Source organism: Streptomyces sp. NPDC058678, assembly GCF_042714835.1.
In the GTDB taxonomy this organism is placed as follows: domain Bacteria; phylum Actinomycetota; class Actinomycetes; order Streptomycetales; family Streptomycetaceae; genus Streptomyces.
This window is the reverse complement of the sequence record NZ_JBHXSG010000003.1, coordinates 85694-143364: the sequence shown is the minus strand read 5'-3', so window position 1 is coordinate 143364 and position 57671 is coordinate 85694. Positions and strand designations below refer to the sequence as shown.

Below are 57671 nucleotides of genomic sequence, written 5' to 3'. Positions count from 1 at the left end.
CCCGGACAAGCAGACCCACGACGCGTTCGTGGCCCGGCTGACCGCGGCCTACCAGGCGTACTACGAGCACATGCCGGTGCGTGCGACGGCGGTACCGAACGGCCCGCACATCCGGATGCACCGCCGCCTGGAGTTCGGGCGGCTGGCCCGGCTCAACGTGCTGGACACCCGGCAGTTCCGCAGCGACCAGGCCACCAGCCAGGCCGGCGCCCAGGACCCGTCGCTGACCATGCTCGGCGCCGGCCAGAAGCAGTGGCTGCTCGACGGACTGCGCGACTCGCCCGCCCGCTGGAACCTGATCGCCTCGCAGATCATGATGGCCGAGACCGACCTCAAGGTCGGCGAGGGCAAGCTCTGGTTCTACGACGCCTGGGACGGCTACCAGGCCGAACGCAACGCGTTCCTGAAGGAGTTCAGGAGCGTGCGCAACCCGGTCGTGCTCACCGGCGACCGGCACCTGACGATGATCAGCGACCTGAAGGAGGACTTCGCGAACCCGGACTCCGCGGTCGTCGGCGCCGAGTTCGTGGGCACCTCCGTCTCCAGCAACGGTGACCAGGACCAGGCCGCCTTCCACAAGGAGTGGGACCCGCGCCTGCCGGACAACCCGCACTGGAAGCTGCTCGACGCCCACCGCGGCTACCACCTGCTCGACGTCCGCCGCGACGGCATCGACGCGCAGGTGAGGATCGTGGACACGGTGGTGAGGCCGCAGGCCACCCCCAGCACGCTGGCCAAGCTGCGGGTCGACGCGGGCAGGCCCGGTGTCCGGCTGGTGTGACAGCCGCATGTGACCAGGCCGTATGAAGCCTGTGCGACGGGAGCCTGGGACTCATCCGGGTCCCAGGTCTCTCTCAGCGCAGTCTCAGGAAGCTCTCTTACCGTCCTCTGACCATGGAGACGGACTGTACGAGACACGACGATCCGGTGAACACCGGGACCCTCCCGCTGCCCGCCGGCACCCGGCTGCTGCACATAGGCCCGCACAAAACCGGCACGACCTCGATCCAGGGGGCGCTGTTCGCGGCGAAGGACGCGATGCGCGAGCACGGCGTCGTCTTCCCGGCCACCACCAGGCACCCCATGGAAGCGGCCCTGGCGGCCTGCGCCCGCCCCGGAATGATGGGCAACACCAAGCCCACCGAGCGGCACTGGCAGCGCCTGGTGGACCAGGTGGACGCCACCGGCAGGCGCACCTCGGTGATCAGCAGCGAGTTCTTCGCCGACGCCCCCGACGACGACACCATCGCCCGGGTCGTCGAGGAACTCGGCGGTGACCGGGTGCACGCCCTGATCACGCTGCGTCCGCTGGTGCGGATCATGCCCTCGCAGTGGCAGCAGTACGTGCAGAACGGCCTGCGCATGGGCTACGAGGACTGGCTGGAGCACATGCTCAGGAAGGCCCCGTACGAGAAGCCCAACCCCAGCTTCTGGCGCCGCCACCGGCACGACCGGCTGGTGGAGCGCTGGGCCCGGGTGACCGGCCCGGAGCGGATCACCGTGGTCGTGGTCGACGACCGTGACCGGGGCGGCCTGCTGCGCACCTTCGAGCAGCTCCTCGGACTGCCCGCGAATCTTCTGCAGCCGGTTCCGGACGCGGCCAACCGTTCTCTTACCCTCGCCGAGACCGAAATGCTGCGGAATCTTAATGTGGAATTCCGCGGCAATGGACTCCCGGACGAGCTCTATTCACAGCTCGTCCGATACGGCGCCGTGATGCACATGAAGAACACGTGCACTCCCGGCCCCGAAGGCGTGAAGATCAAAACGCCCCGGTGGGCCGTCGAGGCCGCCGCCGGGATCGGCGCCGAGATGGCGGAGCGGATCAACCGCATGGGCGTACGAGTCCTCGGCGATCCCGCCCTGCTGTCCGCCGTGCCCGAGCCCGCCGGGGAGGCGCCCGCGGAGCCGCTGATCGCGCCCGAGGTGGCGGCCCAGGCGCTCTACGGCGTGCTCGCCGCAGCCGCCGCGGCACCGGTCGGACACACCGCGCCGGCGAAGGCGCGCACGGTTCACCAGACGCCCTCGAAGGAACTCGTGAGGGTGCTCGGGCACCGCTGCCTGAAGCGGCTTCGGCGCCGCTGAGTCCCTGTGTAGTTACTCACAGCAATTCCTCGGAGTCCATGGAAAGGTGCCTCTCTATCACCAGGAGTGCAAGGTGAATCACAGGTTGCGCGCACATATGCGGTGGACGGCGCTCACCTTGCACTGCGGTAACCCCAAGTGGGACCATTTCCACGTTCCCTGTCGTCCCGAGGTAGGTCACCTGTGTCCCAGCACTTCGCCAAGCCCCGTACCACCGCAGTGATCCTGGCCGGTGGCACCGGCCAGCGTGTGGGTCTTTCGATCCCCAAGCAGCTGCTGAAGATCGCCGGCAAGGCAGTCATCGAGCACACCCTGACCACTTTCGAGAAGGCCGACTCGATCGACGACATCATCGTGCTGATGGCACCGGGTTACGTGCCCGACATCGAGAAGATCGTCGCCAAGGCCGGGTTCAAGAAGGTCAAGAAGATCATCGAGGGTGGCGCCACCCGGAACGAGACCACCGAGCGCGCCATCGCCGCCCTGGGCGAGGGCCTGGCCGACGGCGAGGACGTGAACGTCCTGTTCCACGACGCCGTACGCCCCCTGCTGTCGCAGCGCGTCATCGACGACTGCGTGACGGCGCTCGAGCGCTTCCAGGCGGTCGACGTCGCCATCCCGTCCGCGGACACCATCATCGTCACGCGGACGCACGGCGACGACGGCGAGTTCATCACCGAGATCCCGGACCGTTCCCGCCTGCGCCGCGGCCAGACCCCGCAGGCCTTCAAGCTGTCCACGATCCGCCGCGCCTACGAGGTCGCCGCCGGCGACCCCAACTTCCAGGCCACGGACGACTGCTCGGTCGTCCTCAAGTACCTGCCGGACGTGCCGATCCACGTCGTCGCGGGCGACGAGTACAACATGAAGGTCACTCAGCCCGTCGACGTCTTCATCGCCGACAAGCTCTTCCAGCTGGCCTCGACGGCCACGCCCGAGCAGAAGAGCGAGGAGCTGTACCGCGAGCTCCTCACCGGCAAGACCGTCGTCGTCTTCGGCGGCTCGTACGGCATCGGCAAGGACATCGCCGAACTCGCCGAGTCCTACGGCTCCAAGGTGTACGCCCTCGGCCGCTCCACCACCGGCACCCACGTCGAGAACCCGGAGGAGGTCGACGACGCGCTGTCCAAGGCGTACGCCGAGACCGGGCGCATCGACTACGTGGTCAACACCGCGGGCGTGCTGCGCATCGGCAAGCTGGCCGAGACCGACAACGCGACCATCGAGGAAGCGCTGAAGGTCAACTACCTGGCCCCGGTGCAGATCGCCCGCTCGTCGTACAAGTACCTCGCCGAGACCAAGGGCCAGCTGCTGCTGTACACCTCCAGCAGCTACACCCGCGGCCGCGCCGAGTACAGCCTCTACTCCTCGACCAAGGCCGCCATGGTGAACCTCACCCAGGCCCTGTCCGACGAATGGGCCGGTGACGGCGTCCGCGTCAACTGCGTCAACCCGGAGCGCACCGCCACGCCGATGCGCACCAAGGCCTTCGGCCAGGAGCCGGCCGGCAGCCTGCTCTCCTCCGAGGCCGTCGCCCGCACCTCGCTCGACGTGCTCCTGTCCGAGCTGACCGGGCACGTCATCGACGTCCGCCAGCAGGACCCGACCGCGTCCGCCGGACAGGCGACGGGTTTCGAGCAGGCGCTGGCCAGTGTCCTGGATCGTCAGGACGGCGTGGCATAATCAACATCAATTAGTCGTCTGTCATTCAGGCCTCTGTGGCTGCCCGTTCGCGGAGCATTCGCAGGGGCCTGAATCCGTAAAATTCCCGGACCGTGCACAAGCTTTTTTCCGGATTTTTTCGACTTTCACAAACCGGCCCCCCTCCAAGAGCAGGTTCCTCCGTGATAAGCACCGCTATTCGCGTCGCCCGAGTGGGCAGCGCGGCAGAGCTGGCCGCGGCGGCCCTCATGATCCTGGGCTACCCCGCCCTCATGCTGGCCGCACTCGTCCCGAGCGTCCCCGCCTTCGCGGCCGCGACCGCCGTGACGTACCTGGCGGACCACTATCTGCACCGCAAGGGCAGCTATCTCATCAACCGCCTCAGCAAGGTGCGAGCCGGCCTGTCGATCCGCTTCCTGATCAGACAGCTCCTGCTGATCCTGCTGCTGGCCCGCCTCTCCCTCTCGGACGGCCTGGTCTTCTACGGAGCGACCGCCTGCTTCATCGCCTTCTACGGTCTCCAGGCACCGCACGGCGCGCTGGTCACCCTGATCCGCAACCGCCGCCGGATGCCGGTCGCCACCCGCAACGTCGACCTGGCCTCGCGCGTGCGCATCCCGGACGCCCCGCCGCAGAGCCTGCTGAACCGCTCGGCCGAGAAGATGCTCCACCTCGACCTCGCCGCCGTGGTCGGCATACTCGTCTCCGCCGCCCTGGACTCCGCCCTCGCCGGCTTCATCGGCATCGGCGTCACCCTGGGCCTCGGCTCCCTGTACGTCGCGGCGCTGCTGCCGTACGTGCGCGGCCGGAAGATCCCGCCCACCGCCGAGAAGGTGCTGGACGCGGTCGACGACTGGCTGCGCGAGTACCGGCCGGAGACGGTGCTGTACTTCTCCGGCTCCAAGGACTCGGCCTACCAGGTCAACATGTGGCTGGAGACCATGGAGCAGCTGGACTCCAAGCCGCTGATCATCCTGCGTGAGCGGGTCATCCTGGCCAACCTGGCGCCCACCACGGTCCCCGTCATCTGCGTGCCCGGAGGGGTGCACCTGATGAACATGGACCTGTCCAACGTGCGGGTCGCGCTGTACGCGGCGAACGTGGGCAAGAACATCCACCTGTTGCGCGTGCCGACCATGAAGCACGTCTTCATCGGCCACGGCGACAGCGACAAGCTGGCCAGCGTGAACCCGTTCAGCAAGGTGTACGACGAGGTGTGGACCGCCGGCCGCGCGGGCCGCGACCGCTACGCCATCGCCGACGTCGGTGTCCGCGACGAGGACATCGTCGAGGTCGGCCGCCCGCAGCTGGCGCCGATCCAGACCGGGCAGGGCACGCCGGACGACCCCAGCGGCACAGCCGTCGACGGACGCTGCCCCACGGTGCTCTACGCGCCCACCTGGGAGGGCTGGGACGGCAACCCGGGCAACACCTCGCTCGTCCTCGCCGGCGAGAACATCGTGAAGAAGCTGGTGAAGGCCGACCCGCCGGTACGCGTGCTGTACAAGCCGCACCCCTTCACGGGCACCGTCAGCGCCGAGGCCGGTGCGGCGCACCGGCGGATCACCTCCCTGGTCGGGAAGGCCGCCGCCGCGCGCGCCGCCGACCCGCGCTTCACGACGGACGCGGTCGCCCAGGCGCAGGCCAAGGCGGAACTGGTCCGGATCGAGTCCCGGATCGCCCAACTGGTCGGCAACGGTGGCGAGAAGGGCGACGAGGCCGAAGCCACCCGCGACGGCCTGGTCGACGTCAAGAAGCACGAGGAGATCGCCCGGCTGCGGACCGAGTGGAACGACGCCTACTGGCGTTCCTTCCCCGCCTGGGAGCACCGGGTGGTCACGGGCGCCGAGCCGCGCCTGTACGACTGCTTCAACGTCTCCGACGCGATGGTCTCCGACATCTCCAGCGTGGTCTCCGACTTCATCGCGAGCGGCAAGCCGTACGCGGTCACGGACTCCGCCGAGCTCGGGGTGGAGGAGTTCAAGCGGCAGAACACCGCCGTGCGCGCCGCGGTGATCCTGTCCAACAGCGCGGCCGAGCTGGGCGCGCTGCTCGACGCGGTCCGCGACCCGGCGGCCGACCCGCTGGCCGAGGACCGCAGCGAGCTGAAGCAGTACCTGCTGGGTCCGGACGAGCCGACGTCCATCGAGCAGTTCAACACCGCGGTGGCCAACCTCGCGATCAAGGCCGAGACGCGCAATGTCGGCCAGGAGTCACGGGCGGCGACCGGAGCCGCGGAGGCCGCGGAGGCCGAGGCGGAGCTGGCGAACGCGGTGCCCGCGCCGGGCACGTCGCCGGCCGGTGAGGCGGACGGTCTGACGGCGTGACCGTGGGCTGACGGCGCCCTTGCCGAAAGGGCCCGGTTTTCGAGGGAGTGATCCTCGAAAACCGGGCCCTTTCTGCGTATGTCCTGGTGTACGCGTCGGTGCATGAACGAGAGCCGTGTGAGCTGGCTCACGAAACCATGACGCCGAGGCAACCGCTTGTCGGGGCCGTCCGTCTATCAAGTAGCCAATGAGGCGATACAGGGGAAATGTTCAGTGAATAGGGGGAAGCGTACCGTGACGCAGCCTGATGTGAGCGTGATCATCGGGGCGTACGAAGCGATGCCGTACCTGGTCGACTGCCTCGCTTCCGTGGAGGCGCAGACCATCGGTCCGCAGCGCATCGAGGTCATCGCGGTCGACGACGGTTCGACGGACGGGACCGGGGAGTACCTGGAGGAGTTCGCGGCCCGCGCGGCCATGCCGGTCACGGTGATCCGCCAGGACAACTCCGGCGGCCCCAGCGGCCCGCGCAACGTCGGCCTCGGCAAGGCCGCCGGGCGTTACGTCTTCTTCCTCGACGCCGACGACCGGCTCAGCCCCGAGGCCCTGCGGAGCATGGTCGCCATGGCCGACGAGAACGGCACGGACGTCGTCCTAGGCAAGGTCGAGGGCGTCAACCGGTCCGCGCCGAAGTCGATGTGGGGCAGCTCGGTGGGCCGCACCGACGTCTTCTCCTCCAACATCAAGTTCACCCTGAGCGCGCAGAAACTGTTCCGCCGGGCCCTGCTGGAACGTCACAGCATGCGCTTCGACGAGTCCCTGTGGACCGGCGAGGACGCCCTGTTCACGCTGGAGGCCTATCTGCGCGCGGACGGCGTCTCCGTGGTCGCCGACCACACCTGCTACTACCTGGTGGGCCGGGAGGACGGCAAGCACGTGACGAAGAGCGGCGGTTACGCCCTGCGCTTCGACTCCGCCCGGGCCCTGATGACCCTGATCGCCGACATGCTTCCGCCGGGCCCGAAGCGGGACGTGCTCATGGTCCGGCCCTTCCTCGTCACTCTGCTGCCGCAGTTCGGCCCCCAGTACCTCAGGGACGGCGAAGAGGTCCGGCGGCACAAGTTCGAACTGGCGAAGCCGCTGTTGGACGCGTACTGGAACGAGAACGTCGCCCGCCGCCTCAGAGTCCACGAGCGGCTGCGGCTGCACCTGGTCGCCGCCGGGCGGCCCGACCTCCTGAAGGGCGTCGTGGAGTTCGTCCGGGCGAAGAAGGAGGCGTCGGCCGTTCTGGAGAAGAAGGGCCGCCGCCTCTACCTCGCCTACCCGCACTTCCGCGACCTCTCGGCCGGCATACCCGACGCGGTCTACCTCGCCGACGCCCGCGAGGCCCGCACCTTCCCGGGCTATCGCGAGAACACCGTCGACAGGTTCGTGCAGCGGGCGGCACGCAAGGTGCGGCGGGTGCTGCCGGCCCGGGAGGGCGGCGCGCCGGGCGGGCGGGCCGCGGCGGCCTGACCCCCCGGGGAGTTCACGCGGACGGTGCGGCGGGCTCGACGACGCTCTCGTGACGCGGCCTCGGCAGTTCCGACGCCAGCCGGTCCGCCATCCGCACCTGGTGCTTGTGCGCCGCCGCGCACAGTTCCCGTGCCGCCTTGTTGAAGCGCACCTGTGAGGGCGGCTCGTCCGGTCCCAGCAAATACCGCTTCAACTCGGCGCGAGACCCGGCCAGTTCGTCCTTCTCCGGGTGCCGTACCGCCTCCAGCAGCTCCGGCACTCCGCCCGCGTCCGGTGCCAGCACGGTCGCCGCCCGTACCGTGGGGAAGGTCTCGCGGAACGTCTCCTCCGGCAGCCCGCTGGTATTGGCCACCGCGTACGGCTTGCCGCTCGCCAGGAAGTCGCTGACCACGCTCGACACGTCGCTGACCAGCAGATCGGCGCGGTTGAAGCAGGAGTACAGCTCGGGCCGGACGTCCGTCACGACCTGGTGCTCCCACTCCGGCAGCGAGGCCCAGTACGCCTCCTCCCAGGCCTCCGTCGCCCGCGCCACCGCCTCGGCCCGCCCCGGCTCGGGAGTGGACTGCAGCAGCATCCGCTCGACCTGGTCCGCGGCGGAACGGCAGTCGGTCGAGATGAGGGCGTCCAGCTCCTTCGTACGTCGGGCCAGTTCGCCGTCGTCGACGGGCCGGGCGCCGGTCCGCTCCCGGTTCGCCGCCCGGACCAGCTCACGGATGCGCAGGTCCGCCTCCCCGGCCCGCGGGTCCACGGATCCCGTCAGCGGGTGCGGCTTGTACAGCAGCCGTACGCCCGGATCCGCCAGCAGCGCGCGTACGAGGTTCTCGCCGGCCTCGATCACCGACGTGTTGCCGGGGTTGCCGTCCCAGCCCTCCCAGGTGGGCGCGTACAGAACGGTGGCGTACGGCCCCGTCGGCGGGCCCGCGTACGGCCGTACGGCGTCCAGCTGCGGGCGGCCGATCTCCACCACGTCCTTGTCCTCGACGCCGACCTCGGCCAGCGCGTAGCGCTCGCGCGCCGCCGGACCGGCCACCCACACCTCGTCGTACGCCTTCGCGTACGGGTTGCAGGAGGACAGCTTGTCGCTCTCGCCGTGGTTGACGAAGGTGTGCTTGAGGGTGGGGATGCGCAGGACCTGGGAGGTCTTGCCGGAGTTGGAGGGGTGCACGAGGACCTGGAGCGTGGACTGCTCCAGGCGCATCAGCGTCGACACCTTCGGCAGGCAGACGATCGGCACGTCGGTAGCGGCGATCTTCTGCACCATGAAGCGCTCACGCAGCACGATCAGCGGACGGCCCTCCAGCTGCGCGAGCGGCTCCAGCCACATGTTCGCCTGGTAGGCCGAGGACGCGCCGCCGGAGAAGTAGAGGCCGATGGTCGGCCTGTACTCCGCCAGCCATGCGTCGAACCAGTCGACCACCTCCTGCTCGCCCACCGGACGGCGGCTCGGCAGCAGCCGTACCAGAAGGTCGAACAGGCCCATCACCGCCAGCCCGAGGGACAGGGAGATCCCCAGGGCCGCGCAGCGCAGGTCGTCGGTGGCCACCGTGGCCAGCAGGCCTGCCGTGGACGGCAGACCGAAGACCAGCAGGCGGTGGCCGGGGCGGCGCAGCAGGACGGGCGGGGCCGGGGACAGGCGCAGCGCCGAGGCGTCGATGTTGCGGGTGACCACCGGCAGGGTACGGGTGCGACGGACCAGGACGGAGAGCGCCTGGATCGCGCAGTGCAGCGTGTAGAAGGCGAGCAGGCCGGCGACGAGCGGGGCGTAGACCGTCTCCCGGGCCGGCTCGCCCAGCCGCAGCAGACCGAAGACCAGCAGCAGGTCGCGCAGTACGTGCCGGACGGTGAGGTCGGCGTGCGACTTGGCGAGCACCGTCACCATGCCGCGCTGCCACCGGTGCAGCACGCCCTCCGCGGCCACCGAGGCGACGGTCGCGACGAGCAGCAGCGGCAGGTGGGGCAGGAGCGCCCCGACGGCCTGGACGGTGAAGGCGGCCGCGAACAGGGCGGTGAGCAGCGCGCGGGGCGCGTGCCGGCGGAGCAGGAGCCCGGTCGGGGTCGTCGACCGGGCGCGGAGCAGTCCGGCGAGCCGCCGACGGGGGCGTTCCGGCGTCGCCCGGCGAAGCCGGAGCCTCGCCGTGCGGCGGCGGGGGAGGGGTTCAGACACTGCGGTCACTCCAAGGTTCGGCGCAGGACGTCGTGCGTCCGGGTTAACGCCCGCCGACCACCGGACGACACGCACGTGTCCGACAGCCCTGGAGTGAGGCGCGGGGCGCGTTACCCTCGCCCCGACCCGATCACCTTCCGGATCGGCCGCCCCACCATCCGCCGCGCCCGCCGGTACACCGACGCCGACATCCCGGTCGCCGTCGCGCCCGACCTGGTCCGCGCCAGCTCCCGCTTCAATGTGTCGTTGTCCTTGGAGAGTTCGTCTATACGGCTGTGCAGCCAGCCGAAGCGCGTGGTGAGCGAGGTGAGGTCCGTGTCGTTCCAGGGCCGGATGCCGGCCGGGAAGGACAGCGAACGCATGCGGTCGTCGAAGGCTGTGCCGCCGTCGCCGTGCGTGAAGGTGTTCTGCAGGCCGTTGCGGTCGAGGAACTCGGTGAACCGCTCGAAGCGCTCGTGGTGGCCGCTGACCAGAGAGGTGAAGTCGGCCTCCTCGTACAGCCGCGCCGGATCCAGGTCGGCGGGCAGCTTGTTGATGAGGCGGTGCGGGATCCCGAAGTAGCGGCACAGTTCCAGCGTCCGTGAGTCACCGCACAGCACGGTCGCGGGCGTACCCGCCAGCAGCGCGGCGATGTTGCCGTGGATGCGGGAGCCGAAGGAGAAGTCGAAGGCGCGCAGGTCGTCGATCCAGGTGACGGGGTCGACGTAGACCCGGACCTTGCCCTCCCCGTACATCGGGTGGTCGGGGTGCGTCGGCATCGACGTCACCCGGCCGTTCGCGTCCGACAGGTCCCGCCAGTGCAACTGCCGTGCGTCGCTGAGGTTCTGGCCGATGAAGCGCAGGTGCGGGTAGCGCTCGTGGGTGCGCCGGATGATCCGGTCCAGGCCCTGCTTCCGCACCGCGTTGTGCGAACCGTTGACCGCGATACGGGAGTCGGCGGTCAGCGCCGGTACCCGTTTCTCCACGGCGAGTTCCTTGCCGTAGAGGAACAGCGACGGGCAGCCGATCACCTCGACGTCCCGGAACCCCATGTCCTTCAGGTACTTCTCGGTGAACTCGCCCCGCACCCCGATCGAGGCGCTGCGGTCCAGCACCGCGGCGACGAACTCGCGCACCGACGGCTCCATGGGCTTCAGCCGTGCCGGGTTGTAGTCGAGCCCGGCCTGCGCGCCGACGCCGACCACCACGACCGGGATCCGCAGCTTGCCGATCAGCCGGGTCAGCCGCTTCAACTGCGGCTCGAACGACGGCCGGAACGCGTTCGCCAGCGGGACGACGAAGGCGTCGTACTCCTCGTTGATCCGTCCTGCCGCGGCCACGTCGGTCCTGATCCCGTTGGAGACGACCTCGGTCCCCGGTATCTCGAGGATCTTGTGGGTGGCGTCACTGAAGATCAGGTTGCCGGAGTTGGTGGCGATGACGTCCTGGTCCAGGGCCTCCTCGACGGGGACGACGTCGTAGGGGCTTTTGCCCGACCTGAGGAGTATCCGCTTCGAGCGGCGAACAGAGTGCGACACAAAGTTCAATTTAAGTTTTGCAAGACTTTCATTTCTAGAAGCAACCAGCACAACCTTTTTGCCGTATGCGAAGCGTGAGCAAAGAGTGACCGGGCCGCCTGTCCGGGGGCTGGACCGCCGCGCGCCGCCCGGCCCCGTTCGCGTAGATTGCGGAAGAGCCGAGGTGCGAGGGGACGGAACGCAAGGTGGCAGGGGCAAGGCAGGCTGTGAGCGAGGCCCGCAGGATCGTCGTCAAGGTGGGGTCCTCGTCGCTGACCACCGCCTCGGGCGGCCTGGACGCCGACCGGGTCGACGCGCTCGTCGACGTCCTCGCCAAGAGCCGCAGCGGCGGGGAGAAGGAGATCGTCCTCGTCTCCTCCGGCGCCATCGCGGCAGGTCTGGCCCCCCTGGGGCTGCGCCGCCGCCCCAAGGACCTGGCCCGCCAGCAGGCCGCCGCCAGCGTAGGCCAGGGGCTGCTCGTCGCCCGCTACACCGCCTCCTTCGCCCGCTACGGCGTGCGCGTCGGCCAGGTGCTGCTGACCTCCGACGACATGAGCCGGCGCGCCCACCACCGCAACGCCTCCCGCACCCTCGACAAGCTGATCGCCATGGGCGCCTTGCCGATCGTCAACGAGAACGACACCGTCGCCACCGACGAGATCCGCTTCGGGGACAACGACCGGCTCGCCGCGCTCGTCGCCCACCTCGTCCACGCCGATCTGCTGGTGCTGCTGTCCGACATCGACGGCGTGTACGACGGCGACCCCAGCAAGCCGGGCACCTCGCGGATAGCGGAGGTGCGGAAGCCCGCCGACCTCTCCGGTGTGGAGATCGGCAGCGCCGGCAAGGCGGGCGTCGGCACCGGCGGCATGGTCACCAAGGTCGAGGCGGCCCGGATCGCGGCCGCCGCCGGCATCCCCGTCGTGCTCACCAGCACCGTCCACGCCGCCGACGCGCTGTCCGGCGGCGACACCGGCACCTACTTCCACCCCGCCGACAAGCGCTCCGCCGACCGGATGCTGTGGCTCCAGCACGCGTCCACCCCGCAGGGCTCGCTGACCCTGGACGACGGGGCGGTACGGGCCGTCGTGGACCGCCGCAAGTCCTTGCTGCCGGCCGGGATCGCCTCCGTCGAGGGCGAGTTCACCGCGGGCGACCCCGTCGAACTGCGGGACGGCGAGGGGCACGCGGTGGCCCGCGGACTCGTCAACTTCGACGCCAAGGAGATCCCCCGGCTGATCGGCCGCTCGACCCGGGAACTCGCCCGTGAGCTCGGCCCGGCGTACGAGCGCGAGGTCGTGCACCGGGACGACCTGGTGATCCTGCACCCCTGACAACCGGGCGGTCGCACCCTGAGGCGGGGGTTGTCGCGTCCCCGCGACGGGGGTCGTCGCGCCCCGCGACGGGGGTCGTCGCGCCCCGCGACGGGGGTCGTCGCACCCCGAGACGAGGTCGTCACACCCCAGCACGACGTCGTCGCACCCGTAAACACGGGCATCGCACCCGAAAACTTGGGCGTCGCATCCGAAAACGGGGTCGCCGTACCCGAAAACGGGGTGAACGCCCTGACAAGGCCGTCGCCCTCAGGTGGACGTTCCGCAAAACCGCCACGCGGACGCCCCCGGCCTGTTCAACTTTGTCTCAGGGACCCGTTCCGCGAAACCACGAGCACGAGCACTGCTCGGCCATGGGGTAAAGGAGGCCGTCGTGAGACGAGTGCGCCCTGGGGCGTCGGCGGCCCGAGGGGATACCGGCGGTGCCTCCTCGCGCCCGGCCGGCGAGGAGCGTGCCCTGACCAGCGTCGCGGCCGGCGACCGGTACGAGGAGCCGAAGGACCTGCCACGCCTGTGGCACGTCACCCTCAGCGTCTCCGGCAAGGAGGCCCCGCTGCAGGAGGTCCGGCGCGGCCTCGAACAGCTGGCCCACGACCATCCCTTTCTGCTGACCAGCCGGTACGCCAACGACCACGCGGAGATCCGCTACTGGGAAGAGGCCCGCGACCTGCACGACGCGGCCGCCGTCGCCCTGCGCCTGTGGGGCGAGCACCGCCAGACCGCCAAGCTCCCGCCCTGGGAGATCGTCGGCCTGGAGGTCATCGACCGCGAGACCTACCACCTGCGCATTGCCGAGGGGTTCGGACCGGCTCCGGCGACACCGGTGGGCGTTCACCCCTTTTGACCGTGTCTCGCGGTGTGGAATGCCCGGTGGACGCGTCCGCCCGGCGCACTACCCTTCCCGTATGACCACGCTTTCGCCGTACGACTCGATGTCCCCGGTCACCCAGGCCGCCTACCGCGCCAAGGCCGCCGCCGCCGACCTCGCGCCGCTGCCGCGGGCCGACAAGGACGACGCGCTGCTCGCCATCGCGGACGCGCTGGAGGTCCGTACGAGCGAGATCGTCGAGGCCAACGCCAAGGACATCGCCAAGGCACGCGAGGCCGGCACCGGCGAGGCCATCATCGACCGGCTGACGCTGACGCCGGAGCGCGTGCGGGCCATCGCCTCCGACGTGCGGGACGTCGTGGCGCTGCCCGACCCGGTCGGCGAGGTCGTCCGCGGCTCGACCCTGCCCAACGGCATCGACCTGCGCCAGGTCCGCGTCCCGCTCGGCGTCGTGGGGATCATCTACGAGGCCCGCCCGAACGTCACGGTGGACGCCGCCGCCCTCTGCCTGAAGTCCGGCAACGCGGTACTGCTGCGCGGCTCGGCCTCCGCGTACGAGTCGAACAGCGCGCTCGTGCGGGTGCTGCGCGACGCCGTGGGCGGGGCCGGGCTGCCCGCCGACGCCGTACAGCTGGTGCCCGGTGAGAGCCGCGAGAGCGTGCGCGAGCTGATGCGGGCCCGCGGCCTGGTCGACGTGCTCATCCCGCGTGGCGGCGCCTCCCTCATCCGGACCGTCGTCACCGAGTCGATCGTCCCGGTCATCGAGACCGGCACCGGCAACTGCCACGTCTACGTCGACGCCAACGCCGACCTCGACATGGCGATCGACATCCTGATCAACTCCAAGGCGCACCGCGTCAGCGTCTGCAACGCCGCCGAGACGCTCCTCGTCCACCAGGACATCGCCCCCCGGTTCCTGCCGAGGGCCCTGGACGCCCTCGCGGAGGCCGGAGTGACCGTGCACGCCGACGAGCGGGTGCTGGCGTACGCCAAGGACTCCAAGGCCACGGTCGTGGAGGCCACCCCGGAGGACTGGGAGACGGAGTACCTGTCGTACGACATCGCCGCGGCCGTCGTCGACTCCCTGGACAGGGCCGTCGAGCACATCCGCCTGTGGACGTCCGGCCACACCGAGGCCATCGTCACGACCTCGCAGCAGGCCGCCCGCCGCTTCACCCAGCTGGTCGACTCCACCACGGTCGCGGTCAACGCCTCCACCCGGTTCACCGACGGCGGCCAGTTCGGTTTCGGCGCGGAGATCGGCATCTCCACGCAGAAGCTGCACGCCCGCGGCCCGATGGGTCTGCCCGAGCTGACCAGCACGAAGTACATCGTCACCGGCGACGGGCACGTCCGGCGCTGAGGCGCCCGACCGGGCGCCCGACACGGCGCGGGCGCCCGGCAAGCACTTCGGGCGCCCGCCCGTGCCGCAGAAGAGATGTCTGATCCACCGGATGAATTTCCATACCGTCTGCCCAAATTGACCCCCCCGGTCTACTCTGGATCCGTGCCGGAGGACGTGGGGGGCACGCCGTTCCCTGACGGCTGGGAGCCCGACGACGACCACGACCGCGGGGTGTCGGACGAAGAGTTCGCCTCCGTGGTCTTCGACGAGGCCTTCGTCCGGGCGGCCGTGGTCCACGAGCCGACCGCCGTCGAACGCCTCCTTGCCGCCGCGCAGGCGAGAGCGGAGGCCTCCGAGGCCGAGGCCCGCCGGGCGGCACTCGGCAGGGGCGAGCGCTACGAGGACGGGTACGGCCCCGACGGCCCCACCGGATTCGGCCATGATCCGGAACTCGACGACCTGGACGACGCCGACATCCTCGAAGGCCGCTACGGCGCCCCCGGGACGTACGGCAAACCGGCCCGCTGGCACCGCCCCGTCGCCTGGATGCTCGCCCTCGTGATGGGGATCGGCATGGTCGCGCTGGCTTTCGCGGCGGTCTACCGCAGCGCCTCCTCCGGCGGGGACCAGGTTCCGCTGCCCGCCTCGACCGGCCTGGAGCAGGGCACCGCGGCGGCGCCCTCCGCCTCCGCCGACTACTCCCAGCCGGCCGTCTCCGCGGTCCCGCGCACGCCCTGACGCTGACCGAAGCCCCTGGCCGGTCCTGGTGAGAACCTGTCAGAAGTTGTCCCGCAGCGGGGCGTTTACCCGAGGGCCCCGCGACCTACTCTGAAGATATGGGAGGGCCTGGAAACCCACCTGAGGGGACACCCGAGGGCGGCCCCGGAGGTGGAGAGGACGAGTACCGATCCGTCGTCTTCGACGAGTCGTTCGTCCGCGCTGCCCGCCTCCAGGAGTTCTCCGCGCAGGAGCGCATCGCCGACCACGCCCCCGCCGTACGCCGGCGCCCCCCGTTGCGCCGCGGCCTGTCCCGGCAGGCGCTGATCCTGGTCCTGCTGATCGCCGTCGCCTTCGGCACCGCCATCTACATGGGTGTACGGCACCCCTACCAGGCCCCCGTCGCCCGGCAACCCGTCGAGCCCCTGCGGATGACCGTCATCCCGCTCGCCCCCGAGGGCAAGGTGCCCGGGCACGCCGAACCCGAGTACCTGTACGCGCACAGCCCCGCCGCCCAGTACCGCATCGGTGCCGAGGGCATACCGCTGCCCGCCTCCCGGCGCACCGCGCACTTCTCGGACAGCCAGGTGGTCGCCGCGCTGACCACCGCCAAGGACTACATCGTCCGGTCCTCGTTCTACCCGGAGGTCCTCACCGGCGAGCAGGTCCGTCCCGTACGGGTCCTGCTCGACGCGGACCAACTTGACCAGTTCGACGAGAGTTTCGCCCGCCCGGCCGCCGACGGACGGCACGCTCCGACCGGATGGCTGGTCCGCTTCGACCCGTCCGGCGCCGAGCTGGCCGATGCCAAGATCCGGGTCCAGGGCACGCTCCAGGCCGCCGAGACCGACTCGTCCACCCTCGAGGTCACCGCGGACCACACCTTCGTGTACGCGCTACGGCCCACCGGCTCCGGCGACAAGGCCCAGGCGTCCTTGTTCACCGTCCGCCGCGAGCTGCACTTCCGCTTCGACAGGGACGACCTGCGCCTGCACACGGCCCAGCTCGTCGTCTCCTACGTCCAGGCCGGGCCCCTGTCCTGCGCCGAGGACTCCACCGACCACCTGCGACCGCTGCTCGCAGGCCAGACCGCCAAGGAAGGCGGCCCGGCCGGCACGGATCCCTACGCGACGGGCGGCGCCACGGCGCTGTGCGGGTCGCTGGCGACGAACGCGCAGCCGAAGGTGTGAGCAGCCGGCCGGCCTCCCGGTCCGGTCGGCTGCGGTGAACCCGCGGTCAGTCGTCGTCCCTGGGGGGAGTGTCCGTCCCGCTCCCGTTCGCCGGGCCCGGCTTGTCCGTCGGCGGCTGGTCCTGCGGTGCCGAGCTCGCGAAGCCGCCGAAGCCGCGCCGCACCCTGCCGCCCAGGTCCCCCGCACCGCCGGCGAGGTCGCTGACCAGCTTCATCAGCGGGTCCTTGGAGGTCTTGACGTGTGTGGCGTAGTGCGACGCCGACTCCCGGAAGGAGTCCGAGACCGAGGTGTCCTTGTCCTCGCTGCGCCGCGGGTAGTGGCCGTCCATGATCCGCTGGTAGTCCCGGGACTCGGACCACTTCTTCAGCTCGGCGGCCCGGATGGTGGTGAAGGGGTGGGAGCGCGGCAGCACGTTCAGGATCTTCAGCACGGAGTCGCGCAGGTCGCCGCCGGCCTCGTACTCCTCGGCCTGCTTCAGGAACGCGTCCACGTTCATCTCGTGCAGGTGGTTGCCGCCGGCCAGCTTCATCAGTCCACGCATCGAGGCCGTCAGGTCCTGGCCGACCAGGAGGCCCGCTCGGTCGGCGGACAGCTCCGACTTGCGGAACCACTCACGCAGCGCGGTGACGATCGTCATGATCGCCAGGTTGCCGAGCGGGATCCAGGCCACCTTGAGGGCGAGGCTGGTCAGGAACAGCAGGATGGTGCGGTAGACCGAGTGGCCGGACAGGGCGTGACCCACCTCGTGCCCGATCACCGCCCGCATCTCCTCCTCGTCGAGCAGCTCGACCAGGCCCGTGGTGACGACGATGATCGGCTCGTCCAGGCCGATGCACATCGCGTTGGGCTGTGGGTCCTGGTTGACGTACATCGGCGGGACCTTCTCCAGGTCCAGGATGTAACAGGCGTCCCGCAGCATGTCGTTGAGGTGCGCGAACTGCTGGTCGGAGACCCGCACCGAGTCGGAGAGGAACAACAGCCTGAGGCTGCGCTCGGGGAGCAGACCGCTGAGCGCCTTGAAGACCGTGTCGAAGCCGCTCAGCTTGCGCAGCGCCACCAGGGCGGAGCGGTCGGCCGGGTGCTCGTACGCACGCGAGGAGATCCCAGGGAAGCGCCTGCGCTGCCTGCTCGGCACGTTCTCGTGCCCGTTCTGCTGGTGGCCGTCGGACATGTCTTCCCCCATGTGCGTGTGAGTGGCCCTTTGCGGACCCTTGTGCGGTCCTTTGCGCCCCCGAAGCGAAGCCCAGCCTAGGCGGAGTTACCGTGGACGGGCACTACAGCGAGAAGGAGTTCCGCGCCATGGAGCACAACCCCCGGGCCGCCTGGCTCGCCGAGGCCGCGCGCGCCGCCGAGCAGCAGGGCGCCGGGAATCTGCTCCGGGTCGTACTGGTCGTGATGGTGCTGGGCTGTGTGCTGACCGCGTGGTTCCTGCTGCGGGGGTACAAGCGGAAAGACGACTGAGCCGGGGCCAAGGTTCCCAAAGGCGGAGTCGGCGTGATCGGCGTCGGACCGCCCGCTTACCATGAGCCGACGTCTTTATCCCGCCCACCGGATAGGTCCTGCCGAAGATGAGCTTCCACAGCACCGCTGCCCAGTTGGTCACCCTCGCCGCCGAGGGCGAGGAGCACGGCGGCAACCACGAGAGCCTCGACCCGCTGGTGACCGGCGGCGCCGCCTTCCTCATCCTGATGCTTCTGCTGTGGATCACCACCCGTTTCAACCGCGACCGCTGAGGCACCCGGTGCCCATAGCCGGGCATTCCGGGCATCCCCCGACCGGTGTCCTCAGGCCGGGCCGGTAGGGTCTGCACGCATGGGAGAGCAGGACATGCCTACCGGTCCGGCGAACGACACGCCGAACGGCACGGAAGACCGCCCGGCGAACGGTGCCGACAACCGTCCGTCGAGCGCCCTCGGCAACGGACCGTCGGGCTCCGGCAAACGCCGTCTCGGCGTCATGGGCGGAACCTTCGACCCGATCCACCACGGTCACCTCGTGGCGGCCAGCGAGGTCGCCGCGCAGTTCCACCTGGACGAGGTGGTGTTCGTCCCGACCGGCCAGCCGTGGCAGAAGAGCCACCGCAAGGTCTCCCCGGCAGAGGACCGCTACCTGATGACGGTCATCGCGACCGCCGAGAACCCCCAGTTCTCGGTCAGCCGCATCGACATCGACCGCGGCGGCGCCACCTACACCGCGGACACCCTGCGCGACCTGCGCGCGCTCAACCCCGACACCGACCTCTTCTTCATCACCGGCGCCGACGCCCTCGGCCAGATCCTGACCTGGCGGGACGCGGAAGAGCTGTTCTCCCTCGCGCACTTCGTCGGGGTCACCCGGCCGGGCCACGTCCTGTCCGACTCCGGCCTCCCGGAGGGCGGCGTCTCGCTCGTCGAGGTCCCCGCCCTCGCCATCTCCTCCACCGACTGCCGGGCGAGAGTCGCCAAGGGCGACCCCGTCTGGTACCTGGTGCCGGACGGAGTCGTGCGTTACATCGACAAGCGCGAGCTGTACCGCGGCGAGTGAGCCGAGAGGGGCACCGGTGAACGACCGATACGACGCGGGATACGGCGGCAATCGCGACGACCAGTACGAACTCGTCGGCTACGACGAGTACGGCAGGCCGATGTACCGGCCGGTCCCGCCGCAGCAACAGCAGCAGGCCCCCCAGCAGCCGTACGACCCGTACGCGCAGCAGGGCTACGGCTACGACCCGTACGCCTCGGGCGGACAGCAGCCGGCCCCCGCGTACGACCCGTACGACACCGGCCGGCAGGCACCCGTACCGCCGCCCTACGACCCCTACGGCACCGGTGCCCAGCAGGGCGGGCCGACGCCGTCGTACGACCCCTACGGCCATGCCGCGACGAGCGGTCATCAACCCCGCGTCGCCGAGCAGACCGCCTACATCCCGCAGCAGGCCGGCCCGGCCGCGGAAGCGGACACCTCTGGGCAACGCCACCGCGCCGGCGCCGACGAGGACCACCGGCCCGATGGCGAACGGGGGTTCCACACCGAGCAGTTCGCCTTCGTCGAGGAGCCGGACAGCGACTCCGAAGACGTCATCGACTGGCTGAACTTCACCGAGAACCGCACCGAACGCCGCGAGGAAGCCAAGCGCCGCGCCCGCAGCCGCCTCGTCTCCCTCGTGGTGGTCCTGGCACTCGTCGCGGTCGGTGGTGTCGGCTACCTCTGGTACGCCGGGAAGCTGCCCGGACTGTCCTCGTCCCCGGACGAGAAGACCGGCACGGCCACCGCCGTCGGAGCCCAGAACCGCGACGTGATCGTCGTCCACCTGCACAACACCGCGGAGGGTGGCACGTCCACGGCACTGCTCGTCGACAACACCACCACCAAGCAGGGCACCACCGTCCTGCTGCCCAACTCCCTCGTGCTGACGGACGACGACGGCACCACGACCACCCTCGCCAAGTCGGTCGAGGACGACGGCTCCTCCGGTACCCGCGACTCCCTCGACGGCGTCCTCGGCACCGACATCGAGGGCACCTGGCGCCTCGACACCCCCTACCTGCAGAACCTGGTCGACCTCGTCGGCAACATCGAGGTCGACACCAACGCCGACGTGCCCGACCCGGAAGCCAAGAAGGGCCAGGCACCCCTGGTGAAAAAGGGGAAGGCCCAGACGCTCAGCGGCAAGACGGCCGTCGCTTACGCCACCTACCGTGCCTCCGGCGAGGCCCAGGACGCCCAGCTGGAGCGGTTCGGCCAGGTCATGCAGGGTGTGCTGCGCAAGCTGTCCTCCGACCCCACGGCCGCGACGACCACCGTGCAGACGCTGGCGCAGATCCTCGACCCCTCGCTCACGGACAAGGACCTCGGCACCTTCCTCGCCAAGCTCGCCGACCGTGCCAAGGGCGGCGACTTCAAGACCGCGCTGCTGCCCGTGCAGACCGACGGCACCCTGAGTGCCGAGGCGAGCGACAGCGTCGTCAAGGACGTGCTCGGCGGTACCGCGAAGAGCCCCGACAAGGACGCCGCGGTCAGCGTCTCCGTCCAGAACGCCACCGGCGTCAAGGACAACACCGAGAAGGCCCGCGTCGTCCTTCTCAACGGCGGCTTCAGCTTCCTGGAAGGCGGCACGGCCTCCGGGACCCGGGCCACGTCCAAGGTCGTGTACGCCGACGCCGCCGACAAGGAGAACGCCACCGAGGTCGCCAAGACCCTGGGCCTGGACGCCGGCTCCGTCACCAAGGGCAAGGTGTCGGGGAGCGCGAACGTGGCCGTGGTCCTCGGCCAGGACTACGAGCCGGCCTCCTCCTGACCGAGCCCTCGAGGGCCACCCCACGTGATCCACTGATCGCGTGGGGCGGCCTCGGCGGTCCGTGAGACCCTTGGTGTCAAGTGTCCGCCGACCGAAAGCCTTGCAGTGACCGCGACTGACCGCTCTCTCGAGCTCATCCACACCGCCGCTCAGGCGGCCGCCGACAAGCTGGCGCACGACGTCATCGCCTACGACGTCAGTGACGTCCTGTCGATCACCGACGCCTTCCTGCTGGCCTCCGCCCCCAACGACCGCCAGGTCAAGTCGATCGTCGACGAGATCGAGGAGCGGCTCTCGAAGGAGCTCGGCGCCAAGCCGGTGCGCCGCGAGGGCGACCGCGAGGCCCGCTGGGTCCTGCTCGACTACGTGGACATCGTCGTCCACGTCCAGCACAGCGAGGAGCGCGTCTTCTACGCCCTGGAACGGCTGTGGAAGGACTGCCCCGAGCTCGACCTGCCCGCCGACGCCAAGGCGACCCGCGGCAAGGCCCAGGAGCACGCCAAGCTGCGCGCCGAGGAGGACGCCGCCGAGTTCGGGGACGCACGGTGAGCGCCCCCGCGGGAGCCGGCCGGAAGCCGGGCCGCGGCCGCCGTGTCATCCTCTGGCGGCACGGCCAGACCGCATGGAACGTGGAGCGCCGCTTCCAGGGCACCACGGACGTCGCCCTCACCGAGACCGGCGTCTCCCAGGCCCGGCGCGCGGCCCGGCTGCTGGCCTCCCTGAGCCCTGACGCGATCGTCGCCTCCGACCTTCAGCGGGCCGCCGACACGGCCGCCGAGCTCACCGAGCTCACCGGCCTGGAGGTGACCCACGACGAGGGACTGCGGGAGACCTACGCGGGTGTCTGGCAGGGGTTGACGCACGAGGAGATCATCGCCCGGCACGGCGAGGAGTACGCGGCGTGGAAGCGCGGCGAGCCGGTGCGCCGCGGCGGCGGCGAACTGGAGACCGAGGTCGCCGACCGCGCCGCCCCCGTGGTGCTGCGGCACGCCGAGAAGCTCCCCGACGACGGCACGCTCGTCGTCGTCAGCCATGGCGGCACGATCCGGACGACCATCGGACGCCTCCTCGGCCTGGAGGCGCACCACTGGGAGAGCCTCGGCGGACTCTCCAACTGCTGCTGGTCCGTCCTCGGCGAGGGGGCCCGCGGCTGGCGCCTCCTCGAGCACAACGCCGGCACCCTCCCGGAGCCGGTGCTCGGCGACGACGACTGAGCGGCGCACCCGGCCCGCGACCCGGATTTCACTTTCCGGCAGGTCGCAGGCTAAAGTTCTTCTTGTTCGCCCGCCGAGCGGGAAGAACGCAAGGGGCTATAGCTCAGTTGGTAGAGCGCCTGCATGGCATGCAGGAGGTCAGGAGTTCAATTCTCCTTAGCTCCACAGATCGGCAGTCTCAAGTCGCACTCTTGAGTTGTCAAAGATCGTGAGTTGTCTTTCATCGCTTGGTGAAGATCCCGTCCCGTTGGGGCGGGATTTCTTTATGCCCTCCTCAAAAGCGCCGTGCGCCGGGCCGTCTCCTCGTCGTCCGGTGTGTAGACGACGATCCGGCACTCCGGCATCCCGTTGATCGACAGCGACACCGATGTCATCCGCAGCTCGCCCGTCCGCGCGTGCCGGAACGTCTTCACCCGTCGCCCGGGCTCCGCCACGTCGCCGCTCTCCCACAACCGAGCGAACAGTGGGCTCGTTGCCGACAGCCTGCGTATGAAGTCCTCCCAGACCGGCTCACCGGCATGCAGCCCGTAGGCGGCGCGCAGGGTCGCGACCATCACCGGCAGCTCCGTGTCCCGGAACATCAACGGACAGTCGTCATCCGGCACTGTGAACAGGGCCCACAAGGCGTTGGGCGGGCGCTCGGCCGGCATCGGCCCGGAGAGGAACAGGTCGCGGTAGACGGAGTTGGCGGCGAGGATGTCGTACCGCGAGTTGTAGACCACCGCGGGGCGTGGTGCGAGGGCCTCGATGATGCCCAGGACTTCCGGCCCCACGGTCTGCGCCAGGGCTTCCGGCACGTGCTCGTAGGGCACTTCGGCGAGGTGGTAGAGATGCTCCCGCTCCGGCGGGTCGAGGCGCAGGGTGCGGGCCACGGCTTCCAGCACCTGCGCCGAGGCGTTGATCGGTCGGCCCTGCTCCAGCCACGTGTACCAGGTCACACCCACGCCCGAGAGCTGGGCGACCTCCTCGCGGCGCAGCCCCGGGGTGCGGCGCCGGAAGCCCGGCGGCATGCCCACGTCCGCCGGTGTCACCCGGGCCCGCCGCGTGCGCAGGAAAGCGGCCAGCTCGGGCCTGCGGCGCTGTGTCGTCCCCATCGTCACGTCCCCCATCGTCGACGCCGGACCTGCCCCCTGCCAGGTGCTGGCAATACCAGCATCAGCGGGCACTCGGCACCCGTACCGGAGCGGCGCCAGGCTCGGTGGCATGACGACGACGCCCCGGACCGGGCCGGGTCCCGCACCCGTTCCAAGTCCTGCCATCAGTAAAGCGGCCGCCACTGACAATCGGGCCCGGCCGCTGCTCGCTCTCGTCCTCGCCGCCCAGTTCATGGCGTTGCTCGACGTGTTCATCGTGAACGTGGCGGCGCCCACCATCGCCACCGACCTCCACGCGTCCGGCGGGGACCTGCAGCTGGTGATCGCCGGGTACGCCATCACCTACTCCGTGCTGCTGATCACCGGCGCTCGGCTCGGCGACCGGTTCGGCCACGGCCGGGTCCACCTCGCCGGGCTCGCCCTGTTCACGGTGGCCTCGCTCGCCTGCGGTCTGGCGCAGGGCTCCGCCGAGCTGATCGTGTTCCGGCTGGTCCAGGGCGCCGGCTCGGCGGTGATGATCCCTCAGGTGCTCAGCCTGATCCAGCGCAACTTCACCGGCGAGGCCAGGATGAAGGCGCTCGGCGCCTACTCGGCGGTCCTCGCCGCCGGCGCCGCCGCCGGACAGGTCGTCGGCGGAGTCCTGGTCAGCGCCGACCTGTTCGGCACCGGCTGGCGGCCGGTGTTCCTGGTCAACGTGCCGGTGGGCCTCGTCCTGCTGGCCCTCGGCAGCCGCGTACTGCTGCCTGGGGACGGCGCCGCGGCACCTGGGCGGGCACGCGGCCTCGATCTGCCCGGACTGGTGCTGCTCGGCGCGGCGGTGTCGCTGTTCACGGTGCCGCTGGTGCTCGGGCAGGAGGAGGACTGGCCGCTGTGGTCCTGGCTGTCGCTGGCCACGTCCGCGATCGTGTTCGGTCTGTTCTGGTGGTACGAGTCCCGGCTGGCCCGGCGTGCTGGTGCCCCGCTGATCGCGCCCCGGGTGCTGCGTCATCCGGGAATGGGCCTCGCCGTCTTCCGGATCCTGGCGGTGATGGCCGTCAATGGCGGCTTCCTGTTCGCGCTCACCCTGCACGTCCAGGGAGGCCTCGGTTACAGCGCGCTGCGGGCCGGTCTCACCTTCGCGCCGACCGCGGTCGTCTTCGGCCTGGTCGGCCTCACCTGGCGCAACTGGCCCGCCGCCTGGCAGCGTGCCCTGACCCCGGCCGGGTTCGTGATCACCGCGCTGGCGGTCGCGGGGGTGGGCCTGGTCCTGAAGGGCGGCGACGAGGGCGGTGCGCCGCTGTACGTCGCGTACGCCGGTGTGGGCGTCGGGCTGGCGCTCGCCTTCGGCCCGACCCTCACACGGGCGCTGGCCACGGTGCCGGCCGAGAACGCGGCGGACGCCAGCGGTCTGCTGGTCACGGTCACCCAACTCGGCCAGCTGACCGGCGTCGCGGTGTTCGGCACACTGTTCTTGAACCGGCTTGAGTCACTTGGGGGCTCGGAGGCGTATACCTCTGCGGAGGCGCTGTTGGCGTGCATGTTCGCGCTGGCCGGGACCGCCGCGGTGGGTGCCGTGTCCGGACTGGTACTGAGGCGTCGCTGACCGTATTGGTCCGGCCGTGGCAGAATCAAACGGCCGGAAGGGGGCGCGGCCCGACGGGAGGGAGTAGTGATGCCTGCGAGCATCCTCGTGGAGGTCGGCCACCTCCGCGAAGCAGCATCGACACGGGACACGGTCACCCGCCTCAGCTGCCCTTCCTGTGGTTCCGTCCATGTCGCGCAGGTTCTGGGGGACAACGGAGGGATTTCCTACGTGTGCACGGCCTGCGGCCACAGCTGGAGCTGATCGATGGGTGCACACAGGCGAAAGTGCGACTGGTGCGGCAGCGGTACGCCCATCGTCCGTGACATGGAGCCCGTCAACCCCGAGTACCAGTACTGGTGCGAGGAGTGCGCGCGGGCGCTGATCATAAAAGGCGATCCGATCGAGACGTACCGCGAACTGGAGGGCGAGCCGATCTACGGGCGGCTCCTCGAAGAGCACTGCACGCTCAAACGGTTCTACTCGTTCGTCACCGCGTGAGCCGACATCGCGTGAGCCGACATCGCGTCAGCCGTCACCGCGTGAGCCGACATCAACTCCCGTATCCGGACAGAACGGAAACGATTTGGTGCTCCACGCGGTCGGCCGGTAAAGTTGGCGTCGCCGCCAGGGAAGCCTGGCGAAGCGGTCAATATGCGGCTTCGCCGCGTGGCTGCGAGGGGCTATAGCTCAGTTGGTAGAGCGCCTGCATGGCATGCAGGAGGTCAGGAGTTCAATTCTCCTTAGCTCCACAGCAATCGAAGGCGGGTGATCCGTGAGGATGACCCGCCTTCGACGTGTGTGGGTGTGTGTCCGCCGATGGCAGTCGATGACAGGCGAACGGCGGGCCGCCCCGAAGGGCAGCCCGCCGGAGTGTGTTCAGCGGCCCAGGGCGCGGCGGCCGCGGCCCTGGGAGAGGACCGGGAGGTTGTTGCGGGTTGCGCCCTGCGAGCGGGTGTCCTCCTCGAGGCGCAGGGCCAGTGCCGGGCAGCGCCGCACCGCGCGCAGTGCCTTCGCCTCCGCGTAGCGCGGCACCTGGGCCTGCGCGACGGTCGGGAACCCGTCGGCGCCCAGCTCGAAGACCTCCGGGAGGATGTCGGCGCACAGGCCGTGGCCCCGGCACAGCGTCCAGTCGACGTAGATCTTCTGGCGGCTGGGGCCGTTCTCCTCGGACTCGCTGCCGCCGGGAATGCCCGTGGGCGTCTGGCCGCCCTCGAAGAGCGGCAGAACGCCCTCCACGGGCCTTCCGCAGCCGTTCCCGAGGACGTGCGCGGCCAGGTCGTCCGTGAACGCCTTGATCGTCGACTCCAGGAACATCGCGGACCCGTCGGGGTGCGAACACGCCCCGCGCCGTTTCACGTTCTTGGCGACCTGCTTGAGGGCCTCGAGGGCGGCCGGGCCGCCGCCGTTGATGATGTCCTCCATGCCGCGCGCGGCGGCCGGCAGGCCGAGGTAGCAGGGACCGCACTGTCCCGCGCTCTCCTCGGCCAGCCACTGCGCCACGCGCAGTGACTCGCCCAGCGGACAGGTCTCCTGACTGATCGGCAGGATCGCTCCGGCACCGAGCGAACCGCCCACCGCGTCCAGGGAGTTGCGGGAGACGATCGCCTCGTTGACCGTCGCCGCGTCGATCCACTTGCCGTGGTAGCCGCCGGTCAGCACGCCCTGCGGAACCGGTGGGGCTCCGGCGAGCTGGAGGACGTAGCGCAGCGGCACGCCCGTGGGGACCTCGATGACCATGGGGCGGGCGACCGCGCCGGAGACCGTGAGCATGACGGTGCCCGGCTCGTCGTACAGGCCGGTGTTGCCGTAGCGCTCCGGGCCGATGCGGGCGGCGATCGCGAGTTGGGCGAAGGTCTCCGCGTTCGACAGCAGGGTGGGCGCTCCGCCCACACCGGTCTGCGAGGCGCTGACCTTGCGGCCGGGCGGGATCGCGGGGCCGCCGTCGATGGAGCGGATCAGCGACGCCGCCGCGCCGGTGACCATGCGGACGGGATTGCGCTGCACGCGCGCGCGCAGCGCCGATCGGCGGCCGTTGCTGAGGCCGCGCTCGGCGAGCGCGGCCTCCATGGAGCGTTGCGTGGACTCACGGGTGACCCCCACCACGAGCGTGCGGGCACCCAGCGCCTCCGCGACCAGCAGCGCGCCGTCCAGGATGAGGTGCGGGGCACGGTTGATGAGCACCGTGTCCTTGCGACAGGCCGGCTCGTCCTCGCTGCCGTTGACGACGACGACCGGCCGTACGCCGCGCTTGATCGCCGATTCGGCGACCGAGCGCAGCTTCTTGTGGAAGGGGAAGCCCGCGCCGCCGCGGCCCTTCAGGTTGATGGCCTCCGAGAGCTTCGCGAGCTGCTCTCCACCCATGGGTTCGAGCGGCCCGTGCACCTTCAGGTGCATGGGCAGATCGAGCCTTTCCACAAGGTCGAAGCCCGACGTGAGCTGGGGAAGACCGACCACGCGGACTTCTGGGACGTCGGGCAGGGCCTCGTTCACTTAAAGCCTCCGGAAGGCGTGTTCCAAGGTTCGCCCGAACCCGGTGCGTCGAAGTCGTACGAAGCACCGGGCAGTGTTTCAGTGGCGGGACCGCTGTTGTACGTGTCGTTCGGGTTGTACGTGCCGTAGTAGGTGTTCGACTCACCGGTGTCGTACACGTCACTCGTGCCGTACTGGCCCGCACCCGGATTCCCGCCATAGGCGGGGATGTTGTATCCGGTGTCCTGGAGCGGGTCGTAGGCCGACGGGGGCGCCTCGCCGACCGGCGGCGGTGACGGGATCGGCCAGCTGCCCGACGTGCTGCCGCCGTTGTCGACGCGCGGGATCGCCTCCGTGGCCTGCATGTCCATCGGCAGGTCCATGCGCGCGGTCTGGTCGGCGTAGGGCTGCCGCTGGCGCGGCGTCGACACGGCCCGGTAGGCGGCCGCGAAGCCGTTGGCGGGCTCCGGGGACGCGGGGCCGCCCAGGGGGGCGTCGTACGAGGGAGACGGGCTGGGCCGGGAGCGGGTCCCGCGCTGGTTCTCGTAGCCGGGCAGCGCGCCGCCCTCCGCCATCCTGGCCCGGCTCGCGTCGAGCTCCTCGCGGCCCGGCCGCTCCTCGCCGGCCCCCAGGACCGCGGTGATCTTGTCGGCGACCCTGCGCTTGACCGGGCGCGGAGCCGCGCGCAGGGCGAGCGCCGCGGTGACGCCGAGCAGGGAGAGGCCGTACAGGATGACGAAGATCGGTTTCGCCGTGCGACCCGCGTAGAGGCCGTGGATGAGTGCCGCGCACCAGGCCGGGTAGGCCAGCATGTGCATGGCACGCCAGCGGGCCGCCACCGGGGCGGGAGAGGCGAATGCGCTGCGCATGGCGCCGGTGATGCCGACGAAGATCATGAGCAGGCCTGCGAGGGAGCCGAGGCCGATCAGGCCGGAGCTTCCGGTGACGCCGAGCGAGAAGGGGATCAGCGCCGAGATCAGACTTGTGTGGTCGAGTGCGATCTTGGTGGTGATGTGCAACAGCAGGAACGCGATCGAGGCGACCGCGGTCGTCCGGTGCACCGCCTGTCCGATGATCCGTTGGCGCGTGTTCAGGAACACCCGGTCCTGGGCGACCAGGCCCCAGATCACCGAGCAGCTGAGCGAGACGAGGCACAGGACGCCCGCGCCGAAATTCAGGAAGTCCCGGACCCTGTCACCTCCGACCAGCACGAATACGGGTAGGAAGAGCAGGAAGGCAGCCGACGCAGCCCCATAGGCCGACCGGCCCGGCTTGGGGAGTGAGCTGTTACTACGACGAGGGTTCATGGGGGCAACTCCGAGCAGTTTCGGGAAAGCGGTCCCGCTGCCGCACTCTAAGTGGCTCCATACCGATGGGTACGAGGTTTGAGTTATTGCGTTGTTATCAAACGACAATGTGGTCGTTGCGATGTCCCGTTAGTGGCTGTTACGCGAAGTAACCTTTGACGTCGGTTCGGTTGATGCCGGGTGTGATCGGTGGGCTGGACGGAATCTGTGAGGGGCGGCACCCGGTGCCAATGAGGCATACGTAAGCGCGTCGCATCGTGCTCAACGGCTGCGGTACCCTAACGCCATGCGTGCCGTACGCCTTCTGCTTAGCGAGCCGCGCTGATCAGTCCCGACCACCGGGCGAATCGGATGGTCGGAATCGGCGCGGCGTCCCCTCCTGTGCGAGGGGATTTTTCGTTTCTCGGATCACAGCCGCTGGCAGAGACGATCGATGGAGCTTTGAGGACCATGAGCGAGACGAACCCCGCTGCCACCGCTGCCATGTCGGCGGAAACGGCGCCGCACCGCTACACGGCCGCCATGGCGGCCGACATCGAGGCACGCTGGCAGGACTTCTGGGACGCCGAGGGCACCTACGCGGCGCCGAACCCGAGCGGTGACCTGGCGGACGACCCGGACCTGGCGGCCAGGCCCAAGAAGTTTCTCATGGACATGTTCCCGTATCCGTCCGGTGCGGGCCTGCACGTCGGCCATCCCCTGGGCTACATCGCCACCGACGTCTTCGCCCGCTTCCATCGGATGACCGGCCACAACGTCCTGCACACCCTGGGCTTCGACGCCTTCGGCCTGCCCGCCGAGCAGTACGCCGTGCAGACCGGCACGCACCCGCGCGTGTCCACCGAGGCCAACATCGAGAACATGAAGGTCCAGCTGCGCCGGCTGGGCCTGGGCCACGACAACCGCCGGTCGTTCGCCACGATCGACCCGGACTACTACAAGTGGACCCAGTGGATCTTCCTGCAGATCTTCAACTCCTGGTACGACGACGCGGCCGACAGGGCCCGCCCCATCTCCGAGCTGATCGCCCAGTTCGAGACCGGTGAGCGCGCCGTACCGGGGCACACGCGCGCGTGGCACGAGCTGAGTGACATCGAGCGCGCCGACGTGCTGAGCGAGTTCCGCCTGGCGTACGCCTCCGACGCGCCCGTCAACTGGTGCCCTGGGCTGGGCACCGTGCTGGCCAACGAGGAGGTCACCGCCGACGGCCGCTCGGAGCGCGGCAACTTCCCCGTCTTCAAGGCCAAGCTGCGCCAGTGGAACATGCGCATCACCGCCTACGCCGACCGGCTCCTGGACGACCTGGACGCGCTGGACTGGCCCGAGGCCATCAAGCTGCAGCAGCGCAACTGGATCGGCCGCTCCGAAGGCGCCCGCGTCGACTTCCCGATCGACGGCGAGCGCATCACGGTCTTCACCACGCGCCCGGACACCCTGTTCGGCGCGACCTACATGGTGCTGGCGCCCGAGCACCCGCTGGTCGAGAAGTTCACGCCGGCCGCCTGGCCCGAGGGCACGCACGAGGTGTGGACCGGCGGTCACGCGACCCCGGCCGAGGCCGTCGCCGCGTACCGCGCCCAGGCCGCCTCCAAGTCGGACGTCGAGCGGCAGGCCGAGGCCAAGGACAAGACCGGCGTCTTCATCGGCGCGTACGCGACCAACCCGGTCAACGGCGATCAGGTCCCGGTCTTCATCGCCGACTACGTGCTGATGGGCTACGGCACCGGCGCGATCATGGCCGTCCCGGCGGGCGACCAGCGCGACTTCGAGTTCGCGCGCGCCTTCGAGCTGCCGATCCACTGCATCGTCGAGCCGACCGACGGCCGCGGCACCGACACCTCGACGTGGGAGGACGCCTTCGCCTCGTACGACGCGAAGATCATCAACTCCGCCAACGACGAGGTCTCGCTGGACGGCCTGGGCGTCGCCGACGCCAAGGCGCGCATCATCGAGTGGCTGGAGTCGAAGGGCGTCGGCGAGGGCACCGTCAACTTCCGGCTGCGTGACTGGCTGTTCAGCCGGCAGCGCTACTGGGGCGAGCCCTTCCCGATCGTCTACGACGAGGACGGCATCGCCCACTCCCTGCCCGAGTCGATGCTGCCGCTGGAGCTGCCGGAGGTCGAGGACTACTCGCCGCGCACCTTCGACGCGGACGACGCCGACACCGAGCCCGAGACCCCCCTGTCGCGCAACGAGGACTGGGTCAACGTCACCCTGGACCTGGGTGACGGACGCGGCCCCCGTCCGTACCGCCGCGAGACCAACACCATGCCCAACTGGGCCGGTTCCTGCTGGTACGAGCTGCGCTACCTGGACCCGCACAACGACCAGAAGCTGGTCGACCCGGAGATCGAGCAGTACTGGATGGGCCCCCGCGAGGGCCAGCCGCACGGCGGCGTCGACCTGTACGTCGGCGGCGCGGAGCACGCCGTGCTGCACCTGCTGTACGCGCGCTTCTGGTCCAAGGTCCTGCACGACCTGGGGCACGTCTCCTCGGCCGAGCCGTTCCACAAGCTGTACAACCAGGGCATGATCCAGGCCTTTGTCTACCGCGACAGTCGTGGCATCGCGGTGCCCGCCGCTGAGGTGGAGGAGCGCGACGGCGCGTACTACTACCAGGGCGAGAAGGTCTCCCGGCTGCTGGGCAAGATGGGCAAGTCCCTGAAGAACGCGGTCACTCCGGACGAGATCTGCGAGGAGTACGGCGCGGACACCCTGCGCCTGTACGAGATGGCGATGGGCCCGCTGGACGTGTCCCGGCCGTGGGACACGCGCGCGGTGGTGGGCCAGTTCCGGCTGCTGCAGCGGCTGTGGCGCAATGTCGTGGACGAGACGACCGGCTCCCTGTCGGTGGCTGACACCGAGCCCGACGTGGACACGCTGCGCGCTCTGCACAAGGCGATCGAAGGGGTGCGCCAGGACCTGGAGGGCATGCGGTTCAACACCGCCATCGCCAAGGTCACCGAGCTGAACAACCACCTGACCAAGGCGGGCGGCGCCGTGCCGCGCTCCGTCGCCGAGCCGCTGGTGCTGCTGGTCGCGCCGCTGGCCCCGCACATCGCCGAGGAGCTGTGGCGCAGGCTGGGGCACACCGACTCGGTCGTCCACCAGGACTTCCCGGTCGCCGACCCGGCGTACGTCGTGGACGAGAGTGTGACCTGCGTCGTGCAGATCAAGGGCAAGGTCAAGGCGCGGCTGGAGGTCTCCCCGTCCATCTCCGACGACGAGCTGGAGAAGGTCGCGCTGGCCGACGAGAAGGTCGTGGCGGCGCTGGACGGCGCGGGCATCCGCAAGGTGATCGTGCGGGCTCCGAAGCTGGTGAACATCGTTCCGGCGTAGGTACGGCGGCATCCGGCGGCTACTCGGGGTAGTCCCCTACGGGCAGGTTCGGGGTTTTTCTGGAACTCCGGGCCTGCCCGTAGCGTTTACCGTTGAGAGCGGCGCGGAGCGTGCCGATGGTCGGAGGAGGAGCTGGTGGAAGCAGTGATCGCAGTAGTCGCCCTGCTTTTCGTGCTCTTTGTGGTGCTCGGTGCCTACGCCACGGTGAAGGTGGTCGGTGCCGCCAAGCGCGGAGTGGACCGCACCATCACGCAGGCCCGCCGTACGGTCGAGGATCACACACTGCGCGCCAAGTCCTTCGCCCAGTTCGGCCCGGCGGGCGAGCTCGCCCAACTGCGGCTGAAGCTGCGCACGTCGATGCGCGCCACCCAGGACGCGCTGCACGCGGGCGTGGCCGAGGACCAGTCCCTGAAGGAGTCCCTCGGCCTCTTCGAGCGGCTCAGCGCGCACGGACACGAACTGGACGCCGAGCTCAGGCGCCTGGAGTCCGAGCCCGACAAGTCGACGCTCGGCGAGCGGATGCCCGCTCTGCGCGAGCGCACCGAGCGGATCACCCAGTCGGCGGACTCGCTGCGCTGGGCGGCCCGCGACCGGGCCCGCCGCTTCGCCGACGACGACCTGGACTCGCTGAGCACGCAGATCGACGTCGAGGCCGGTGCCCTGCGGCACTGGACGACAGCGGAACCCAGCTCCGGTTCCGCCACACCGCCGCCCCCGTGGCCGGAGGCCCCGGCCGCTGCCGACGCCGACGGCACGCCCCAGCAGACCTGGCCCCAGACGCATCAGGAACGCACCGCCGACGAGCCCGCGCGGCCGGCCATCACCCCGCCCAGTGCGCGCCCCACGTATCCCTGGCAGAAGAAGACCCGCCCCGAGACCACGACTTGATCCGGACACGGGAACCCAGGTGAGAGGGGCCGGGCTGCCGCCAGGGCGCTACGCCAGGTAACCTCCAGCTCATGTCCCGCCATGTCGCGATCGTCACCGATTCAACGGCCTACCTGCCGCCGCGGACGATGGAGCGTCACGGCATCACCGCGGTGCCGCTGACCGTGGTTCTCGGCGACCGGGCGCTCGAAGAGGGCACCGAGATCTCGACCCGTTCCCTGGCCCAGGCGCTGCAGAAGCGGCGCTCCGTCACCACCTCGCGCCCGAGCCCGCAGGTGTTCGCGGAGACCTACCGCAAGGTCGCCGAGTCCGGCGCCACCGGCATCGTCTCCCTGCACCTGTCCGCCGAACTCTCCGGCACGCACGACGCGGCGGTCGTGGCGGCGCGCGAGGCTCCGATTCCGGTACGGGTGGTGGACACCGGAATGGTCGCCATGGCCCTCGGGTTCTGCGCGCTCGCCGCGGCCCAGGTCGCGGAGACGGGCGGCACGGTGGACGAGGCCGTCACGGCCGCGGAGAAACGGGCCGCGGGGACCTCCGCCTACTTCTACGTCGACACCCTCGACTATCTGCGTCGCGGTGGTCGGATCGGCGCCGCACAGGCACTCTTCGGTTCCGCGCTCGCGGTGAAGCCGCTGCTGCAGCTCCAGGGCGGCCGGATCGAGCCCTTGGAGAAGGTGCGGACGGCGTCGAAGGCCATCGCCCGCCTCGAGGAGATCGTGGCGGACCGGGCCGGCAGCGCCCAGGTCGACATCGCCGTGCACCATCTCGCCGCCCCCGAGCGGGCGTCGGCCTTGGCGGACCGCCTGCGGGTGCGGGTGCCGGGCCTGGCCGATCTGCATGTGAGCGAGGTCGGTGCGGTGATCGGGGCGCATACGGGGCCTGGGTTGTTGGGGGTTGTGGTCTCGCCGCGTTGAGGTCGGCGAGTCGGGCGTCTCGGGACGCGGTGTGGAGAGATGTGCCGGCCACCGAAGCGTTGTCACTCGTGTGAGTGACGGAGTTATCCACAACCGGGCGGTTGTCCCCGGGAATTGACCAAGATCATCGCGGCAGAGCCGATGTGACCGATCCTCGGCGCATGGCACTTCGATCACGCTCACGCACAGCGAATCCCACCAGTGGCCCCGGACGCGGCCCCTCCTCCGACGGACGCACCCGTCACCGCCGGGCACCCGCCCGCGGCGGCCGTGCCCGGCACCGGCACGCCTCCGCGGACGAACTCCGGCGGCGGGCCGAGGCTCTGTTCGCCGAACGCGCGGGGGAGTGGCGGGAGTCGGGGAAGAGTCCGCCGGGCGGGGAAGCGCGGGCTGTGGACGGTCTCGACGGGAGTGCGGGTGCGAGCCCGGCTGCGTCGGATGCCGGCGGGTCGGCTGAGGCAGTCAGGACCGGTGAGGCCGGCCTTGAGGTGGGGCTCGGCGCCGTGGGGCGGCGGCGGGCGTGGGCCGGGCTCGCTCTGCGGGAGCGGATGCCGGTGTGGGTGCAGACGAGGTGTGGTCTGGAGCGGCGGAGCGTGCTCGCGCTCTCCGTGTTGCTCGTGCTCGCCGCGGTCTTCGCCGTGCAGCACTTCTGGGCGGGCCGGACCGAGTCCGTACGAGCGCCCGAGGTGGTGCGAGCGGCGGCTCCGTACGAGGAGGGGCAGCACCGCGGCGAGCAGGCGGAGCCGACCGTCTCCGCCGGTGCGCCGAACGCCGTGGGGACGGCCGGGGTCGAGATCGTCGTGGATGTCAGCGGCAAGGTTCGTGAGCCTGGGATCCACCGCCTGCCGGCCGGTTCGCGGGTCGCCGACGCGTTGCGCGCGGCCGGTGGTGTGCGTCCCGGTACGAACACCGACGGTCTCAACCGTGCCCGGTTCCTCGTGGACGGAGAACAGGTGATCGTCGGCGGTCCCGCCGTCGCCGCGATGCCTGGCTCGGGCGGTACGGGAGGTACGGGTGTGGGCGGCCCGGCCGGTTCGGTGGGGGGAGCGGCGCCGACGGCCCCCGTCTCCCTCAACACGGCCACCGTGGACCAGCTGGACACGCTGCCGGGCGTCGGCCCGGTGCTGGCGCAGCACATCCTCGACTACCGCACCCAGCACGGGGGCTTCCGCTCGGTGGACGAACTGCGTGAGGTCAACGGCATCGGCGACCGCCGCTTCGCCGACCTGCGGAATCTCGTACGGCCATGAGGCAGACCCCCCACGTGCCGACCGGGCACGACGTGGCCGACGCCGGGCCCGGCGCTGAACGCCGCCTCGGCGGTGAACCCCGTGCCGGTGGTGAACCTCGTGCCGGTGGTGTACCTCGGGTCCGCCTGGATCCCCGTGCCGGTGGTGAACCTCGGTTCCTCCTTGAACCGCGCTCCGGCCCTGAACCGCGCTCCGGCCGTGAGCCCCGCCCAGGCCGCAGCTTCACCGTCCACACGGCCTCCGGGAAGCGGCTGGGAGACGCTCACCCCCGACAGGAAGGACCGACGGATCTGCGTCTCGTACCGCCCGCGCTCGCGGCCTGGGCGACGGCGGCGCTGACGCTGGACGCATCGGCGCGGTGGGTCACCGCCCTCACTGTGGGCTGTATCGCGGCAGCGGGTGTACTCCTCGTGTCCGCGCGGGCGCGGGTCCGGCCCTCACGCGTCACCTGGCCCCGTGCCTCGGTCGCCGCCGTGCTGCTCTGTGTAGGAGCGGCCGCCGTGTCCGCCGGGCTCCACGGCGCCGATCTGCGGCGGGGTCCGGTGCCCGTGCTGGCACGGCAGTACGCCACGGCGACCGCCGAGGTCGAAGTGACCTCCGATCCCCGGCTCACCCGGCCCCGGATCAGGGGAAACCACGCGGCGCCGGTCTCTGTGCTGATCAACGCGGAAGTACGACGCGTCGAGGCAGCGCACGGGACGGCGGTCGCGACGCGCACGCCGGTGCTGGTGATCGTCGACGCGGGTTCGGGAGCGGGCCGGCCTCCTGGCGGGGCGTCGGGAGCGCGGGTCTCCGCGGACGGACCGGGCCGGTCGCCCTGGCTCGGGCTGTTGCCGTCCACGCGATTGCGGGTGACCGCCCGGCTGGCGCCCGCCGCGGTGGGCGGCGACCGGGTCGCGGCCGTGCTGCGGGTGCGGGGCCGGGCGGGACCGGAGGTGGTGCGGGAGCCGTCGGCGGCGCAGCGGTTCGCTGGCCGGCTGCGCGCGGGGCTGCGGGAGGCCACGGACGGGCTGTCGGCGGACGCGCGGGCGCTGTTGCCGGGGCTGGTCGTCGGGGACACCTCACGGATCACCCCGGAACTGGACGAGGCATTCAAGGAGACCGATCTCGCGCACATCCTGGCCGTCTCGGGGAGCAACCTCACGATCATCCTCGCCCTGTTCGTCGGCCCGCCCGGCCTGGCCCAGCTCGCCGAGCGCCGCGGAATCGCGCCCCGCCTGGGCATCTCACTCCGGACGACCGCGCTATTGGGCGGGGTGCTGACCCTCGCGTTCGTCGTCGTGTGCAGGCCGGACCCGAGTGTGCTGCGGGCCGCGGCCTGCGGAGCGGTCGCGCTGCTCGCGCTCGCGACCGGACGCCGGAGGTCACTGATCCCGGCGCTGGCGACGGCCGTCCTGCTGCTGGTGCTGTACGACCCATGGCTGGCCCGGAGCTACGGCTTCCTGCTCTCCGTGCTGGCCACCGGCGCACTGCTCACGCTGGCGCCCCGCTGGAGCCTCGCGCTGCGACGGCGCCGGGTTCCGCCGCGACTGGCCGAGGCTCTGGCGGCCGCGGCCGCCGCGCAGGCCCTGTGCGCGCCGGTCGTCGCCGTGCTGTCGGCGCGGGTGAGCCTGGTGGCGGTGCCGTGCAACATTCTTGTGGAGTTCGCGGTCGCGCCGGCCACGGTGCTGGGCTTCGCAGCGTTGGCCACGGCGCCCGTGGTGATGCCGGTGGCGAAGGCGCTGGCGTGGTGCGCGAGTTGGCCGACGGAGTGGATCGCCGGAATCGCTCGCACGGGGGCCGCATTGCCCGGCGGCGGAGTGGACTGGCCGGACAGCTGGGCCGGTGCGGCGCTGCTGCTCCTCGTCACCGTGGTCGTCCTGCTGGTGGGGAGGCGGCTGCTGGGACATCCCTGGCTGTGCGCCGCCTGCGGGCTGCTGGTCCTGCTGGCCGTCGTGCAGCCACCGCCGCTGACCAGGGTGATCACGGGTTGGCCGCCGCCGGGTTGGCGGCTGGCGATGTGTGACGTGGGGCAGGGTGACGCGACGGTGCTCGCGGCCGGCGAGGGCACGGGCGTGGTCGTGGACACGGGGCCCGATCCGGAGCTGGTCGACCACTGTCTGCGCACGCTCGGCATCACCAGGATCCCACTGGTCGTGCTGACCCACTTCCATGCCGACCATGTGGCGGGGCTGCCCGGAGTGCTGCGCGGGCGGTCCGTCGGGGCGATCGAGACGACCGGCTACGAAGAGCCCGTGGATCAGGCCGAGTTCGTACGGAGGCAGGCGGCGGCGCGGCGTATCCCCGTGACGCGTGGCGTGGCCGGGGAGCAGCGGCGCACCGGGGCACTGTCCTGGGAGGTGTTGTGGCCGCCGCCGAGCCCGCTGCCGGAGCCGGAGGGGCCGAACGACGCCAGCGTGGCCCTGCTCGTCAGGTCGGCCGGGCTGCGGTTCCTGCTCCTCGGGGACCTCGAACCGCCGGCGCAGCAGGCGCTGTTGCGGTCCTCCGCGGGTGCGCGGCTGGGCGGGATGGACGTGCTCAAGGTCGCCCACCATGGCTCCGCGTATCAGGACCCGGAGCTGATACGCCGGGTGGCCCCGCGGCTGGCGCTCATCTCCTGCGGCGCCGACAACCCGTACGGACATCCCGCGCCCAGTACGGTCGCGGCGCTGCGGGCGGGCGGTGCGGTGGTGCTGCGGACCGACCGGGACGGGGCACTCGCCGTTGCCGGTGCGGGCCCCGGGGAGCTTCGGGTGGCGCGAGACTGAGGTTATGAATTCCGAACAGGTTGACGCCTACCTTCGCCGTCTCGGAGTCGAGCGGTCGGCGTGGCCCGCCGCTCCCGGCGGCGCCCCGAGCGCCACCACCGGCGTGCTGCGCGATCTGCATCTGCGCCATCTGCAGACCGTGCCCTTCGAGAACCTGTCGGTCCACCTCGGAGAGGAGATAGTGCTGGAGGAGAAGCGGCTGCTGGACAAGGTGGTGGGCGCGCGGAGGGGAGGGCTCTGTTACGAACTCAACGGCGCCTTCGGACTGTTGCTCACCGCGCTCGGGTTCGACGTCACGCTGCTCGCGGCGCGAGTGTACGGGGAGGAGGGGCGGCTCGGGATTCCGTACGACCATGTCGCGCTGCGGGTGCGAACAGTGGACGGGAGTGACTGGCTGGCGGACGTCGGGTTCGGGGCGCACAGCCACCTTCCGCTGGCGTTCGGGGCGCGAGGGGAGCAGGAGGATCCCGCGGGCACGTTCCGGATCGTCGAGGCGGGGCCGGATGAGGCGGCCGGGGTTCGGGCGGTGGGGGCGGCGGATCTGGATGTCTTCATGGACGGCAGGGCGGAGTACCGGTTGGAGGTGCGGCCACGGGGGCTCGGGGACTTCGTGGTCGGCGCATGGTGGCACAGCACCTCGCCCCGGTCGCACTTCACACGGTCGCTGGTCTGCTCGCGGGTCACGGAGGACGGGGGGCGGATCACGCTCAGCGGGCGTCGCTTCAAGGTGACGGGGAGCGATGGGACGCGGAAAGAGCGTGGGCTGGAGACGGACGAGGAGGTGCTGGAGGTGTATCGGGAGCGGTTCGGCGTCGAGCTCGACCGTGTGCCGGTGGTGCGGAGTGCCGACCGGAGCGGGTGATTCTTCTTGCCGAGGGGGAGGGAGGGAGCGAGCCGGGCAGGGAGGCTCGGTTCGGTCGGGCGGGGTGCCTGACAATGGCTCCGTGAGTGATGTGAGACATGTGCTGGTGCTGCCCGACCGGGATGCGGCGGAGGAGGTGGCCGAGGCGCTGCGGGAGCGGCTCGGGGTCGACGAGGAGCCGCGGCTTGTGCGGGATGCGTTGGCCGGGGAGGACGATGCGGAGGACGCGCAGTGGCTGGTGGTGCTGCGGGATGACGGGGAGCGGTTGGATCCTCGGGAGCTGGACGAGTTCGTGGGGGAGTGGGATGGGTGGCGGGAGGAGCCGTAGCTTCCGGGCGGGGTGGGGCTGGGCCGGAGGCTCGCCAGTGCGCGGCCTTGGTGCCGGGGCGTGGGTCGCGCGACCCGCGCCGACGGGGTGCCGTCCGCGCCCACCCGTGCCGCCCCAGCGGCACGACTGCCAGCGGGCTGACGGCGTCGGCTGAGCCGCGGACGAGCGGCGCCGGTTGCCAACGCGGGCAGCGGGGATGATGGCCTCCCCCGTTATCTTCTATCTTCTCCGCGGTTCCGCAACGGGACCGCTGGCCTCCGGGCCCGGCATGACTGTCCCCCCGCTGACGGTCCCGGACCCTGCTCCTCGCCTCGGCACCCGGCTCTCGCTGTCAGTGGCCCGTGCCATGCTGTACGCGATGGCCAGGAAGACTGCTGATGACGACCCTCTCGCCGCCGTGACGCTTGCCGTCGGCCAGGAGGAGCTGCTGCTTGACCGTGCGGTGCGGGAGGTGGTGGTTGCCGCGAGGGCCGCCGACGCCGACACGGACGTACGCGATCTGACCTCGGACCAGTTGCAGCCCGGGACGCTTGCGGAGTTGACCAGCCCGTCGCTCTTCGCGGAGCGGAAGGTCGTCGTCGTACGCAATGCGCAGGATCTGTCGGCCGACACGATCAAGGACGTGAAGGCGTATCTCGGGGCGCCCGCCGAGGAGATCACGCTCGTGCTGCTGCACGCGGGCGGGGCCAAGGGCAAAGGGCTGCTGGATGCCGCGCGCAAGGTGGGGGCGCGGGAGGTGGCGTGCCCGAAGATGACGAAGCCGGCGGACCGGCTGGCGTTCGTGCGGGGTGAGTTCCGGGCGATCGGGCGGTCGGCGACGCCCGAGGCCTGTCAGGCGCTCGTGGACTCGATCGGGAGTGATCTGCGGGAGCTGGCGTCCGCCGTGTCCCAGCTCGCCGCCGACGTCGAGGGGACCATCGACGAGGCCGTTGTCGGGCGGTATTACACCGGACGGGCCGAGGCGTCGAGCTTCACCGTCGCTGACCGGGCGGTGGAGGGGCGGGTCGCCGAGGCCCTGGAGGCGCTCAGGTGGTCGCTGGCGACGGGGGTCGCACCCGTGTTGATCACCAGCGCGTTGGCGCAGGGCGTGCGGGCCATCGGCAAGCTGTCTTCCGCACGGGGAGGCCGTCCCGCCGATCTCGCACGGGAACTCGGGATGCCGCCGTGGAAGATCGACCGGGTGCGGCAGCAGATGCGCGGGTGGACGCCGGACGGGGTGGCCTTCGCGCTGCAGGCCGTGGCCGAAGCCGACGCCGGGGTGAAGGGGGGCGGGGACGACCCTGAGTACGCCCTGGAGAAGGCGGTCGTGGCGATCGCGCGGGCGGCGCGGGCCAGAGGGCGGGCGTGATCCAGAGGGCGGGCCTGGCCCCAGAGGGCGGAGGCGGCCCCAGGGGCCGGGCGTGATCCCACAGGACAGGTCGCAGAGATCGGGCGAGGTCCAGAGCACGGACGAGGTCCAGAGGACTGCCATGGCGCCAGAGGACTGGTGTCATCCCGCAGGCCGGACGCGGTCCCAGCGCACGGACGCGGTCCAGAGCACCGGCGTGATCCCAGGCACCGGCCTGACCCCAGGAAACGGACGCGGCCCTGCTCGGCCCCACAGGCCGAGCGCAGTCCAGAGCACCGGCATGAGCGAGTAGTCCCTCCCTCCCAGAGGAGGTGAGCAAGTAGCCCCTCCCTCCCTGAGGGCGTGAGCAAGTAGCCCCTCCCTCTCAGAGGACGGGAGCAGTAGCCCCTCCCTCCCAGCGGACGTGATCAAGTAGCTCCTCCTTCCCAGAGGAGGAGAATCGTGCGTATCAGCCGTCCATCGCCGGATCAGGAAAGGTGGCGATCGCCGTGGCTGAACACCCGCACGCCATGCTCGTCCGCAAGGGCTACGAGGCCTTCCAGCGCGGGGACATGGACACCCTGCGCGGCATGATGACCGGGGACTGTACCCACCATGTACCGGGCTCCCACCCGCTCTCGGGGGACTACAAGGGAGTCGACTCGATCTTCGACGGGTACTACGGCCGGCTCTACTCGGAGACCGACGGGTCGTTCCGGGTCGAGTTGCTCAACGTGTTCGTCGATGGCCGCGGGCACGCGGTCTCCGTGCACCGCTTCACCGCCGACCGGGGCGGCAAGCACATCGATGAACGCGGCGGCATCGTCTTCCGGATCGTCGGAGACAAGATGACCGACCTCGACGAGTGCGTCGAGGACATGGAGAAGGGCGACGCGTTCTGGTCGTGACGGCTTGCGGGCCGCGCGGGCATGCCGAAGGCCCCGTCGCCTGCCCTGGGGAAGGGCAGCGGCGGGGCCTTCGGTCAATGAGATTCAAAGAAGGGTGAGTCCGTACCCGCGTGGCGAACGCAGGCCGCGTACAGACTCGAGGTGCCGGACGGGAGCGGATGAGAGAGGGCCCGCTCGATTCCCTCCGGCGGTCAGATCAAGAGACAGTGTCAGCCCTTGAGGGTCGCGACCTTCGACGCCAGCGCCGACTTCTTGTTGGCGGCCTGGTTCTTGTGGATGACGCCCTTGGAGACGGCCTTGTCGAGCTGACGCGCAGCCGCGCGCTGGTACTCGGTGGCCTTCTCGACGTCACCCGCGGCAGCGGCCTCGCGGGCCTTGCGGATCGCGGTCTTCAGGGAGGACTTGACGGCCTTGTTGCGCAGCCGGGCCTTCTCGTTGGTCTTGATCCGCTTGATCTGGGACTTGATGTTCGCCACGAATGAGCCTCTACAGGTTCAGGCACGGAGCCGCACGGGTCCCGTACCGATGATTTTCCAGAAGTCGTGTCTCGTGCTGAGAGGGCAGGAGACACAGCCACCCAGAGTACCAGCGGGCGTCCGAGTGGCCCAAACCGGTCGCAGGTCCCCGCCCGTGGGACCATGGAGGCTACGTATCGATCCGACCCGAGACCGCAGACACTGCGGACGCCTCAAGAATCAGGACCCTGCGTGCCCGCGATCCCCAGCCATGTGCCCGAGCCGAGCCGTACCGACCCGTCACTGCTCCGCAACTTTTGCATCATCGCGCACATCGACCACGGCAAGTCCACGCTCGCCGACCGGATGCTCCAGCTGACCGGTGTGGTCGAGCAACGGCAGATGCGTGCTCAGTACCTCGACCGCATGGACATCGAGCGTGAGCGCGGAATCACGATCAAGTCACAGGCCGTGCGTCTGCCGTGGGCTCCCACCCATGACAAGAGCAACACGCACATCCTCAACATGATCGACACCCCGGGGCACGTCGACTTCACCTACGAGGTCTCGCGGTCGCTCGCGGCCTGCGAGGGCACCGTGCTCCTCGTCGACGCCGCCCAGGGCATCGAGGCCCAGACCCTCGCCAACCTCTACCTGGCGATGGAGAACGACCTCAAGATCATCCCCGTACTGAACAAGATCGACCTGCCGGCCGCCCAGCCGGAGAAGTTCTCCGAGGAGCTCGCCAACCTCATCGGCTGCGACCCCGACGACGTGCTCAAGGTCTCGGCGAAGACGGGCATCGGCGTGGACGCGCTCCTGGACCGGGTGGTCCGCGACGTGCCGGCTCCGGTCGGCGTCAAGGACGCCCCCGCCCGCGCGATGATCTTCGACTCGGTCTACGACTCCTACCGGGGCGTGGTCACCTACGTCCGTGTCATCGACGGCCAGCTCAACAAGCGCGAGCGCATCAAGATGATGTCGACCGGCGCCACCCACGAGCTTCTCGAGATCGGCGTCTCGTCACCCGAGATGACGCCGGCCGACGGCATCGGCGTCGGCGAGGTGGGCTACATCATCACCGGCGTGAAGGACGTCCGTCAGTCCAAGGTCGGTGACACCATCACCAGCAAGGACAAGGGCGCCACCGAGGCCCTCGGCGGGTACAAGGACCCCAAGCCGATGGTCTTCTCCGGCCTCTATCCGCTGGACGGCTCGGACTACCCCGACCTCCGCGAGGCACTGGACAAGCTCCAGCTGAACGACGCCGCGCTGGTCTACGAGCCGGAGACCTCCGCGGCCCTCGGCTTCGGTTTCCGCGTCGGCTTCCTCGGTCTGCTGCACCTCGACGTCATCCGTGAGCGCCTGGAGCGCGAGTTCAACCTCGACCTCATCGCCACCGCGCCGAACGTGGTCTACCGCGTGATCATGGAGGACGGGAAGGAGCACACGGTCACCAACCCGAGCGAGTTCCCCGAGGGCAAGATCGACAAGGTCTTCGAGCCGGTCGTCCGGGCCACGATCCTCGCTCCGAGCGAGTTCATCGGCTCGATCATGGAGCTCTGCCAGACCCGCCGCGGCACCCTCCTCGGCATGGACTACCTCTCCGAGGACCGCGTCGAGATCCGCTACACGCTCCCCCTCGCCGAGATCGTGTTCGACTTCTTCGACCACCTGAAGTCGAAGACCCGCGGTTACGCCTCCCTGGACTACGAGCCCACCGGCGAGCAGGACGCGCAGCTGGTGAAGGTCGACATCCTGCTGCACGGCGACCGGGTCGACGCCTTCTCCGCCGTCACCCACAAGGACGCCGCGTACGCGTACGGCGTAAGGCTCGTCGCCAAGCTGCGCGAGCTGATCCCGCGCCAGGCCTTCGAGATCCCCATCCAGGCCGCCATCGGCTCCCGGGTGATCGCCCGCGAGACCATCCGGGCCATCCGCAAGGACGTCCTCGCCAAGTGCTACGGCGGTGACATCTCGCGTAAGCGGAAGCTGCTGGAGAAGCAGAAGGAAGGCAAGAAGCGGATGAAGATGGTGGGTTCCGTGGAGGTTCCGCAGGAGGCGTTCATCGCCGTCCTGTCCAGCGACGACAGCGCGGGTTCCGGGAAGGGCAAGAAGTAACCGTCCTATTACCGCGAAACTGGGGGCCTGCCGCATGTTCCACCGGGCAGGCCCCTACGCGTGCGTAGTGTCGCTCTCTGTAGGAAGTGACAGGCCGCCGCCCCTTACGCACCGGCCGGTCGCGCCTTACTCTGATCCCTGCTCGGTAGTTACTCGTGAGTTAAACAACAGCCGCAATGAGCCAGCCGCACAGCCGCGGGCCCCGGAGGATGTCGTGAGCGACACACAGACACTGATCGAGAACCGTCCGCCGAGTGTGGCGGCCGTCTTTCTGGACCGCGTGGCGGCCACGCCTGACGCCGAGGCCTACCGCTACCCCGTGCCTCCGGCCTCCGGCCAGGGGCCGGACGACTGGAAGTCGCTGAGCTGGGCGCAGACCGCGGAGCGGGTCTACGCCATCGCGGCCGGCCTGATCGAGCTCGGTGTGCAGCCGGAGCAGCGGGTAGCCCTCTCCTCCTCGACGAGGGTCGAGTGGATCCTCGCGGACCTGGGCATCCTGTGCGCCGGCGCCGCCACGACCACGATCTATCCGCAGACCAACGCCGACGAGTCCGCGTTCATCCTGTCGGACTCCGGCAGCAAGGTCCTGTTCGCGGAGAACGCCGAGCAGCTGGCCAAGGCGCGGGAGAAGCGGGCCGAGCTGCCCGACCTCACCCACGTCGTGGTCATCGACCCGGACGGCGCCGAGACCGGCGACTGGGTGCTCACGCTCACCGAGCTGGAGCAGCGCGGTGCCGCGTACCTGGAGAAGAACCCCGACCTGATCAAGGAGAAGGTCGGCGCGATCACCAAGGACCAGCTCGCCACCCTGATCTACACCTCCGGCACCACCGGCCGCCCCAAGGGTGTCCGCCTGCCCCACGACAACTGGGCGTACATGGCGAAGGCGACCGCCGCGACCGGGCTGATCAGTAGCGAGGACGTGCAGTACCTGTGGCTGCCGCTCGCGCACGTCTTCGGCAAGGTGCTCACCTCGGGCCAGATCGAGGTCGGGCACGTCACCGCCGTCGACGGCCGTGTCGACAAGATCATCGAGAACCTGCCGGTCGTCCAGCCGACGTACATGGCGGCCGTCCCGCGCATCTTCGAGAAGGTGTACAACGGGGTCGCGGCGAAGGCCCGGGCGGGCGGCGGCGCGAAGTACAAGATCTTCCAGTGGGCCGCCGAGGTGGCCCGGGACTACGCCAAGGTCACCCAGGACAACTTCCGGCGTACCGGCACGGCGTCGGCGCCCTTCGGGCTCTCGGCCAAGCACAAGGTCGCGGACGCGCTGGTGTTCGCCAAGATCCGTGAGGCGTTCGGCGGCAACCTGCGTGCGTGTGTCTCCGGCTCGGCCGCGCTGTCGCCCGAGATCGGCTACTTCTTCTCCGGTGCCGGCATCCACATCCTCGAGGGCTATGGCCTCACGGAGTCGTCGGCGGCGTCCTTCGTGAACCCCGGCGAGGCCTACCGCACCGGCACGGTCGGCAAGCCGTTCCCCGGCACCGAGGTGCGCATCGCGGACGACGGCGAGATCCTGCTGCGCGGCCCCGGCATCATGGAGGGCTACCACGGGCTGCCCGAGAAGACCGCCGAGGTCCTGGAGCCGGACGGCTGGTTCCACACCGGTGACATCGGTGAGCTGTCGCCCGACGGGTACCTGCGGATCACCGACCGCAAGAAGGACCTCATCAAGACGTCCGGCGGCAAGTACATCGCGCCCGCCGAGGTCGAGGGGCAGTTCAAGGCGGTGTGCCCGTACGTGTCCAACATCCTGGTCCACGGGGCCGACCGGAACTTCTGCACGGCGCTGATCGCCCTGGACGAGGTCTCGATCCTCGACTGGGCGAAGGAGAACGGGCTGGAGGGCAAGTCGTACGCGGAGGTGGTCGCCGCGCCGGCGACGGTCTCGATGGTCGAGGGGTACGTCAAGGAGCTCAACGAGGGGCTTCAGCGGTGGCAGACGATCAAGAAGTTCCGGTTGCTGCCGAGGGATCTTGACATCGAGCACGGAGAGATCACGCCGAGCCTGAAGCTGAAGCGGCCGGTCGTCGAGCGGGAGTACAAGCACCTGATCGACGAGATGTACGCGGGGTCGCGCGAAGCGTAGGGAGTGGGCGGGGGACTGTTCGGCGGCTGCGGGTGGTTGGTGGCTGGTCGCGCAGTTCCCCGCCCCCCTGGGGTCAGGACGCGTGTCCCCTGTTCACCAGCTGCCGTAGCTCCCTGACCTGTGTGCGCAGGGTGGGTATGTCCGGAGAGTCGGTCAACTGCTCCTCCAGAGCCGTCAGTCGACTGTTCAACTCTCGGTCGTCGGCCTGCTCCTGTGTCAGCAGGCGCTCCACCTGCTGTTTCTTGCGGTGCAGGTCCAGGAACACCGTGACCTTGGCGCGCAGCACCCACGGGTCGAACGGCTTGGTCAGGTAGTCGGCCGCTCCCGTCGCGTAGCCGCGGAACGCGTAGCCGGCGTCGTCCTCCGCGCCGGTCAGGAAGATGATCGGGACGTCCTTGGTCTGGTCGAGCCGCTTGATGTTCGCGGCGGTCTCGAAACCGTCCATGCCCGGCATGCGCACGTCGAGCAGGACGAGGGCGAACCGCCGCCGGAGCAGGGCCTTCATCGCCTCCTCGCCCGAACGCGCGCGGACGAGCGGTTCGTTGAGAGACCCCAGGACGGCCTCCAGCGCGACCAGGTTGTCCTCCATGTCGTCGACCAGGAGGATGCTGGCGCGCTCGCCGGTCGTTGCCTCAGCGCTCATGTGACTGGCCTCATTCAGTCGTCCGTCGGCGGGACCACGGCCTCCTCGGCATCGGCGTGCTCCTCGCCCTTGGCGCTCTCGGGGTCCAGGAGTGCGCAGACGACGGTGAGCAGCTGGTCGACGTCCACCGGCTTCGGTACGTAGTCGTTGGCACCCCGCGCGATGGACTTCTCGCGGTCTCCCGGCATCGCCTTCGCGGTGAGGGCGACGATGGGCAGGCCGGTCCAGCGCGGGGTGCGGCGGATGGCGGCGATGGTCTCGTAACCGTCCATCTCCGGCATCATGATGTCCATCAGGACGAGTTCGACGTCCGGGTTGCGTTCCAGTGTCTCGATGCCCTCGCGGCCGTTCTCGGCGTAGAGGACGGGCATGCCGACCCGGCCCAGGACATGGGTGAGGGCGAAGACGTTGCGGATGTCGTCGTCCACGATCAGCACACTGCGCCCGGCCAGGACCTGTCCCGCACGCCCCGACTTCCACGCCTCCAGCTTGGTGGGCGCGGGCCAGGAGTCCTCCGGCTCGTGGGTGGTGGGGAAGAGCTCCGTCGACAGCTCGTCCGGCACCGGCACGGGCCGGTCCTCGGGGGTCGGGCCGGTCGCCGAGTGGCCGGGGCTGACGACGGGGACGTACAGCGTGAAGGTGGACCCCTTGCCGGGCTCGCTCTCGGCGACGATACGGCCGCCCAGCAGGCCCGCGATCTCCCGGCTGATGGACAGTCCCAGGCCGGTGCCGCCGTACTTGCGGTTCGTCGTGCCGTCGGCCTGCTGGAACGCCTCGAAGATCACGGGGAGCTTCTCGCGGGCGATGCCGATGCCGGTGTCGGAGACCGCGAAGGCGATCACGTCGTCGCTGTCGCGGACGTAGTGGCGCTCGGGGTCCTTCATACGGTTCACGCGCAGCTCGACCCGGCCCGTGGCGGTGAACTTGATCGCGTTGGAGAGCAGGTTGCGCAGGATCTGCTGGAGGCGCTGCTCGTCCGAGTACATCTCCCGCGGTACGTCCTCCCCGACCGCCACTTCGAAGGCCAGCCCCCGGTCGATGGTGAGGGGGCGGAAGGTGGCGTGGACGTAGTCGAGCAGTTTGATGAGGGGGAGCCTCTTCGGGCGTACGTCCATCCGGCCGGCCTCGATCTTCGACAGGTCGAGGATGTCGTTGATCAGCTGGAGGAGGTCGGAGCCCGAACGGTGGATCGTCGTCGCGAACTGCACTTCCTGGTCGGAGAGGCGGCCGTCCGGGTTGTCGGACAGCAGTCGCGCCAGGATCAGCAACGAGTTGAGCGGTGTGCGCAGTTCGTGGGACATGTTCGCCAGGAACTCCGACTTGTACTGCGAGGACGTGGCCAGCAGGGCGGCCTTCTCCTCCAGTTCGGCGTTCGAGCGCTGCAACTCCGCCTGCTGCTTCTGGAGTTCGTCCGAGCGTTCCTGGAGCTGCATGGCCAGGCGCTGGGACTCGCCGAGCAGGGACTCGGTGCGGGAGTTGGCGATGATGGTGTTGATGGCGACGCCGATGGTGTTCACGAACTGGTCGAAGAAGGCCAGGTGGACGTCGGAGAAGCGGGAGAAGGACGCCAGCTCGATCACGCCGAGGAGCTTGTCCTCGAAGAGGATCGGGATGATGACGACGCTCGCCGGGGCCGCCTCGCCGAGACCACTGTTGATCTTGATGTAGTCCGGCGGGGCCTCCTCCACCAGGATCCGCTTCTTCTCGCGGGCGGCCTGGCGCACGAGGCCGTGCACCGGCATGGCTCCCGTGTCGACGGTCGCGCTCTGCGCCGAGCCGTATCCGGCGATGAACGCGAGCCCCTTCGCCGGAACGGCCGTGTGGAGAGAGGTGCCGTCCTCGTCGGGGTCGGCGAGGAAGAACGCGCCGTACTGGGCGTTCACCAGCGGGGTCAGCTCGCGCAGGATCAGGTCGGCGACCTCCATCAGGTCGCGGTGGCCCTGCATCAGGGCGGCGAGGCGGGCCAGGTTGGACTCCAGCCAGTCCTTCGCGCGGGTCGTCTCGCGGAGGTTGGCCACCATCAGGTTGATGTTGTCCTTCAGCTCGGTGACCTCGCCCTGCGTCTCCACGGTGATCGAGCGGGACATGTCGCCCTGGGCCACCGCGGAGGCGACCTCGGCGATCGCGCGGACCTGGGTGGTCAGGTTCAGCGCGAGTTCGTTCACGTTCGTCGTCAGGCGCTTCCAGGTGCCGTACACGCCCTCCACCCGGGCCTGACCGCCGAGCTGGCCCTCGCTGCCGACCTCGCGGGCCACCCGGGTGACCTCGGAGGAGAAGGAGGACAGGGTGTCGACCATCGTGTTGATGGTCGTCTTCAGTTCGAGGATCTCGCCGCGGGCGTCCACGTCGATCTTCTTCGACAGGTCGCCCTGCGCCACCGCCGTCGCCACCTGGGCGATGTTGCGGACCTGCGACGTCAGGTTGTCGGCCATGTAGTTGACGTTGTCGGTCAGGTCCCGCCAGACGCCGGAGACGCCCAGCACCTGGGCGCGGCCGCCGAGCCGGCCGTCGGTGCCGACCTCGCGGGCCACGCGGGTGACCTCGTCGGCGAAGGCACGCAGCTGTTCCACCATCGTGTTGACGGTGTCCTTCAGCTCGAGGATCTCGCCACGGGCGTCGACCGTGATCTTCTTCGACAGGTCGCCGTTGGCGACGGCGGTGGTGACCTGGGCGATGTTCCGTACCTGTGAAGTCAGGTTCAGCGCCATGAAGTTGACGTTGTCGGTGAGGTCCTTCCAGACGCCGGAGACACCTCGCACCTGGGCCTGGCCGCCGAGGTTGCCCTCGGTGCCGACCTCGCGGGCGACCCGGGTGACCTCGTCGGCGAAGGCGGAGAGCTGGTCGACCATGGTGTTGATGGTGGACTTCAGCTCCAGGATCTCGCCCTTCGCCTCGACCGTGATCTTCTTGCCGAGGTCGCCCTGGGCCACGGCGGTGGAGACCAGGGCGATGTTGCGGACCTGCGAGGTCAGGTTGTCCGCCATGAAGTTGACGTTGTCGGTGAGGTCCTTCCAGACGCCGGAGACGCCCCGCACCTGGGCCCGGCCGCCGAGGTTGCCCTCGGTGCCGACCTCGCGGGCGACCCGGGTGACCTCGTCGGCGAAGGCGGACAACTGGTCGACCATGGTGTTGATGGTGGACTTCAGCTCCAGGATCTCGCCCTGGGCGTCGACCGTGATCTTCTGGCTCAGGTCGCCGTTGGCGACGGCGGTGGTGACCTGGGCGATGTTGCGGACCTGCGAGGTCAGGTTCGAGGCCATGAAGTTGACGTTGTCGGTGAGGTCCTTCCAGACGCCCGACACGCCTCGCACCTGAGCCCGCCCGCCCAACTGCCCCTCGGTGCCGACCTCGCGGGCCACCCGCGTGACCTCGTCGGCGAAGGCGGACAGCTGGTCGACCATCGTGTTCACGGTCAGCTTCAGTTCGAGCAGCTCGCCGGTCGCCTCGACCGTGACCGTGCGGGTCAGGTCGCCACGGGCCACCGCCGTGGTCACCAGGGCGATGTCACGGACCTGGGCGGTCAGCCGGGACGCCATCGTGTTGACCGCCTCGGTCACGTCCCGCCAACTCCCGGACAGGCCCGTCACCTTGGCCCGCCCGCCGAGCCGCCCCTCGGTGCCGACCTCGCGCGCGACCCGGGTCACCTCGCCGGTGAACAGGGACAACTGGTCGACCATCTTGTTCACGGCCCGGCCGAGCCGCCGAAGGTCACCGCGCAACTGCCTGCTGCCGTCGTGCAGGTCGACCCGCTGGGTCAGGTCGCCGCCGGCCACCGCGTCCAGGACACGCGTGGCGTTGGCCGCCGGGGCGACCAGGGCGTCGAGCACCTGGTTCACGTCGTTGACCCGGGAGGTCCACGCGCCCTGGCCCGGACTGGCCGACAGACGCTCGTCGAGCCGGCCGTGCCGCACCAACTCCCGCTTCACCCGCTGCACTTCCGTGTTGAAATGGGTGCTGCGGTCCATGATCTGGTTGAAGACGGCGGTCAGTTCGGCCACCAGGCCGTGGCCCGATTCCGGCACCTTCGAGAAGTCGCCGTCCCGCGCCGCGGTCATCGCGGCGAGCAGAGGACGCAGATCCGATGCTCGAATCAGGCCATCTTTGTGCCCCTCTTCGAGCACACGTGTAGCACTGTTCTCACTCATGGCGGCCCACTTCGGTAACTCGGCGCTTATGGGCGGGGTCAGTCTGTCACTCTGTCGGCATCGACTGAGGCGTATTCGTCCGAACCGCTCGGGGAGCTGTACATGGGGGCCATTTCGACGCAACGGGAGCCCGTTTCCCGTGCCTCTGATGCGCCTGCGCACGCGGGGGCGCCCCCGCGCACCGATGCGCTTGCACCCGCGGACGCGCTCCAGCGCGCGCATGCGCACGCCGCTCTGCCCGGCAGCTCCCTCGCGCCGAGCGCCGCCCGCGCGCTGTTACGCGCCGCGCTCGCCGAGTGGGCCGAGCGCGCTCTGCCCGGCACCGAGCACCTCACCGACCTCCTGGCCGGCGACGCCCTGGTCGTCGTCAGCGAGCTGGTCACCAACGCCGTCGTGCACGCCGGCACCGACGTCGAACTGGACTGCCGGCTGGAACCGGAGACCGGCGCCCTCGTCGTCGAGGTCCTCGACCACCACCCCTCGCGCGCCCCACGTGACGCCGCCGAACCGTCGTACGAGACACCCGAGTACGGGCGCGGACTCAGACTGGTCGCCGCGCTCTCCGAGTCCTGGGGGATCACCTACCGCACGGGCGCCAAGACCGTGTGGGCGCGGCTGCCCGCCCAGGGGGAATCCGCCGCGGACGCGCGGGAGGCGTACACGGGGGAGCGCGAGCTGCGCGTGGCCGAGATACTCGCCCCGGAGCCGCAGCGCACCGAGCAGGACCAGGACTGGCTCAACCGGGGCGCCCTGTCCTTCCTCGCCGAGGCATCCGACCTGCTCGCCGGGCAGCTCGACGAGAACCTGGTGGCCGCGCTCGCCGGACAGCTGATCGTGCCGCGGCTGGCCGAGTGGTGCGCGGTGTGGCTGGAGGACGAGGCCACCGGCGGCCGCGGCGGCTGGGCGGCCGACGGGGCCGGGCCGCGCCTGGCCCGGGTGTGGCACGGCAGCGAGAACCGCATCGAGGAGCTGCGCCAGGCACTGGAGAAGGAATCACCGCGCCCGCCCGACCCGGCACGGCCGGGGCCCGCCCCCTTCCCCTGGCCCGGCGAGGCGCTGGGCCCGCACGGCACACGCGGCTCCGCGCTCGCCTACCGGCTGACGGCCGGCGGCCGTCCGCTCGGCACCCTGGTCATCGGCCGGTCCGGGCTGCGCAGCTTCCCCGACGAGATCACCGGCCTCGTCGAGGACCTCAGCCGCCGGGTGGCCCTCGCCATCGGCGCGGCCCGCCAGTACGCCCGGCAGGCCACCATCAGCGCCGTACTGCAGCGCGGACTGCTGCCCGGTGCGGTCGCCGAGATACCGGGGGTGCGCAGCGCCCTGGTGTACGAGCCGTGCGACAAGGGCGGACCCAGCGGCGACTTCTACGACCTGTTCCCGGCCGGCGACGGCCGCTGGTGCTTCGCCGTCGGCGACGTCCAGGGCAAGGGGCCCGAGGCGGCCGTCGTCATCGGCCTCGCCCGGCCCTGGCTGCGGCTGCTGGCCCGCGAGGGCTACCGAGTCGCCGACGTCCTCGACCGCCTCAACCAGCTCCTCCTCGACGACGCGACGGAGGCCGCGGACGCGGCGGCCCGCGCGCTGGTCTCCGCGGGCGGCCGGCCGATGGCCCCCGGAGACGGCCCGCAGACCCGCTTCCTCTCCCTCCTCTACGGCGAACTGGCCCCCTTCGACGGAGGAGTGCGCTGCACCCTCGCCTCCGCCGGGCACCCGCTGCCGCTGCTGCTCGGCGCGGGCGGCGAGGTCCGTACGGCCGCGCACCCGCAGACCCTCCTCGGGGTCGTCGAGGACGCCACGTACATCAGCGAGACCTTCGAGCTGCGGACCGGCGACAGCCTGCTGTGCGTGACCGACGGGGTGACCGAGCGGCGCAGCGGCTCGCGCCAGCTCGACGACGAGGACGGGCTGGCGGAGGCGCTCGCGGGGTGCGCGGGGCTCGACGCGGAACTGATCGCGGAGCGCATCAAGCGGCTGGTGCACGAGTTCGGGGTACGGCCGCCGGAGGACGACCTGGCCCTGCTGGTGCTGCAGGCCGAGTAGGCCGACGGCGGGAGTGCTGGACAATGGAAGGCATGCCTTCCGCACTCCCCGACGGCGAGCCCGTCCCCGACGACGGCGCACTGCCCGCGCCCGCGCTCGCCGGGGCGGCCGACCGCCCCCTCGGGTTCTACCTGCACGTCCCGTACTGCGCGACCCGCTGCGGCTACTGCGACTTCAACACCTACACGGCGACCGAGCTGCGCGGCACCGGCGGCGTCCTCGCCTCCCGCGACAACTACGCGGACACCCTGATCGACGAGATCCGCCTGGCCCGCAAGGTCCTCGGCGACGACCCGCGCGAGGTCCGCACGGTCTTCGTCGGCGGCGGCACGCCCACGCTGCTGGGCGCGGGAGACCTCGTACGGATGCTGGCGGCGATCCGCGACGAGTTCGGCCTCGCCGCCGACGCGGAGGTCACCACCGAGGCGAACCCGGAGTCGGTGGATCCCGCGTATCTGGCCGTTCTGCGCCAGGGCGGCTTCAACCGGATCTCCTTCGGCATGCAGAGCGCGAAGCAGCACGTACTGCGCGTGCTGGACCGCACGCACACGCCGGGGCGGCCCGAGGCGTGCGTCGCGGAGGCACGGGCGGCGGGCTTCTCGCACGTCAACCTCGACCTGATCTACGGCACCCCGGGGGAGTCGGACGACGACTGGCGGGCGTCGCTGGAGGCGGCGCTGGGCGCCGGGCCGGACCACGTGTCGGCGTACGCGCTGATCGTCGAGGAGGGCACCCAGCTGGCCCGACGGATCCGGCGCGGCGAGGTCCCCATGACGGACGACGACGTGCACGCGGACCGGTACCTGATCGCCGAGGAGATGCTCTCGGCGGCCGGTTTCGACTGGTACGAGGTCTCGAACTGGGCGACCTCGGACGCCGGCCGGTGCCTCCACAACGAGCTGTACTGGCGCGGCGCCGACTGGTGGGGCGCCGGGCCGGGAGCCCACAGTCACGTGGGCGGCGTGCGCTGGTGGAACGTCAAGCACCCGGGGGCCTACGCGGCGGCCCTGGCCGGCGGGCGCTCGCCGGGCGCGGGCCGGGAGCTCCTGTCGGAGGAGGACCGCCGGGTGGAGCGGATCCTGCTGGAGCTGCGGCTGCGGGAGGGGGTGCCGCTGTCCCTGCTGCGCGCGGACGGCCTCGCGGCCTCGCGGCGCGCCCTGTCCGACGGGCTGCTGGAGGCCGGCCCGTACGAGGAGGGGCGTGCTGTGCTCACCCTGCGGGGGCGGTTGCTGGCGGACGCGGTGGTGCGCGATTTGGTGGACTGAGGGGTTTACGCCCCTGCCGCCCCTTCCCGTCCCGTCTCTGAGGGCTGCGCCCCCAGACCCCCGCTTCGGCCCGAAGGGCCTCGTCCTCAAACGCCGGACGGGCTGATTTCAGCCCCTCCGGCGTTTGAGGAGCGGGGTCTGGGGCGGAGCCCCAGAAGGACGGGACCGGGAAGGGGCGGCGGGGGCGAGGATCCCGTCGCACGAGACCACCACCGCGTCACACGCTCAACGCCTCCCGCACGAACCGCTCGGCATCCTGGCCGCCCTCGCCGGAGGAGGTGACCCGGCCGGCTTCCAGGACGTAGTACCTCTGCGCCGCCCGCATCGCGAAGCCCACGTGCTGCTCGACCAGGAGCACCGACAGTCCGCCGCGGGAGGCCAGGGCCAGGATGGTGTCCTCGATCTCGGCGACGACCGTCGGCTGGATGCCCTCGGTCGGCTCGTCGAGGAGCAGGATCCGAGGCTCCGTCACCAACGCCCGGGCGATGGCGAGTTGCTGCCGCTGACCGCCGGACAGCAGGCCGGCCCGGCGGTTGGACAGGGCTCGCAGCGCCGGGAACAGGTCCAGCGCCTCGCCGATCGCCGCCCTGCCACGCTTGCGGCCGTCCGCGACGAGCTGGAGGTTCTCCGCTGTGGTCAGGTGCGGGAACGCCTGCTGGCCCTGCGGGACGTACGCCATCCCGCGCGCCACCCGCTCGTGCGGCTTGCGACGGGTGATGTCCTCGCCGTCGAGGCGGACCGTGCCGCTGCTCGGCGTGAGCAGTCCGACGGCGGCCCGCAGCAGGGTGCTCTTGCCGGCGCCGTTGTGCCCGAGCACGGCGGCCACGCCGTCCTTCGGCACCTCGACGGTGACCCCGTGCAGCACACTGCTGCGGTGGTAGCCGACCCGGACGTCTTCGATCTGCAGCATCACGCCTCCTGTACGACCGCGGTGTCCGACGCGTCCTCGGCGGCTGACGCGTCCACCGCGTGGCCCAGGTACACCTCCTGCACCTTCGGATCCGACTGGACCTCGGCCACCGTGCCCTCGCTGAGCACCTTGCCGGCGTGCAGCACGCTGACGCTGCGCGCGAAGCTCCGCATGAAGTCCATGTCGTGCTCGATGACCACCACGGTCCGCTCCTCGCTGATCCGCTGGAGCAGCTCGCCGGTCGCCTGGCGTTCGTCGTGGCTCATGCCGGCCACCGGCTCGTCGAGCAGCAGCAGCCGTACGTCCTGCACGAGCAGCATGCCGATCTCCAGCCACTGCTTCTGGCCGTGCGCGAGCGTCCCGGCGGGGGAGTCGGCGAGCTCGGTCAGCCCGACCGTCTCCAGCGCCCTGACGACCGGCTCCGGAACGTCCTTGCGACGCCGCAGCATGGTCCACATGCTCCGGCCGGCGCCCGCCGCGATGTCCAGGTTCTGAAGGACCGTCAGTTCCTCGAAGACGGTGGCCGTCTGGAAGGTACGGCCGATCCCGGACCGCGCGATCCTGTGCACGCTCCGCCCGAGCAGCTCGGCGTCGCCGAAGCGCACCGAACCCGTCGCCCTCACCAGTCCGGTGACCGCGTCGACCAGAGTGGTCTTGCCCGCGCCGTTCGGCCCGATGAGGAAACGCAGGTCGCCGGGGCGGACGTCGAGGTCCACCCCGTCGACGGCGATGAACCCGTCGAAGGACACCCGCAGTTGCCGTATCTCGAGACCCGAGAGCTCACTCATGCCGCTTCTCCCACCGGTACGACGGGCGCCTTCTGCTCCGGCGCCTCGGGTGTTCTGCGGCGGCGTACGAACACCGCCAGCGAGGCGAGACCGCCGGGCAGGAACGCCAGGGCGACGATGAACAGCAGCCCCTGGAAGTACGTCCAGGCCGCCGGGAACTCCTCCGACAGGGCCGTCTTGGCCCAGGCGACCGCGACCGCGCCGAGCACCGCGCCCGCCAGGCTCGCCCGGCCGCCCACGGCGGCACCGATGACGAACTCGATGGACGGCACGATGCCGATCAGCGCGGGCGAGATGATGCCGACCGCCGGCACGAACAGCGCGCCGGCGAGACCGGCCATGCCCGCCGCGACGACGTACGCGACCAGTTTGACGTTCGCCGGGTCGTAGCCGAGGAAGCGCACCCGCTCCTCGGAGTCCCGTACGGCGACCAGGAGTTCGCCGTAGCGGCTCTGGATGAGCTGACGCGCGAGGGCGATCAGGAGCAGCAGGACGGCGGCGATGACGAAGTAGACCATCCGCTGGTTGACCGGGTCGTCGAGGGAGTAGCCGAAGAACCCCTGGATGTCGGTGAGGCCGTTGGTGCCCCCGGTCGTGGCCTGCTGGCCGATCAGCCAGATCGCGAACGCGGCGGCGAGGGCCTGGCTGAGGATCGCGAAGTAGGCGCCCTTGACCCGGCGGCGGAAGACGAACAGGCCGAGCAGAGCGGCGACCGCCATCGGCAGCAGCACGGTCGCGGCGATCGCGAACAGCGGGTTCGCGAACGGCTGCCACCACCAGGGGAGTTCGGTGGCCGTGCCGTACAGCTGCATGAAGTCGGGCAGGTTGCCGGGCCCGGCGTCGGCGATCTTCAGGTGCATCGCCATGGCGTATCCGCCGAGCCCGAAGAACACGCCCTGACCGAGCGTCAGCAGGCCGCCGCGGCCCCAGGCCAGGCAGATGCCGACGGCGACGATGGCGGTGCACAGGTACTTGGCGAGCAGCCCGAGCCGGAAGTCGGACAGCACGAGCGGGGCGACGGCGAACAGCGCGACGGCGGCCGACGCGAAGCCTGCCGCGGCCCGCGCCGAGCGGCCTTTCAGCAGGTTCATACGAGACTCCTCGTGCGCAGCGTGTACAGCCCCTGGGGCCGCCATTGGAGGAACGCGACGATGGCGACGAGCACCAGGACCTTGGCGACGCTGACGGTGGTGGAGTACTCGAGGACCGACTGCAGCGCGCCCAGCACGAAGGCGACGATGACCGTGCCCTTGAGCTGCCCGATGCCGCCGACCACGATCACCAGGAAGGCGTCGATGATGACGTTGGTGCCCATGGTCGGCCCGATCGGACCGACCAGCGTCAGCGCGACCCCGGCGATGCCCGCGAGCCCGGACCCGAGGAAGAAGGCGGTGCGGTCGACGCGGCTGGTGGAGATGCCGGACACCTCGGCGAGGTCCCGGTTCTGCACCACGGCCCGCACCCGGCGGCCCAGCGGCGTCAGCCGCAGCGTGAGCGACAGCGCGACGACCGCCGCGACGGCCAGACTCAGGATGAACAGCCGGCTGTTGGCGAAAGTGAGCGGATCGTCGCCGCCGATCACGGTGATGTTCCCGGTGAGCCAGTCGGGCGCCCGGGTCTGCACATTCGGCGCACCGAAAACGTCCCGGGCGAGTTGCTGGAGCATCAGCGAGACACCCCAGGTGACGAGAAGCGTGTCAAGTGGTCGGAGATACAGGCGCCGTATCAGCAGCCATTCGAGGAGCGCGCCCAATGCGCCCGAGACGAGAAAGGCGACGGGAAGCGCGACGAGAAGGGATATTCCCGCGCTGGAAATGGACTTCTGGAGGACGTAGGTGGTGTAGGCGCCGGCCATGATGAACTCGCCGTGGGCCATGTTGATGACGTTCATCTGGCCGAAGGTGAGGGAGAGGCCGAGCGCGATGAGCAGCAGGACGGCACCGATGCTGATGCCGGTGAAGGTCTGACCGAGGATCACGGTCATGCGGCGGCTCCCGGGAAGGGTGCGGGCGGGGGGGGGGGCCCCCGGGGGGTGGGGGCCCCCCCCCCGGCGCGGGCGAGAAGCGCCCGGGCCCCCCCGATGGCAGGAATTTGAGGTGGGGCGGGTAGTGGTTGTCGGCG

44 protein-coding genes and 2 tRNA genes (1 of these 46 cut by a window edge) are annotated in these 57671 nt (G+C 70.4%); 33 read left to right on the top strand and 13 right to left on the bottom strand.

Annotation, left to right across the window (positions count from 1 at the left end; genetic code table 11):
- From ACFWWR_RS05015 to ACFWWR_RS04995, 5 genes are all read left to right on the top strand, one after another.
- Nucleotides 1–781, top strand: partial view of an alkaline phosphatase D family protein gene (locus tag ACFWWR_RS05015; protein ID WP_384302011.1) — the 3' portion only. 770 nt of this gene lie to the left of the window's left edge; only the last 781 of its 1551 coding nucleotides appear in the window; its start codon lies off the left edge, out of view; its stop codon occupies nucleotides 779–781.
- Nucleotides 782–894: 113 nt separating this feature from the next.
- A complete protein-coding gene (locus tag ACFWWR_RS05010; protein ID WP_384302009.1) occupies nucleotides 895–2085 on the top strand; it encodes a hypothetical protein in 1191 nt (396 codons plus the stop codon).
- A 183-nt stretch (nucleotides 2086–2268) separates the two neighbouring features.
- Nucleotides 2269–3768: an SDR family NAD(P)-dependent oxidoreductase gene (locus tag ACFWWR_RS05005; RefSeq protein ID WP_383870839.1), complete on the top strand. Its 1500-nt coding sequence runs from the start codon at nucleotides 2269–2271 to the stop codon at nucleotides 3766–3768.
- Between the two features lie 191 nt (nucleotides 3769–3959).
- On the top strand, nucleotides 3960–6074 hold the full coding sequence (locus ACFWWR_RS05000) for a hypothetical protein (protein WP_384302007.1): 2115 nt from the start codon (nucleotides 3960–3962) through the stop codon (nucleotides 6072–6074).
- A 234-nt stretch (nucleotides 6075–6308) separates the two neighbouring features.
- Nucleotides 6309–7529, top strand: coding sequence for a glycosyltransferase family 2 protein (locus ACFWWR_RS04995; RefSeq protein WP_384302005.1), 1221 nt, complete (start codon nucleotides 6309–6311; stop codon nucleotides 7527–7529).
- A 13-nt stretch (nucleotides 7530–7542) separates the two neighbouring features.
- Here ACFWWR_RS04995 and ACFWWR_RS04990 read toward each other — a convergent pair whose 3' ends face one another.
- Nucleotides 7543–9531, bottom strand: coding sequence for a hypothetical protein (locus tag ACFWWR_RS04990; protein ID WP_383870923.1), 1989 nt, complete (start codon nucleotides 9529–9531; stop codon nucleotides 7543–7545).
- 272 nt (nucleotides 9532–9803) lie between these two features.
- On the bottom strand, nucleotides 9804–11210 hold the full coding sequence (locus tag ACFWWR_RS04985; protein ID WP_383870848.1) for a polysaccharide pyruvyl transferase family protein: 1407 nt from the start codon (nucleotides 11208–11210) through the stop codon (nucleotides 9804–9806).
- 206 nt (nucleotides 11211–11416) lie between these two features.
- Here ACFWWR_RS04985 and proB point away from each other — a divergent pair, with 206 nt between their 5' ends.
- The 5 genes from proB to ACFWWR_RS04960 all read left to right on the top strand — a co-directional run bounded on the left by proB (nucleotide 11417) and on the right by ACFWWR_RS04960 (nucleotide 16604).
- Nucleotides 11417–12523 carry a glutamate 5-kinase gene (proB, locus tag ACFWWR_RS04980; RefSeq protein ID WP_383870851.1) on the top strand — a complete coding sequence of 369 codons (1107 nt, stop codon included), beginning with the start codon at nucleotides 11417–11419 and terminating at the stop codon, nucleotides 12521–12523.
- A 382-nt stretch (nucleotides 12524–12905) separates the two neighbouring features.
- On the top strand, nucleotides 12906–13367 hold the full coding sequence (locus ACFWWR_RS04975; protein ID WP_383870926.1) for a hypothetical protein: 462 nt from the start codon (nucleotides 12906–12908) through the stop codon (nucleotides 13365–13367).
- Nucleotides 13368–13428: 61 nt separating this feature from the next.
- Nucleotides 13429–14715, top strand: coding sequence for a glutamate-5-semialdehyde dehydrogenase (locus ACFWWR_RS04970; protein WP_383870854.1), 1287 nt, complete (start codon nucleotides 13429–13431; stop codon nucleotides 14713–14715).
- A 144-nt stretch (nucleotides 14716–14859) separates the two neighbouring features.
- Nucleotides 14860–15435: a hypothetical protein gene (locus ACFWWR_RS04965; protein ID WP_383870857.1), complete on the top strand. Its 576-nt coding sequence runs from the start codon at nucleotides 14860–14862 to the stop codon at nucleotides 15433–15435.
- 98 nt (nucleotides 15436–15533) lie between these two features.
- Entirely contained in the window at nucleotides 15534–16604 is a 1071-nt protein-coding gene (locus ACFWWR_RS04960; RefSeq protein WP_384302003.1) for a hypothetical protein, read from the top strand.
- A 46-nt stretch (nucleotides 16605–16650) separates the two neighbouring features.
- Here the strand turns inward: ACFWWR_RS04960 and ACFWWR_RS04955 are convergent, their stop codons facing one another.
- Nucleotides 16651–17787 carry a M48 family metallopeptidase gene (locus ACFWWR_RS04955; RefSeq protein WP_383870862.1) on the bottom strand — a complete coding sequence of 379 codons (1137 nt, stop codon included), beginning with the start codon at nucleotides 17785–17787 and terminating at the stop codon, nucleotides 16651–16653.
- 80 nt (nucleotides 17788–17867) lie between these two features.
- On the opposite strand from ACFWWR_RS04955, the gene ACFWWR_RS04950 reads away from it, so the two are divergent.
- The 7 genes from ACFWWR_RS04950 to ACFWWR_RS04920 all read left to right on the top strand — a co-directional run bounded on the left by ACFWWR_RS04950 (nucleotide 17868) and on the right by ACFWWR_RS04920 (nucleotide 22262).
- Entirely contained in the window at nucleotides 17868–18065 is a 198-nt protein-coding gene (locus ACFWWR_RS04950; protein WP_383870935.1) for a hypothetical protein, read from the top strand.
- A gap of 107 nt (nucleotides 18066–18172) precedes the next feature.
- Nucleotides 18173–18337, top strand: coding sequence for a hypothetical protein (locus tag ACFWWR_RS04945; RefSeq protein WP_217239932.1), 165 nt, complete (start codon nucleotides 18173–18175; stop codon nucleotides 18335–18337).
- A gap of 79 nt (nucleotides 18338–18416) precedes the next feature.
- A complete protein-coding gene (nadD, locus tag ACFWWR_RS04940) occupies nucleotides 18417–19127 on the top strand; it encodes a nicotinate-nucleotide adenylyltransferase (protein WP_383870866.1) in 711 nt (236 codons plus the stop codon).
- A gap of 16 nt (nucleotides 19128–19143) precedes the next feature.
- A complete protein-coding gene (locus ACFWWR_RS04935) occupies nucleotides 19144–20883 on the top strand; it encodes a LytR C-terminal domain-containing protein (RefSeq protein ID WP_384302001.1) in 1740 nt (579 codons plus the stop codon).
- A 105-nt stretch (nucleotides 20884–20988) separates the two neighbouring features.
- Nucleotides 20989–21432: a ribosome silencing factor gene (rsfS, locus tag ACFWWR_RS04930; RefSeq protein ID WP_383870871.1), complete on the top strand. Its 444-nt coding sequence runs from the start codon at nucleotides 20989–20991 to the stop codon at nucleotides 21430–21432.
- Nucleotides 21429–22097, top strand: coding sequence for a histidine phosphatase family protein (locus ACFWWR_RS04925; protein WP_383870874.1), 669 nt, complete (start codon nucleotides 21429–21431; stop codon nucleotides 22095–22097). Before rsfS ends, ACFWWR_RS04925 begins: the two co-directional genes overlap by 4 nt.
- 92 nt (nucleotides 22098–22189) lie before the next feature.
- Nucleotides 22190–22262 (top strand) — tRNA-Ala (locus ACFWWR_RS04920).
- 98 nt (nucleotides 22263–22360) lie between these two features.
- On the opposite strand, the gene ACFWWR_RS04915 is transcribed toward ACFWWR_RS04920, so the two are convergent.
- The gene (locus tag ACFWWR_RS04915) at nucleotides 22361–23206 is read right to left on the bottom strand and encodes a helix-turn-helix transcriptional regulator (protein WP_384301998.1); all 846 of its coding nucleotides are present in this window, start codon (nucleotides 23204–23206) and stop codon (nucleotides 22361–22363) included.
- Nucleotides 23207–23300: 94 nt separating this feature from the next.
- Between ACFWWR_RS04915 and ACFWWR_RS04910 the strand changes: the two genes are divergently transcribed.
- The 3 genes from ACFWWR_RS04910 (at nucleotide 23301) to ACFWWR_RS04900 (ending at nucleotide 25504) form a co-directional block, all read left to right on the top strand.
- Nucleotides 23301–24773, top strand: a complete 1473-nt coding sequence (locus ACFWWR_RS04910) for an MFS transporter (RefSeq protein ID WP_384301996.1) — start codon at nucleotides 23301–23303, stop codon at nucleotides 24771–24773.
- Nucleotides 24774–25019: 246 nt separating this feature from the next.
- Nucleotides 25020–25253 (top strand): hypothetical protein, encoded by a 234-nt coding sequence (locus ACFWWR_RS04905; protein ID WP_053750770.1) that lies wholly within the window; start codon nucleotides 25020–25022, stop codon nucleotides 25251–25253.
- A gap of 178 nt (nucleotides 25254–25431) precedes the next feature.
- Nucleotides 25432–25504 (top strand) — tRNA-Ala (locus tag ACFWWR_RS04900).
- A gap of 127 nt (nucleotides 25505–25631) precedes the next feature.
- Here the strand turns inward: ACFWWR_RS04900 and ACFWWR_RS04895 are convergent.
- Nucleotides 25632–27245, bottom strand: a complete 1614-nt coding sequence (locus tag ACFWWR_RS04895) for an NADH-quinone oxidoreductase subunit NuoF family protein (protein WP_217239927.1) — start codon at nucleotides 27243–27245, stop codon at nucleotides 25632–25634.
- A complete protein-coding gene (locus ACFWWR_RS04890) occupies nucleotides 27242–28531 on the bottom strand; it encodes a cytochrome b/b6 domain-containing protein (protein ID WP_384301994.1) in 1290 nt (429 codons plus the stop codon). Before ACFWWR_RS04890 ends, ACFWWR_RS04895 begins: the two co-directional genes overlap by 4 nt.
- Before the next feature lie 450 nt (nucleotides 28532–28981).
- On the opposite strand from ACFWWR_RS04890, the gene leuS reads away from it, so the two are divergent.
- From leuS to ACFWWR_RS04845, 9 genes are all read left to right on the top strand, one after another.
- Entirely contained in the window at nucleotides 28982–31870 is a 2889-nt protein-coding gene (gene leuS / locus ACFWWR_RS04885) for a leucine--tRNA ligase (RefSeq protein ID WP_383870886.1), read from the top strand.
- Between the two features lie 135 nt (nucleotides 31871–32005).
- Complete coding sequence (locus ACFWWR_RS04880) at nucleotides 32006–32758, top strand: hypothetical protein (protein WP_383870888.1); 753 nt, start codon at nucleotides 32006–32008, stop codon at nucleotides 32756–32758.
- Between the two features lie 71 nt (nucleotides 32759–32829).
- The gene (locus ACFWWR_RS04875) at nucleotides 32830–33675 is read left to right on the top strand and encodes a DegV family protein (protein WP_383870891.1); all 846 of its coding nucleotides are present in this window, start codon (nucleotides 32830–32832) and stop codon (nucleotides 33673–33675) included.
- 161 nt (nucleotides 33676–33836) lie between these two features.
- A complete protein-coding gene (locus ACFWWR_RS04870) occupies nucleotides 33837–34925 on the top strand; it encodes a helix-hairpin-helix domain-containing protein (protein WP_384301992.1) in 1089 nt (362 codons plus the stop codon).
- A gap of 251 nt (nucleotides 34926–35176) precedes the next feature.
- Entirely contained in the window at nucleotides 35177–37672 is a 2496-nt protein-coding gene (locus ACFWWR_RS04865) for a ComEC/Rec2 family competence protein (protein WP_384302120.1), read from the top strand.
- A gap of 4 nt (nucleotides 37673–37676) precedes the next feature.
- A complete protein-coding gene (locus ACFWWR_RS04860) occupies nucleotides 37677–38534 on the top strand; it encodes an arylamine N-acetyltransferase (protein WP_384301990.1) in 858 nt (285 codons plus the stop codon).
- Nucleotides 38535–38616: 82 nt separating this feature from the next.
- Nucleotides 38617–38862: a hypothetical protein gene (locus ACFWWR_RS04855; RefSeq protein ID WP_383870899.1), complete on the top strand. Its 246-nt coding sequence runs from the start codon at nucleotides 38617–38619 to the stop codon at nucleotides 38860–38862.
- A 358-nt stretch (nucleotides 38863–39220) separates the two neighbouring features.
- On the top strand, nucleotides 39221–40210 hold the full coding sequence (gene holA / locus ACFWWR_RS04850) for a DNA polymerase III subunit delta (protein WP_383870932.1): 990 nt from the start codon (nucleotides 39221–39223) through the stop codon (nucleotides 40208–40210).
- 488 nt (nucleotides 40211–40698) lie between these two features.
- Nucleotides 40699–41097 (top strand): nuclear transport factor 2 family protein, encoded by a 399-nt coding sequence (locus ACFWWR_RS04845; protein WP_383870901.1) that lies wholly within the window; start codon nucleotides 40699–40701, stop codon nucleotides 41095–41097.
- A gap of 209 nt (nucleotides 41098–41306) precedes the next feature.
- Here the strand turns inward: ACFWWR_RS04845 and rpsT are convergent, their stop codons facing one another.
- Entirely contained in the window at nucleotides 41307–41573 is a 267-nt protein-coding gene (rpsT, locus tag ACFWWR_RS04840; protein ID WP_053750780.1) for a 30S ribosomal protein S20, read from the bottom strand.
- 231 nt (nucleotides 41574–41804) lie between these two features.
- Between rpsT and lepA the strand changes: the two genes are divergently transcribed.
- Nucleotides 41805–43673 (top strand): translation elongation factor 4, encoded by a 1869-nt coding sequence (gene lepA / locus ACFWWR_RS04835; RefSeq protein ID WP_383870904.1) that lies wholly within the window; start codon nucleotides 41805–41807, stop codon nucleotides 43671–43673.
- Between the two features lie 214 nt (nucleotides 43674–43887).
- A complete protein-coding gene (locus ACFWWR_RS04830; RefSeq protein WP_383870907.1) occupies nucleotides 43888–45762 on the top strand; it encodes an AMP-dependent synthetase/ligase in 1875 nt (624 codons plus the stop codon).
- A 73-nt stretch (nucleotides 45763–45835) separates the two neighbouring features.
- On the opposite strand, the gene ACFWWR_RS04825 is transcribed toward ACFWWR_RS04830, so the two are convergent.
- Nucleotides 45836–46405: a two-component system response regulator gene (locus ACFWWR_RS04825; RefSeq protein WP_384301988.1), complete on the bottom strand. Its 570-nt coding sequence runs from the start codon at nucleotides 46403–46405 to the stop codon at nucleotides 45836–45838.
- A gap of 14 nt (nucleotides 46406–46419) precedes the next feature.
- Nucleotides 46420–50550 (bottom strand): HAMP domain-containing protein, encoded by a 4131-nt coding sequence (locus ACFWWR_RS04820; protein ID WP_384301986.1) that lies wholly within the window; start codon nucleotides 50548–50550, stop codon nucleotides 46420–46422.
- A 102-nt stretch (nucleotides 50551–50652) separates the two neighbouring features.
- Here ACFWWR_RS04820 and ACFWWR_RS04815 point away from each other — a divergent pair, with 102 nt between their 5' ends.
- The gene (locus ACFWWR_RS04815) at nucleotides 50653–52587 is read left to right on the top strand and encodes a SpoIIE family protein phosphatase (protein ID WP_384301984.1); all 1935 of its coding nucleotides are present in this window, start codon (nucleotides 50653–50655) and stop codon (nucleotides 52585–52587) included.
- A gap of 32 nt (nucleotides 52588–52619) precedes the next feature.
- Entirely contained in the window at nucleotides 52620–53852 is a 1233-nt protein-coding gene (gene hemW / locus ACFWWR_RS04810) for a radical SAM family heme chaperone HemW (RefSeq protein ID WP_383870917.1), read from the top strand.
- 217 nt (nucleotides 53853–54069) lie between these two features.
- Here the strand turns inward: hemW and urtE are convergent, their stop codons facing one another.
- Genes urtE through urtB form a run of 4 tightly spaced genes read right to left on the bottom strand, consistent with a single transcriptional unit; the run spans nucleotide 54070 to nucleotide 57534 of the window.
- A complete protein-coding gene (gene urtE, locus ACFWWR_RS04805; protein WP_384301982.1) occupies nucleotides 54070–54762 on the bottom strand; it encodes an urea ABC transporter ATP-binding subunit UrtE in 693 nt (230 codons plus the stop codon).
- The gene (gene urtD, locus ACFWWR_RS04800) at nucleotides 54762–55550 is read right to left on the bottom strand and encodes an urea ABC transporter ATP-binding protein UrtD (RefSeq protein WP_383867394.1); all 789 of its coding nucleotides are present in this window, start codon (nucleotides 55548–55550) and stop codon (nucleotides 54762–54764) included. Before urtD ends, urtE begins: the two co-directional genes overlap by 1 nt.
- Entirely contained in the window at nucleotides 55547–56641 is a 1095-nt protein-coding gene (gene urtC, locus ACFWWR_RS04795) for an urea ABC transporter permease subunit UrtC (RefSeq protein WP_383867396.1), read from the bottom strand. Before urtC ends, urtD begins: the two co-directional genes overlap by 4 nt.
- Nucleotides 56638–57534 (bottom strand): urea ABC transporter permease subunit UrtB, encoded by an 897-nt coding sequence (urtB, locus tag ACFWWR_RS04790; protein WP_383867398.1) that lies wholly within the window; start codon nucleotides 57532–57534, stop codon nucleotides 56638–56640. Before urtB ends, urtC begins: the two co-directional genes overlap by 4 nt.
- Nucleotides 57535–57671: the final 137 nt, after the last annotated feature.

Bases quoted from the DNA above. Each gene is read 5' to 3' on its own strand.
- ACFWWR_RS04945 (WP_217239932.1), top strand. From the start codon at position 18,173: ATGAGCTTCCACAGCACCGCTGCCCAGTTGGTCACCCTCGCCGCCGAG.
- ACFWWR_RS04870 (WP_384301992.1), top strand. From the start codon at position 33,837: ATGGCACTTCGATCACGCTCACGCACAGCGAATCCCACCAGTGGCCCC.
- ACFWWR_RS04890 (WP_384301994.1), bottom strand. From the start codon at position 28,531: ATGAACCCTCGTCGTAGTAACAGCTCACTCCCCAAGCCGGGCCGGTCG.
- ACFWWR_RS04970 (WP_383870854.1), top strand. From the start codon at position 13,429: ATGACCACGCTTTCGCCGTACGACTCGATGTCCCCGGTCACCCAGGCC.
- leuS (WP_383870886.1), top strand. From the start codon at position 28,982: ATGAGCGAGACGAACCCCGCTGCCACCGCTGCCATGTCGGCGGAAACG.
- ACFWWR_RS04960 (WP_384302003.1), top strand. From the start codon at position 15,534: ATGGGAGGGCCTGGAAACCCACCTGAGGGGACACCCGAGGGCGGCCCC.
- nadD (WP_383870866.1), top strand. From the start codon at position 18,417: ATGGGAGAGCAGGACATGCCTACCGGTCCGGCGAACGACACGCCGAAC.
- urtB (WP_383867398.1), bottom strand. From the start codon at position 57,534: ATGACCGTGATCCTCGGTCAGACCTTCACCGGCATCAGCATCGGTGCC.
- ACFWWR_RS04825 (WP_384301988.1), bottom strand. From the start codon at position 46,405: ATGAGCGCTGAGGCAACGACCGGCGAGCGCGCCAGCATCCTCCTGGTC.
- holA (WP_383870932.1), top strand. From the start codon at position 39,221: ATGGCCAGGAAGACTGCTGATGACGACCCTCTCGCCGCCGTGACGCTT.
- urtC (WP_383867396.1), bottom strand. From the start codon at position 56,641: ATGAACCTGCTGAAAGGCCGCTCGGCGCGGGCCGCGGCAGGCTTCGCG.
- urtE (WP_384301982.1), bottom strand. From the start codon at position 54,762: ATGCTGCAGATCGAAGACGTCCGGGTCGGCTACCACCGCAGCAGTGTG.
- ACFWWR_RS04815 (WP_384301984.1), top strand. From the start codon at position 50,653: ATGGGGGCCATTTCGACGCAACGGGAGCCCGTTTCCCGTGCCTCTGAT.
- hemW (WP_383870917.1), top strand. From the start codon at position 52,620: ATGCCTTCCGCACTCCCCGACGGCGAGCCCGTCCCCGACGACGGCGCA.
- urtD (WP_383867394.1), bottom strand. From the start codon at position 55,550: ATGAGTGAGCTCTCGGGTCTCGAGATACGGCAACTGCGGGTGTCCTTC.
- ACFWWR_RS04915 (WP_384301998.1), bottom strand. From the start codon at position 23,206: ATGGGGGACGTGACGATGGGGACGACACAGCGCCGCAGGCCCGAGCTG.
- ACFWWR_RS05010 (WP_384302009.1), top strand. From the start codon at position 895: ATGGAGACGGACTGTACGAGACACGACGATCCGGTGAACACCGGGACC.
- ACFWWR_RS04905 (WP_053750770.1), top strand. From the start codon at position 25,020: ATGGGTGCACACAGGCGAAAGTGCGACTGGTGCGGCAGCGGTACGCCC.
- ACFWWR_RS04820 (WP_384301986.1), bottom strand. From the start codon at position 50,550: ATGAGTGAGAACAGTGCTACACGTGTGCTCGAAGAGGGGCACAAAGAT.
- ACFWWR_RS04955 (WP_383870862.1), bottom strand. From the start codon at position 17,787: ATGGGGGAAGACATGTCCGACGGCCACCAGCAGAACGGGCACGAGAAC.
- ACFWWR_RS04910 (WP_384301996.1), top strand. From the start codon at position 23,301: ATGACGACGACGCCCCGGACCGGGCCGGGTCCCGCACCCGTTCCAAGT.
- ACFWWR_RS04860 (WP_384301990.1), top strand. From the start codon at position 37,677: ATGAATTCCGAACAGGTTGACGCCTACCTTCGCCGTCTCGGAGTCGAG.
- ACFWWR_RS04875 (WP_383870891.1), top strand. From the start codon at position 32,830: ATGTCCCGCCATGTCGCGATCGTCACCGATTCAACGGCCTACCTGCCG.